A 56264-nucleotide genomic window follows, 5' to 3' on the forward strand; every position below is an offset into this window, starting at 1 on the left:
TTGATCCATGGCCTGGCGCGCGGCATGGCGATCAAGGATGCGCTACAGTGCGCGGTGGACTGGGGGGCGTTTGCCGTCGCCTCCGAGAGCTCCATCCCATCGGTCGCGCTGAAAAACTGGCTGAAACAGCCGCACTGACGCCCCGTTTATTCACTGTTCGAAGGGAGATTTCCCCTCTTGTCTGTTGGGTGCGGCGGTGAGGAATTTCGGGAAATTTAGCCGCCAGAATGGAGGTAAACGCCGGGCTAACCCGGCAAGTTTGCGATCAATCAAAGAAAGTGTCGATTTATGTGCATCTTCATCGACACCCGGTTGTGCTGCTCTTAACCTTGTCACTCCGCAACTCAGATTAAGAGACAGGCCCCTCCTCTGGCGAACCAATGGCGAACAGAGGCAAACCGGTTGTCTCCTGCCTCTTAGCTCAATGTTGTCGTCCTGATTCCTGGCTTGTAGTAAGAGGCAAGTGCGACCATGCAACTGACACGATTTACCGACTACGCCCTGCGTACCCTGACCTTCCTGGCGGTGCAGCCGGGCGATCGCCTGTCGACCATTACCGAAGTGGCCGATACCTTCGGCATCTCTCGCAACCACGTGGTCAAGATAGTGCACCAGCTCGGCATCAAGGGGTACATCGAGACGGTACGTGGCAAGCATGGCGGTATCCGCCTCGGTCGCTCCGCGGTCTCCATCAACCTGCGCGATGTGGTGATGGATATGGAGCACGTGCTCTGTCCGGTCGACTGCAAGCGCGAGAACTGCCGTCTCTCCGGTGGCTGCCGCATTCAGGGCATTTTGCGCCGCGCCATGAACGCCTTCCTCGAAGTGCTGGGTGAGTACACCCTGGCCGATGCGGTGCGCGATCCGAACCGTCTCTGCCATCTGCTGGGCATCGAGCAGGAGTCAATTCTGGCGATGGCCTGATGGGCAGGAAGCAAGAACAGATATAGAAGGGGCCTGATGGCCCCTTTTGTTTGTCAGCGATTGCCCGGCTGGCGGATCAGGGTGATGGCGCCGTGCAGACAGGCGAGGCCGCAGGCGCCGCAGCCATTGCAGGCATCCATGTTGACGTTGATGCCATCGGCTGTGGCCTTGATTGCCTGCTGGGGACAGGCATCTTCACAGAGCAGGCAGTAGAAGCCCTGCCGTGCCTGACAGCTCTCTTCAATCTGCACCCGGGTCTGCACCTGACGACCCAGCTGCAGGTCGAGGGCGCCGGTGGGACAGGCTCTGGCGCAGCTGCCGCAGTAGCTGCACTGGCCACAGGCGAGATCGAGTACCGGCGTACCGGCGATGGGGCTCCCCTCGTACTCCTCCTGGGTGGCCGGTTTGAGCAGACCGCGCGGGCAGGCCTTGAAACACTCGCCACAGCGGCTGCAGAGGGAGAGGTACTGGGACTCCTCGATGGCCCATGGCGGGCGCGCTTCATGGCAAACCACTGCGGGCTTGCGGGAAGCTTGCCAACCTTGTGTCAGCCAACGGAGGAAATAGTGAGTCATGCTCGCCCCTGATACCTATTAGGGGTTAATTTTATCGAAGTTTCGGGAAGCAGGCCAGAGAATAGCGGCCGTCAGGATCGCAAGCGCAGTTGCCCTTGTGTAAGCTAGGCGGGTCTTTTTACGTGGTTGAATGAAAACATATGTGGCTATTTCTCTGGCGTTCGTCCCTGCTCTATATCTTTCCCCTGCTGATGTGGGGCTACTGCCGCATCAAGGGCATCGAGTTCGTCGAGCTCGATACCGGGGTTAACAGCCACAAGTGGGTGGTGCTCGCCGCCTACCTCATCTACGTGCTGCTCTGGCTGCTGGCCAACCGCTATCTCGAACTCTTCCTGCGCCAGCGGAGCCGTAAATGATCGAGCCCGGGCTCTGGGTCATCCTGCTGCCAGCCGCCGTGCTGGCCCTCGGGCTTGGCTGGCTGATCGGGCGACGGGCCGCCACGGCACAGGCTCAGGAGCTGATGCTGGCGCAGGAGCGGCATCAAGCGTTGCAGGATCGCTTCGACGAGTTGCAGGATGAGCGCATGCAGGGCCAGCAGAAGCTGGATCAGCAGCAGACCCTGCTCATCAAACTCACCGCCCGACTCAAGGATGCGGAAGCGACCCTGCGCAGCGAGCGGCTGGCTGCCGCCGAGAAGCTGCAACTGCAACAGGAGGCGGAGCAGCGCCTCAGCCAGCAGTTCGAGAACCTTGCCAACCGGATCTTCGAGCAAAACTCCGGCAACTTCCGTGAACTCAACCAGAGCAGCCTCGATCTGCTGCTCACGCCACTCAAGGAGCAGCTCGAGGGTTTTCGTCGTCAGGTGGGGGAGACCCACGCCCAGGAGACGGCCCAGCGCCACAGCCTCAAGTTCGAGCTGGAGCGCCTCGCCGAGCTCAATGCTCGTATGACCGAAGAGGCTGCGGCCCTGACCCGCGCCCTCAAGGGCGACAGCAAGCAACAGGGCAATTGGGGGGAAGTGGTGTTGGCGCGGATCCTCAGCGAATGCGGCCTGCGCGAGGGCCACGAGTACCACACCCAGGTCAATATCGAGGTGGAGAAGGGCAAGCGCTACCAGCCCGATGTGATTGTCCACCTGCCGCAGGAAAAAGACATCATCATCGACGCCAAGGTGTCGCTGACCGCCTACGAGCGCTGGTATAACGCCGGGGACGAGCTGGAGAAGGCGGTGGCGCTGAAAGAGCACGTCGCCTCGGTGCGCAACCACATCCGCGAGCTGGGCCGCAAGGATTATCAGCAGTTGCCCGGGGTGCGCACCCTCGACTATGTGCTGATGTTCGTGGCGGTGGAGCCCGCCTTCCTCACCGCGATGGAGGCCGATCCCTCGCTGGTGCGTTACGGTCTCGACAACAATATCCTGCTGGTGAGCCCCACCAATCTCATGGTGGCTCTGCGCACCATCGAAAACCTGTGGCGCTACGAGCGGCAGAACCAGAATGCCCGCCAGATTGCCGAACGGGCCGGTCGCCTCTACGAGAAGCTGCGGCTGTTTGTCGAGGAGATGCAGCAGATGGGCGGCAGCCTGCACAAGGCGCAGGAGAGCTACGACAAGGCGATGGGACGGCTGGTCAACGGCCGTGGCAACCTGATTGCGCAGGTCGAGCGTTTCCGCGAGCTGGGGGTGGAGGTAACAAAGAGCCTACCCGAGCCGCTAGTTGAGCGCGCGCTGGAACGCGACAAGGAGCGGGAGTAGTTTTTCCCTGCATCGCCATCCGCAAAAGGTCCAACCCCGGTTTGGGCCTTTTGCCATTTAACTTTGTTAACAGGCGATGGCTCCCATTCCCACTCGTCTTCTGAGTTTTTGGTATTGCTGGCCAAAGCTGGTTGTTTTTAGAACTGCACTGGTTGGTTGAGTCAATATATGAGCTGCGAGATAAAACATCCCTCGTTGTTTTAATGTCTGCGATCCATATTCCCCCCAACGGCTACCCCCTGTCTCATAGCTCGCTTCTTGCAAGGCGAAGATAACTTTCTCGGTAGGGTATGTATCTTCCTTACCGAATTGACCGAAAAACGAAGCGCGGAAGTGCCCAACAATATCTGGTGTAATATCCATCAAAAACCCTCTTTGTAAGAAGTAACCTCACGGTTACGCAATTAGAATGAGGGAGTTTGGAGTATTGCTCAACTCATTGTTTATAATGGTTTTTCATTGGCGAATTCGTCATGTGAGGCTTTTGGTTTTATGTCTGACCATGTAACAGGCAAATAGAAACGGCCCACCGAAGTGGGCCGTTTCTATTTGCAGTGCCGGTGTGGATCAGCGGCTGGCGGCGCGGGCGCTCAGCTCGGCTTTCTCGCTATCGCTCAGGAAGGCCAGGGTCAGGCCGTTCTGCTGGGCGGTGCGGATTTCGCTCGCGGTCATGCCGGCGGCCGGAGCGGCCACTTCATATTCGTGGGGCAGGTCGATCCCTTCCACCGCCGGATCGTCGGTGTTGAGGCAAGCCAGCACGCCAGCGGCCAGGAACTGGCGGATCGGGTGTTCGGTCAGGCTCGCCACTGTGGTGGTCTGGACGTTGGAGGTGAGGCAGGATTCGATGCCGATGCGGTGCTCGGCCAGATAGGCCATCAGGGCCGGATCCTGAATCGCTTTGACGCCGTGGCCGATACGCTCGGCGCCCAGCTCGCGAATGGCTTGCCACATGCTCTCGGGGCCAGCGGCTTCACCTGCGTGTACGGTGACGCGCATGCCTGCATCGCGCACCTGACGGAAGTGATCGACAAAGAGTTCCCCCGGGAAACCCAGCTCGTCACCGGCCAGATCGATGGCGACCAGCTTGTCGCGGTGGGCCAGACAGGCGGCCAGCTCCCGATTGCACTGCTCGGTGCCGAAGGTGCGGCTCATGATGCCGATCAGGTTGGTCTTGATACCGAAATCGCGGCTGCCCGCGGCCACGCCGTCGATGATGGCTTCTACCACGCCCTGCGGGTGCAGCTTGTGGGCCATCGCCATATAGGCCGGACTGAAACGCAGTTCGGCATAGTCGATACCGGCGCGCAGCAGATCTTCCACGTTCTCGTAGGCGACCCGGCGGCAGGCATCATAGTCGGCCAGCACGGCAACACCCCAGTCCAGCTTCTTCAGGAAGGCGACCAGGCTCGGCTCGTTCTCGACAATCTGTACGTGGGGGCGCAGCGCCTCCAGCTCGAAGGCGGGCAACTGAATGTTGTGTTGGCGACCCAGCTCGAGGATGGTTTGCGGGCGGATGTTGCCGTCCAGATGGCGGTGCAGGTCGGTCAGGGGGAGAGATCTGTCAATCATGGGGGCGCCCTCGTCGAGTCAGGTTTGAAAGCCTGCCATTCTAGGCGGGGCTTTCAAAAAAGATACCCCGTTTATCGTTAAACGGGGTTCTGGCGGGCGGTGATTTGTCAGGGCGTGATGGGAATCGTTTTTCCCCGGGACTCAGGAGAGATCGAGTTCCTTCAGCTTGCGGGTCAGGGTGTTGCGACCCCAACCGAGCAGGCGCGCCGCCTCCTGCTTGTGGCCGTGGGTGTGTTCCAGCGCCGTTTCCAGCATGATCCGTTCGAACTGAGGCATGGCATCTGCCAGGATGTCTGTCTCTCCCAGCGCCAGCTTGCTGGCCACCCACTCTTGCAACTGTTGCTGCCAGCAACCGGGCAACGCCGGTTGGCCCGGTTCGGCGTTGTGGGTGATGGGAGTGAGCAGCTCGGCAGGCAGGTCGCCGACCAGCACTTCTTGCCCCGAGGCCATCACGGTAAGCCAGCGGCAGACGTTCTCCAGCTGGCGCACGTTGCCCGGCCAGGGCAGGCGGCTGATATAGGCCTGGGTATCCGGGGGCAGGCTCTTGGCCTCGACGTTCAGCTCTTTGGCGGCGCGCAGCAGGAAGTGACGTGCCAGCTGGGGGATGTCCTCACGGCGCTCCTTGAGGGCGGGGATGTGGATGCGGATGACGTTGAGACGGTGGAACAGATCCTCGCGAAACTCGCCATCGGCGACCCGTTTCTCCAGATTCTGGTGGGTGGCGGCGATGATCCGTACATCCACCTGCACCGGCTGGTGGCCACCGACCCGGTAGAACTGGCCATCGGCCAAGACCCGCAGCAGCCGAGTCTGCACATCCAGCGGCATGTCACCGATCTCGTCGAGAAACAGGGTGCCACCGTCGGCCTGCTCGAAGCGGCCGTGGCGGATGTTGTTGGCGCCGGTGAAGGCCCCCTTCTCGTGACCGAACAGCTCGGATTCGATGAGATCTTTCGGGATAGCCGCCATGTTGAGGGCGATAAAGTTCTTGTGGGCGCGCGGGCTGTGCTTGTGCAGGGCGTGGGCGACCAGCTCCTTGCCGGTACCGCTCTGACCGTTGATCAGCACCGAGATGCTGGAGCGTGACAGGCGGCCTATGGCGCGGAACACCTCCTGCATCGCCGGTGCCTCACCGATGATTTCGGGAGTGGCGGTGGCTTCTTGCTGACGAGACTTGCGCTTGGTGCGCTGCTCCTTGAGATGATTCTCGGCGCGGCGCACCAGGGTCACGGCTTCGTCGATGTCGAACGGTTTGGGCAGGTACTCGAAGGCGCCGCGCTGGTAGGCGTTGACCGCGCTGTCGAGATCCGAGTGGGCGGTCATGATGATGATGGGCAGATCGGCCTGACGGCGGTGGATCTGCTCCAGCAGGCTCAAACCATCGATGCCGGGCATCCGGATATCGGAGAGGATGACATCGGGCGATCGCAGCTCAAGGGCGTGCAGCAGGGCTTCGCCATCGGCAAAGCTCTCGCAGTTGAAGCCTTCGCTGCCGAGAGTGCGCTCCAGCACCCAGCGGATAGAACTGTCGTCATCGACGATCCACACTTTGGCGGTCATGGGGTTCCCTTACTTGCGAAGCGGTAGAAAAATGGTGAATTCGGTGTGACCCGGCCAGCTGATGCAGTCAATCCGCCCCTTGTGCTGGTCGATCAGGTTCTGGGCGATGGAGAGGCCGAGCCCGGTTCCCCCCTCCTTGCCGGTGATCATGGGGTAGAACAGGGTGTCGCGAATGGCATCGGGAATGCCGGGGCCGTTGTCGATGATCTTGATCTCCGCCGCCAGCCGGTAGCGCTGGCCGTGGATGGTGATCTGGAACGCGGTGCGGGTCTTGATACGGATAAGCCCGGTCTGATCGCCCAGTGCTTCGGCGGCGTTGCGCACTATGTTGAGAAACGCCTGCTGCAGCTGATCCGGCTCCATCTCGAATTCGGGGATGCTGGGATCGTAATCCCGCTCGATGCGAACAGAGGGAGGGAGTTCGAGCTCCACCAGTCGGCGTACCTGTTCCAGTACCGAATGGACATTGTGCATCTGGTGACGGCCGGGGCGCTGGGGGCCGAGCAGGCGATCGACCAGTACCCGCAGCCGATCGGCCTGTTCGATGATGATGCCGGTATATTCGCGCAGCGCCGGGTCGGGCAGCTCTTTTTGCAGCAGCTGGGCCGCGCCACGCAGGCCGCCGAGGGGATTCTTGATTTCGTGTGCCAGGCCGCGCACCAGCTCCTTGGCCGCCAGCTGCTGGGCATGTTGCTGCTGCTCCTGACTGATCTTCTTCTGCTGGTCGATCTTGCGCAGCTCCACGACCAGCAGACGCTGTTCGTGGTCGGCCATGGGGGTAGCGCTCAGCTCCACCAGTCGCGGTTCTCCCTCTACCACCAGAGTCACTTCGCTATCGGTAAAGCCTTGCCCTGAAACGAGGCACTGCTTGAGCCGTTGCAAATCGAGGGAGATATGTTCCAGCAGATGAGGCAGTTCGATGCCGATCAGCCGGCGTTCACTGAGGGAGAGCAGCTGTTCAGCCGCCGGGTTGACGAATTGGATGCAGAGCCGTTCATCCATCAGGATCACGGCGGTCAGCAAATTATCCAAGAGTGTTTTGGCGTTGTCCGAGCGGGTTGGCACAGGTTTCTCCCTAAAACGGTGCTACACACCTATTATGCACCGATATGGTGCATAGAGTTTACCCGCATCGGTGCGCTATATCACCCTTGGTTGGCTTTGGGGGTGGGTTTGGGAGCCGGAGTCACGGTCGCTCTATGCAGGTAAAAGGTGACTGGTGTAGATTTAGCAAGGATCGTACCGTCTTTGGCGAGCAGCTCGAGCTGAGCTTCGTGGGCACCGCGATCGACATTTTCGACCCGGATAGAGAGGCTGTTGCTGACGATGGGGGCTGCCTTGCCATCCAGAGTCAGGCGCACATCATACTGGGTTGGCGGTTTGGGGCTGATTTGACCCTGAAAGACGATATTGCCTGTGTTGTCGCGCAGGGTGCTGCCCTGTTCAGGGGAGAGCAGCTCGATCACCAGTTTGGCCGCCTCCTGCTCCTTCTTGACATCGGCGCCAGTCAGGCTGTTGAAGTTGTCTACCTGTACCGAGCTGGGGGCGCTACCCAGCAGGGGAGCAGCCCGCAGATCCACCTCCTTTACGTTTTTGCCGGGAGGAGGGGCATCCGTGTAGTGGGTAATGCCATTGCCATCGACCCAGGAGTAGACCTTGGCCGCATGAGTACTGAATGAGGTCAGTAACAGGAGGGTAATTGCTCCTATGCCATGTATCTTGTTCATCCATCTCTCCTTGACGGTATCTTGCTTAATCCTATCAGAGAAAAAACCCGCCATCTGGCGGGTTTTGTCACGATTCGGCAAGCTGCCCCAATCTAAATGGGCTGTCTGCTGCGACTTAGACGGAGTAGTACAGTTCGAACTCCAGCGGGTGCGGGGTCATGCGCACACGGTCAACATCCTGCTGTTTCAGTTCCAGATAGGAGTTGATGAAGTCATCGCTGAACACGCCGCCACGGGTCAGGAACTCGCGGTCAGCATCCAGAGCTGCCAGGGCTTCGTCCAGAGAGCCAGCAACGGTCGGCACTTCTGCAGCCTCTTCCGGCGGCAGGTCGTACAAGTTCTTGTCCATGGCATCGCCCGGATGGATCTTGTTGATGATACCGTCCAGACCGGCCATCAGCTGGGCTGCGAAGGCCAGGTACGGGTTGGCAGCCGGATCCGGGAAGCGCACTTCGATACGACGAGCTTTCGGGCTCGGTACCACCGGGATACGGATGGAGGCAGAACGGTTGCGGGCAGAGTAGGCCAGCATGACCGGTGCTTCATAACCCGGAACCAGACGCTTGTAGGAGTTGGTGGTCGGGTTGGCGAAGGCGTTGATGGCCTTGGCGTGCTTGATGATACCGCCAATGTAGTGCAGCGCCATCTCGGACAGACCGCCATACAGGTCCCCGGCGAACAGGTTGACGCCGTTCTTGGCCAGAGACTGGTGGCAGTGCATGCCGGAGCCGTTGTCACCGAACATGGGTTTCGGCATGAAGGTGACGGTCTTGTTGTAGGCGTGGGCCACGTTGTGGATCACGTACTTCAGTACCTGTACTTCATCTGCTTTCAGCGTAAGAGTGTTGAAGCGGGTAGCGATCTCGTTCTGACCGGCAGTGGCCACTTCGTGGTGGTGAGCTTCAACGACCTGGCCCATCTCTTCCAGCACCAGACACATGGCGGCACGGATATCCTGGGAGGAGTCGACCGGTGCAACCGGGAAGTAACCGCCTTTCACGAACGGACGGTGACCCTTGTTGCCATGCTCATAGGCAGTGCCGGAGTTCCATGCGGCTTCTTCAGATTCGATTTTCACGAAGCTGTGGCCCATGGTGTTGGAGAAGGTGATGTTGTCGAACATGAAGAATTCCGGCTCCGGCCCGAACAGCACGGTGTCAGCGATGCCGCTGGACTTCAGGAAATCTTCTGCACGCTTGGCGATGGAGCGCGGATCGCGGTCGTAGCCCTGCATGGTGGCAGGCTCCAGTACGTCACAAACGATGTTCAGGGTGGTCTCTTCGGTGAACGGGTCCAGCTTGGCGGAGGCTGCGTCCGGCATCAGTACCATGTCGGATTCGTTGATGCCCTTCCAGCCGCCGATGGAGGAACCATCGAACATCTTGCCGTCTTCGAAGAAATCTTCATCAACCTGATGAGCAGGGATGGATACATGCTGCTCTTTACCCTTGGTGTCGGTAAAGCGCAGATCAACAAACTTGACTTCGTGTTCCTGGATCAGGGCCAAAACGTTCTGGGCTGACATGCTAAGTAACCTCCGGTGTTAAAACTCTCTGGGTGAATGCGTCGTCGTATTCACATAAGCCAGTATCGTGCCAAGTTTGTGACAGCTTGATTTCAGGGCAATCTCGCTGAAGAGGCTCCCCAAAATCAGGCGATCTCGACTCGCGTTGCATCAATTTAGTGCGATGGTGGATCGTTTTGGTGCACTGTAATGGTGCGCGAAATACGGTCACCGCCCATCTAAGCAGGGTTTGTCAGAGAGGTCTATGATCCAGATCTGTTGTTATGCGCGAATGTACTGCAATTCTGCTAGGCAGATCACAAAGGCAAGAGTACAATTAGCGCCCAATTTTACCCGGTGATTGAGGCGAGAATGTTAGAGAATTTACGCAATATTGCGATTATTGCGCACGTTGACCACGGCAAAACGACTCTGGTTGATAAGCTGCTGCAGCAGTCCGGCACCCTGGACCGCTCCACGGAAGGCCAGGAACGGATCATGGATTCCAATGATCTGGAACGGGAACGTGGCATCACCATTCTCGCCAAGAACACTGCGATCCGCTGGAATGACTACCGCATCAACATCGTTGATACCCCGGGTCACGCCGACTTCGGTGGTGAAGTAGAGCGCGTACTGTCCATGGTTGACTCCGTGCTGCTGCTGGTTGACGCCGTAGACGGCCCGATGCCGCAAACCCGTTTCGTGACCCAGAAAGCGTTCGCTCAGGGTCTGAAGCCGATCGTGGTCATCAACAAGGTTGACCGTCCGGGTGCTCGTCCTGACTGGGTAATGGATCAGGTATTCGACCTGTTCGACAACCTGGGCGCGACTGACGAACAGCTGGATTTCAAAGTTGTTTACGCCTCTGCACTGAACGGTTGGGCCACCATGGATCAGGACGTCGAGTCCGAGAACATGGAGCCGCTGTTCCAGGCCATCGTTGACAACGTTGAAGCGCCGAAGGCTGATGCCGAAGGTGGTTTCCAGATGCAGATCTCCCAGCTGGACTACAACTCCTACGTGGGCGTTATCGGTATCGGCCGCATCACTCGTGGTCGCGTCAAGACCAACCAGCAAGTCACCATCGTTGGTGCTGACGGCAAGACCCGTAATGGTAAAGTCGGTCAGGTGCTGGGTTACCTGGGTCTGTCCCGTACTGAAGTTGCCGACGCGCAAGCGGGTGACATCATCGCTATCACCGGTCTGGGCGAGCTGAAAATCTCCGACACCATCTGTGACAACGGTGCCGTTGAGGCCCTGCCGCCGCTCTCCGTTGACGAGCCGACCGTGAACATGACCTTCCAGGTCAACACTTCACCGTTCGCCGGTAAAGAGGGCAAGTTCGTGACCTCCCGCAACATTCTGGAGCGTCTGAACCAGGAGCTGGTCCACAACGTGGCCCTGCGCGTGGAAGAGACTGATGATCCGGACAAGTTCCGCGTATCCGGTCGTGGTGAACTGCACCTCTCCATCCTGATCGAAAACATGCGTCGCGAAGGTTACGAGCTGGCGGTATCCCGTCCGGAAGTAATCCTGCGTACTGTTGACGGCGAACTGCAAGAACCGTTCGAAACTGTGACTGTGGACGTTGAAGAAGCGCACCAGGGTTCCGTGATGGAGCAGCTGGGTCTGCGTAAAGGCGAAATGACCAACATGACCCCGGATGGCAAGGGTCGTGTCCGCCTGGACTTCATGATCCCGAGCCGTGGCCTGATCGGCTTCCAGACCGAGTTCATGACCATGACCTCCGGTACCGGTCTGCTGTACCACACCTTCGACCACTACGGTCCGCATAAGGGTGGCAGCATCGGTGAGCGTCAGAACGGTGTGCTGATCTCCAACGCAACCGGTAAGGCACTGACTTACGCCCTGTTCGGTCTGCAAGACCGCGGTCGTCTGTTCATCGGTCACGCGACCGAGGTGTACGAAGGCCAGGTAATCGGTATTCACTCCCGTTCCAATGACCTGACTGTTAACTGCCTGAAAGGCAAACAGCTGACCAACATGCGTGCCTCCGGTACCGACGAAGCTCAGGTGCTGACTCCGCCGATCCGCATGACTCTGGAACAGGCTCTCGAGTTCATCGACAACGACGAACTGGTAGAAGTGACTCCTAAGAACATCCGTATCCGCAAGAAATTGCTGACCGAGCTGGATCGCAAACGCTCTGGCCGTGGTTAATGCCATGTGCTGAGTCTCGGCAGCCCTTGCGGCCGCTGACGGTTCACTGATAAACGGACCCAAACCTCTGGTTTGGGTCCGTTTTTTTATGCTTGTGATCCGCTCTGGCCATGCCGATGAGGTCGTTCAGGCCACCGGTAATGGGGCTGATGAGCGTTGAGGGAAAGTCGTGGGGATGGACGAGATAAAAAAGCCGCAGCGGGTGAACGCTGCGGCTTTTTGCTTGCTTACGGTGAGCGTTACTGGCGCCAGAAGGAGGGGAAGAAGAGCACGGCGACCGTCAGGATCTCCAGTCGTCCCAGCAGCATGCCGAATGACAGCAGCCATTTGGCCGATTCCGGCAGGCTGGCAAAGTTGGTGCTGGGGCCGACCACCGGGCCCATGCCCGGGCCGACGTTGGCAACGGCGGTGATGGAGCTGGATATGGCTGTCAGGGGGTCAAGCCCGATGGCGCCCAGCAGTGCGGCTATCATCAGAATGATGGCGAAGTAGGCCAGCACGAAGGAGATCATTGAGCGGATGATGGCGTCATTGACTGTCCGGCCGTTGTACTTCTGGGGAAATACGCCGGAAGGGTGCATCAGTTGGCGCATCTGCTTCTTGAACAGGGCAAAGGCCACTTGTACCCGGAAGATCTTGAGGCCGCCCGCAGTGGAGCCAGAGCAGGCCCCAAGAGCCAGCAGCACGATGAAGACGATGCTGGCGAGCGGCCCCCAGGTGCCGAAGTCACCAAGACCATAGCCGGTGGTGGTGAGTACCGAGACGATGTTGAAGCAGCTGATGCGCAGGGCATCCCAGAAGCCGAACAGATCTCTCTCCCACAGATAGAAGGTCATGATGACTGTGACCCACACCACCAGCCAGAAGAAGCCGCGCACCTGGGCATCCTTGAGCAGGCTGTAGTCCCTGTGGTTGAGGCTCTGCACATAGAGTAGAAAGGGCAGGCCGCCGAGGAACATGAACAGGGTGCCAATCCAGTGTGCCGAGTTGGAGAAGTGGGACATGGATTGATCGGAGGTGGAGTAGCCGCCGGTACTGAGGGTGGTCATGGCGTGGTTGATCGCCTCGAACATATTCATGCCGCTGGCCCAGTAGGCCATGAAGCAGAGCATGGAGAGCACCAGATAGACCACAACGATGTTGTTGGCGACCGTCTTGGCACGCGGGGCGCTTTTGTCTGACCAGTCCGAGCTCTCGGTCTGGAACAGCTTCATGCCGCCGACGTTGAGATAGGGCAGTACGGCAACCGCCATCACGATAAAGCCGACCCCCCCCAGCCACTGTAGGATGGATCGCCACAACAGGATGCTGTGGGCCATGTTGTCGAGGCCGGAGAGCACGGTAGAGCCCGTGGTGGTCACCCCCGACATGGTCTCGAAGTAGGCGTCGGTAAAGTTGATGTGGGTGATGAAGACAAAGGGCAGCGCCCCGAAGATACAGGCAACCACCCAAACCGAGGTGGTGAGCAGGAACATCTCCCGCACCCCCAGATGAAACTCCGCCTTGCGGCCGTAATGGAGGCAGAGCAGGGCGGCGCCGTGGGTGATCAGCACGGACTTGAGAAACTCGACAAATCCCTCTGACCCGGTGAGCAGTGCCAGCAAGGTGGGCAGCCACATGAAGAGCGCCAGCTTGGAGAGCACCAGCCCGAGGGTGAAGATAATGGGACGCAGTTTGATCATGTTCGATAACCTGGTCGTTGATTAACAAAAGACCCGGACCATCCCCTTGGAGGAGCTGAGCCGGGTCTGGTTTGACAGCCTGTGCGCATGAAGACGTTACAGGAAGAAGGGGCTTGGCTGGAACAGCCGCTCCACTTCCGGGATGTACTTCTTGTCCACCAGGAACATGACCACGTGGTCATCCTGCTGGATCTTGGTACGATCGTGGGCGATCAGCACCTCATCCCCGCGCACTACGGCACCGATAGTGGTACCCGGCGGCAGCTTGAGCTCGCCCACCGTCTTGCCGACCACCTTGGAGGTGTTCTCGTCACCGTGGGCAATCGCTTCGATCGCCTCGGCAGCGCCGCGGCGCAGGCTGTAGACGTTGGCGATATCGGCCCGGCGCACATGGGTCAGCAGGGCCGAGATGGTGGCCTGTTGGGGCGAGATGGCGATATCGATGGAGCCACCCTGCACCAGATCGACGTAGGCGCCGCGCTGGATCAGCACCATGGTCTTCTTGGCGCCCATCTTCTTGGCGAGCAGCGCCGACATGATGTTGGCCTCATCCTCGTTAGTCACGGCGATGAAGACGTCAATTTGATCGATATGCTCCTCGGCCAGCAGCTCCTGATCCGCCGCATCGCCGCAGAAGACGATGGTGTTCTCCAGCAGTTCGGAGAGCTGCTCCGCCCGCTTCTGGTTGCGCTCGATAAGCTTGACGCTGTAGCGCTTCTCCAGCTGACGGGCGAGGCCGGCGCCGATGTTGCCACCACCGACGATCATGATGCGGCGGTAGGGGCTCTCGAGGCGCTGCAGCTCAGACATCACGGCACGGATATGGCCCGCGGCGGCGACGAAGAAGACCTCGTCATCCGCTTCGATGATGGTGGTGCCTTGCGGACGGATCGGGCGGCCCTGACGGAAGATGGCCGCTACCCGGGTCTCGATGTTGGGCATGTGCTCGCGCAGGGTGGAGAGGGCGTTACCTACCAGCGGGCCGCCGTAGTAGGCCTTGACCGCCACGAGACCGACGCGGCCACCAGCGAAATCAACCACTTGCAGGGCACCCGGATACTCGATCAGGCGACGAACATAGTCGGTCACCAGCTGCTCCGGCGCGATCAGGTGATCCACCGGCACCGATTCCGGCAGGAACAGGCGATCCCGTTCGGTTAGATAGGCTGGTGAGCGGATCCGCGCCACCTTGTTCGGGGTGTTGAACAGGGAGTAGGCCACCTGACAGGCGATCATGTTGGTCTCGTCACTGTTGGTGACGGCGACCAGCATGTCGGCATCCTGAGCCCCCGCTTCGCGCAGCACCTTGGGGTGGGCGCCGTGCCCGTTGACTACCCGCAGGTCAAACTTGTCCTGCAGTTCGCGCAGGCGCTCGCTGTCGGTGTCGACGATGGTGATGTCGTTGTTCTCCCCGGCCAGGTTCTCGGCCAGGGTGCCGCCGACTTGGCCGGCTCCCAAAATGATGATTTTCATAGGGAACGTCTACTCACGTTGAGGCAGTAAAGGGGAGCGCCAGAACGGAGCTGGCGGCTCTCCCGAATGAGGTTTGTCATGCCCGGCTCAGAGCTTGACCAGTTTGGCGTAGTAGAAGCCATCCATCTCGGCTTCACCCGGCAGGAACTGGCGGCCCGGGCAGTCCGGGGTGTCATGTTCGTGCAGCGGTACCAATTTGGCATCTTTGGTCGCGGCAAGGAAGGCACGGATCTGTTCGCGGTTCTCTTCCGGCAGGACGGAGCAGGTAGCGTAGAGCAGGGTGCCACCGCTTTTCAGCTTGCCCCAGAGGGCATTGAGAATACGGCGCTGCAGCTCGGCCAGCTCGCGGATGTCCTGATCACGGCGCAACCACTTGATGTCGGGATGGCGACGGATGACGCCGGTGGCGGAGCAGGGGGCATCCAGCAGGATGCGGTCGAACTGACCCTCCGGCCACCACTGTTCCGGTGCCGCGGCATCGCCATGGATCACCTTGGCGGTGAGGCCGATGCGGTCCAGGTTCTCCTGCACTCGCTTGAGGCGGTTTTCGTCGGCATCGACGGCGACCACGCCAGCCAGCTTGGGCTGACGCTCCAGCAGGTGGGCAGTCTTGCCACCGGGTGCCGCGCAGGCATCCAGTACCCACTCACCCGGTTGTGGGTCGAGCAGTGCCGCGGCCTGTTGTGCGGCACCATCCTGTACCGAGCAGTCACCGACCTCGAAGCCGGGCAGCTTGGTCACATCGCAAGGTCGCTCCAGCAGGATGCAATCCTCGCTCTCTTCACCGGCCACGGCATTGATGCCGACTTCAGCCATGCGAGCCAGCATGGCATCGCGGCTCTGGCGCTGGCTGTTGTTGCGGATCCACATGGGAGGGCGTTGGTTGTTCGCCTCCATGATGAATTCCCACTCATCGTGATAGGCCTGACGCAGGCGCTTGGTGAGCCACTCCGGATGACCGAGGCGAATGCTGGGAACGCGGTCGATGCGCAGCAGAATGACTTCGGCGCTGCGCTGGAAGTTGCGCAGCACGCCGTTGATGAGGCCACGCAGTGAGGTGCCTTTGAGCAGTTTGACGGCGTTGACGGTCTCGGCCACCGCGGCGTGAGCCGGAATGCGGGTGTAGATGAGCTGATAGAGACCGACCAGGATGAGGTAGTGGAAAATGCGGCTCTTGTTCTTGAGCGGCTTGTCCATCATCTCGTTGACTGCCGCATCGAGGCGGGGCAGCCAGCGCAGGGTGCCGTAGCAGAGTTCTTGCAGGAGAGCACGATCGCGAGGCGCGACCTTCTCCTGGGCAGCAGGCAGAACAGCGGAGAGGGATTGACCCTGATCCAGCACCTGTTGAATAACGAGAGCGGCCTGTGCACGTGTTTTCATAGAGTTACCTTAGATGCGCAAGTCGGGGCCTGGGCCCCGCTTGTGTCAATTCAATCCAGTTCAATTCAATTGCGTGCCGGGTTCAAACCAGTCGCGGCGAGAGTTGAGCAGATCCGAAACGGACATCGCCTTCTTGCCGGGCGGTTGCAGGGTCAGCAGGCGCAGCACACCCTTGCCGGTGGCGATATCGATCCCCTGCTTGTCGGCCTTGAGCAGGGTACCGGCACTCTGGCCGTGTTCGTGCTCGATGACCTCGGCCTGCCACACCTTGATGGTCTGGCCGGCGACCTCGCACCAACTGATGGGCCAGGGATTGAAGGCGCGGATGCAGCGCTCGATGGCAACAGCCTCCATCGACCAGTCGATGCGGGCCTCTTCCTTGGAGAGCTTTTCGGCGTAGTTGGCCAGCGCATCATCTTGCGCCTCGGCAGCGGTTTCACCGGCAGCCATGGCATCGATGGTGTCGACCAGCGCCTGCGGACCCAGCTCTGCCAGCTTGTCATAGAGGCTGGCAGAGGTCTCGTCGGCGGCGATGGGGCAGCTTACCTTGCGGATCATGGCGCCGGTATCCAGCCCCACATCCATCTGCATGATGGTGACGCCGGTTTCGCTATCGCCCGCCCAGATTGAGCGCTGGATCGGTGCCGCGCCACGCCAGCGGGGCAGCAGGGAGCCATGCACATTGATGCAGCCCAGACGCGGGGTATCGAGTACCGCCTTGGGCAGGATCAGGCCATAGGCCACCACGACCATCAGGTCTGCGCCAAGGGCGGCCAGTTCGGCTTGCGCCTCTTCCTTGCGCAGGGTAGCGGGCTGGTAAACCGGCAGGTTGTGGGCCAGTGCCAGCTCTTTGACCGGGCTGGCGGTGAGCTTCTGGCCACGGCCGGCGGGCTTGTCGGGCTGGGTATAAACGGCAACGACCTCGTGGTCGGAAGACAACAACGCCGCCAGGTGACGGGCGGCGAAGTCGGGAGTACCGGCAAAAATCAGTTTCAGCTTATTCAATGGGGCAGATCCTCAGAGGACTTTGCGATCTTCACGGGCCATCTTTTCCAGCTTCTGGCGAATGCGCTGGCGCTTGAGCGGGGACAGGTAATCCACGAACAACTTGCCCATCAGGTGGTCCATCTCGTGCTGGATACAGATGGCGAGCAGGTCGTCCGCTTCCAGCTCGAACGGTTTGCCGTGGCGATCCAGAGCGCGGATCTTGATCTGCTCAGCGCGCGGTACCAGAGCGCGGCTGCCAGGCACGGAGAGACAACCCTCTTCAATGCCGGTGCTGCCACACTGGGAGATCACTTCCGGATTGATCAATACCAGAGGATCTTCACGGTTTTCAGAGACATCGATCACTATGATGCGTTGATGAATATCCACCTGCGTTGCGGCCAGGCCAATGCCTTCCTCCGCATACATGGTTTCGAACATATCATCTACAATTTGTTGTAACTCGGGTGTAAAGGTCTCGACAGGGGCTGCGATAGTACGCAGACGCTCATCGGGAAAACGCAATACATCTAGAATGGCCATAGTTTTTTCTTTAGTTTCGTATAAATGCAGTCAATATTGGCGTAATTCTAGTCATTTACGCCGACAAAAAACAGCAACACTTTGCGCGCAGAGGTAACAGGGAGTGTTATGTATCTGAAGCAAACCATCCTCACCTGCCTGCTGGTGACCATGAGCCAAGCTGCTCTGGCCGATCAGCTGAGGTTGAAAGCGGGTTATCCCGAAAGCTATGTAGTGCAAAAAGGCGATACCCTGTGGGATATCTCCGGCAAATATCTCTCTGAGCCATGGCTGTGGCCCCGGCTCTGGAACATCAATCCACAGATTGCCAATCCGCACTGGATCTACCCAGGGGACGTGCTGCACCTGAGCTGGGTCAATGGTGAGCCCCGGCTGGGCAAAGCGATGCAGGGGGACAAACAGGTCATCCGTCTCGGCCCGAAAACCCGTTATGAGAGCAAGGCAAATCCTATCCCTACTCTGCCCTTCAGCGAGATAGGTCCCTTTTTGCAGACGGACCATATTTTGGCCGACAGTCAGCAGCAGAAAATGCTGCCCTATTTGCTGGGTTCAGACGAAAAGCACATTGGAATGCTTGAGGGGGACACCCTCTATGTGCAGGGAGCTCTGATACCGGGCAAGATGTATGGCATCTATCATCCCGGGGTGGTCTACAAGGATCGCGAGACAGGTGAGCTTTTGGGTCAGGAGGCCATCTTTGCAGGCGTGGTGCGTGCGGTAGCGCTGCTGGATGGTGATCGGACCGAAGTTACTCTCACCCACAACCAGCGTGAAGTATTGCAGGGTGACAAGATTATGGAGCTGCCCCCTCAGGAGAACATGCCTGCGGTTTTCATGCCCAAGGCTGCCCCGGCGATTGCCCCTGGCTACATCATCGACTTGCCGAGCAAAGCCAGGGGAGGGGGCAAGTTTGATGTGGTCTTGATTAACAAAGGCGCTCGGGATCAACTCTCCGCGGGCGATGTGCTCGATGTTCGGCGTCCGGGGGCTGCGCTGGTCACCAAGAATGGTGCAGTGAAATACAAGGAGTTCTCCTCTGTCTACGACAAGGTGTTCTACAGTAGTGGCAACCAGAAGGCACCACTGCCCTCTGAAGCGATTGCCCGCGTCATGTTGTTCAAGGTGTATGACAAGCTGAGTTATGGCCTCATCATGCAGAGCAAGGACATGGTGAGCTCGGGTTATCAGGTCACTCACTTCTGACGTGAACTACCCCGATGAGCGCTTGGCGCTCTGGTTAACCCTCAATGCGGTTACCGGAATCGGCCCTGTAACCGCAGTTCGGCTGCTGGAGCAGATCGGCGGTTCGATTGATGCCCTGTTTCAGAGCGATGAAACACAGCTGCACGGTATGGGGCTGTCGTCAGAGCAGATCAAACAACTGCGCTGGCCCTCGCCGGTTGTTGAGCAGAGTCTGGCTTGGGCCGCGTTACCTGGCAATCTCCTTATTCCGCAAGATCACCCTGTTTATCCGCCCTTGTTGCGTGAAATTCCCGCGGCCCCCCTGTTGCTCTACTGCCGTGGCGATCTTGAAGCGCTGTCGCTACCCCAGCTGGCGATGGTGGGGACACGTCATCCCACCTATGCAGGCAAAGATAACGCGTCCCGTCTCTGTAGCGAACTGGTTAGATGCGGGTTCGCCATCACCTCGGGCCTTGCGCTCGGTATCGATGGTGTTTGCCATCAGCAGGCGCTGGCTTGTGGTGGTATCACCCTTGCCGTGTTGGGCTCCGGGCTGGATTGCCTCTACCCCAAACGCCATCAGGGACTGGCAGGTCAGATTCTGGAGAAAGGTGGTTTGCTTATCTCCGAGCTGGCGCCGGATAAAGGGCCGCTGGCTGAACATTTTCCTCGTCGCAACCGTATTATCAGTGGTCTGTCGTTGGGAACTCTGGTGGTGGAGGCGACCGAGCAGAGTGGTTCGCTGATCACCGCTCGCTATGCACTGGAGCAGGGGCGCGAAGTGTTTGCGGTACCCGGCGCCCCGCAAAACGCCCAGGCGATAGGGTGCAACAGATTAATTCAGCAGGGGGCCAAACTTGTGCTGAGTGCGGCCGATATAGTGGAAGAGTTGCCAGAGTGGTTCGCACGGCCAGATCCGTCGGCCATACCATCTGAGCAACAGCATAATAGCGAATTGCCTTATGCTGATTTGTTGGATAACGTAGATTACGAGACCACGAGCGTGGATACCGTTGCCGAGCGGACCCAGCTTCCTGTCGAAGTGGTATTGGGCAGGTTGGTAGAGCTGGAGTTGGTCGGTGCAGTGATGGCGGTAGCCGGTGGATACGTCAGAGCGAGGAGGGCGAATCATGTTTGATGTATTGATGTACCTTTTCGAGACCTACATCCACAGCGATGCAGATGTGATGGTCGAGCAGAATGAACTCACCGACGAGTTGAGCCGAGCCGGTTTTGACAAGGAAGAGATCGACAAGGCGCTCGACTGGTTGGAGCGACTTGCCAATCTGCATGATAGCGAGCGGGAGGTCTATGTGGCCGCCAGCGCGCAAGGCTCGATGCGTATCTATGCCCCGCAAGAGCTGGCACGCCTCAGCACCGAGTGCCGCGGCTTCCTGCTATTTCTGGAACAGGCCCAGGTACTGAATGCCGAAACCCGCGAGATCTGTATCGAGCGTCTGCTCGAGTTGGACAAACCGGATATCGAGCTGGATGACCTGAAGTGGGTCGTCATGATGGTGCTGTTCAACGTACCGGGCAGTGAAAATGCCTACCAGCAGATGGAAGAGCTGGTGTTTGATGAGTCAGACGGCGTCATTCACTGACAGTCCGGTGCCGCGCTGGTAGAATTCAGGCCATCTGGATTTCAAGGCGCGGCCCATGTCAAAAATCGATCATCACCTCTTTTCAGCCCACGAACATGCCTTCGAGCGCGAGCCGTGCCCGCAGTGCGGGGCCGAGCTGGTGATCCGCCAGGGCAAACATGGCCCCTTTCTCGGCTGTTCTGCCTATCCTGCCTGTGATTACATTCGCTCCCTGACGCCATCCGGCCGCGACATCGAAAAGGTGCTCGAAGGCTCTGCCTGTCCCGATTGCGGACAGCCGCTGGCGATCAAGAAGGGGCGTTACGGTCTGTTTGTCGGCTGCACTCAGTATCCGGCCTGTCAGCACATCGAATCCCTGCAGGAGAGCGATGATACCCAGATCCTCTGCCCCGAGTGCGGCAAGGGTCATCTGGTGAGCCGGACCTCCCGCTACGGCAAGCAATTTTACTCCTGTGATGGCTATCCCCATTGCAAATATGTGGTGAACTACAAGCCGATCCCCATGCCTTGTCCCGCGTGTGGTTGGGGCATCATGGTCGAGAAAAAAGTGAGGGGAACGCTGCGTTGGGTCTGTCCGCAAAAGAAATGCGGCCACCAAAGTGAGCAGGTATAATCCCGCCGCCGCAACCGGATTGAAACGTTTTCGGTGAACTTCACCCCCCCACTTGGAGTAAGGAAATTCCCACCATGAATAAACCCTTTGTTGCCGTATTGATGGGCTCTGATTCTGATTTCCCCGTGATGCAGAGCACCCTCGAGGTGCTCAAGTCATTTGATATCGCAGTGGAAGTCAAAGTCACCTCCGCGCACCGCACGCCGGCTGCGACCCATCAGTATGTGACCGATGCCGAGGCCCGTGGCTGCAAGGTCTTTATCTGTGCTGCCGGTCTGGCTGCGCACCTGGCGGGTGCCGTAGCCGGCATCACGACTCGTCCTGTGATCGGGGTGCCCATCGATGGTGGCTCGCTCAAGGGGCTGGATGCGCTGCTCTCCACCGTGCAGATGCCGGGTGGTGTACCGGTGGCGACCGTGGCGATCGGCAAAGCCGGTGCCAAGAACGCAGGTTATCTGGCAGCCCAGATGCTGGCAGTAGCCGATGATGAACTGGCAGCCAAGGTTCGGGCCGAACGCCAGAAGAATGCCGAAGAGGTGATGGCCAAGGATGCCGCCCTGCAGGCTCAACTCAAGTAAGTGAACGGGTGGCGATCCGGATGTGTCGTATTTTTCCTGTGCTACAGCAAAACGTCACTTTGTTGTGGTCGCCGCCGTATGGATTCAACTTGCTACTAAGTGACGAGGCGGCAGCCTGGCTGCCGCATTTTTCCTATGCCAAATGAATTTGAACAGGCGGTTGCCGCCCTCCAGCAGGAAGGGGTGATTGCCTATGCGACCGAGGCTGTGTTTGGTCTGGGTTGTGATCCCGACTCCGAAGTGGCGGTGCAGCGACTGCTGGCCATCAAACAGCGTCCGGTAGAGAAAGGGTTGATCCTGATTGCTGCCGACGTGGCGCAATTGCAGGATTACATCGATCTGAGTCAGCTTAGTGGTGAGCAACAGGCTCTGGTTGAAGCCAGCTGGCCCGGTCCTTTTACCTGGATCATGCCTGCCCGTGCAACGACGCCGGCCTGGCTGACCGGGCAGTTCGAGACCATCGCGGTACGCGTGACGGCTCATCCTCAGGTGCAGGCGCTGTGTCGCGCCTTTGGCAAGCCGCTGGTCTCTACCAGCGCCAACCTGACCGGTGAGGAGCCTGCCCGTCGGGTGGCTGATATCGGTGAGCGGCTGGCAAGCAAGTTAGCCTATATCCTGCCCGGTGAAGTGGGTGGTCAAGCTAACCCATCCGAGATCAAGGACGCCCGAACCGGCGCCATTATTCGCCCCTCCTGAGCAGGCGGATACGTCATGATTTGCTATCAATCCGCTGAGCGGTGAGCTCATCGGATTGATTTAACTATAAAAATGGACAGGGCGTTCACGATCCTGCCTGACTGGAGACAAGATGAGCAAACCGGATGTGGCCCAGGTCAAGGCCTTCCTGTTGCAGTTGCAGGACGAGATCTGCCGTGGTCTGGAGCAGGCCGATGGCAGTGGACACTTTGTGGAAGATGCCTGGAGCCGTGAAGGCGGTGGTGGCGGACGCACCCGCGTGCTGCGCCACGGCGCGGTGATCGAGCAGGGGGGCGTCAACTTCTCCCATGTGTATGGCGATGCCATGCCTGCCTCTGCTACAGCACATCGGCCAGAGTTGGCCGGTCGCAAGTTCGAGGCGATGGGCGTGTCGCTGGTGATCCATCCGCACAACCCCTATGTGCCGACCAGCCACGCCAACGTCCGTTTCTTCATCGCCGAGAAGGAAGGCGAAGAGCCCATTTGGTGGTTTGGCGGTGGCTTCGATTTGACGCCCTTCTATCCGTTTGCCGAGGATGTCCAGCACTGGCATCAGGTCTCCCGTGATCTCTGCCAGCCGTTCGGTGATGAGATCTACCCCGAGTTCAAATCCTGGTGCGATCGCTACTTCTTCCTCAAGCACCGCAACGAGACGCGAGGGGTGGGCGGCCTCTTCTTCGACGATCTGAATCGCTGGCCTTTTGCCGACTGCTTTGCCTTTATGCAGGCGGTAGGTCGGGGATATCTTGATGCTTACCTGCCGATCATCGAACGACGCAAGGCGCTGCCCTATGGCGAGCGGGAGCGGGAGTTCCAGCTCTATCGTCGCGGCCGTTATGTGGAGTTCAATCTGGTGTATGACCGTGGCACCCTGTTCGGGCTGCAGACCGGCGGACGTACCGAGTCGATCCTGATGTCGATGCCACCGCTGGCACGTTGGGAGTATGACTGGCAGCCGGAGGCGGGCACTCCTGAAGCCTTGCTCTACACCGATTACCTCACGCCGCGAGAGTGGCTGTGACCAGAGGGACCATGATGGTCCCTTTTTACTGGCCGTTATTCGGCTTGTTCCCGAGTGCGAAAACCCGTTAAATCGGAATATTGCCCTCTGATGGAACTCTTTGATGGATCGTTATCTGGTTTTTGGCCACCCGGTGCGCCACAGCAAGTCCCCCTTCATTCACACCCTGTTTGCCAGACAAACCCAGCAAGAGCTGGAGTATGGGCTGGCTGAACCCGCCGTCGACGAGTTTGCCCAAGCCCTGCGCACCTTCTTTGCCCAAGGGGGCAAGGGATGCAATGTCACCGTTCCCTTCAAGGAGCAGGCATTCACTCTGGTCGATCGCTTGAGCCCGAGGGCCAAGCGGGCGGGTGCGGTCAATACCATCAAGCTGACCGATGATGGCGTGTTGCTGGGGGATAATACCGATGGCGCCGGATTGGTCGCCGATCTCAAGTCCCATGGTGTGACGCTGGCGGATAGCCGGATCCTGCTGCTGGGTGCCGGTGGCGCTGCTCGCGGTGCATTGGCGCCGCTGCTGGCTGAGTTGCCGAGCGAGCTGGTGATCGCCAACCGTACCCACACAAAAGCGCAACAGTTGGCTGCCGAATTCCACGATCTGGGGCCTGTGACTGCTCAGACCTATGAGCAGTTGGCAGGGCCATTCGATCTCGTCATCAACTCTACCTCCGCCAGCCTGCAAGGAGAGCTGCCGCCGTTGGCCCCAGCCCTGATCCACACTGATATTGCCATCTACGACATGATGTATGGCGCCTCGGATACGGCTTTTATCAGTTGGGCCAAACAGCATGGGGCTCGTCAAACCATGGATGGACTCGGCATGCTGGTGGAACAGGCCGCCGAAGCGTTTACCGTGTGGCGCGGAATTCGTCCCGGGACTAAACAGGTATTGAGAGAGTTGAAGCGTAACTTGGGGGTGATATGAACCAGGGTATTCTGTTTCCCGACCTGATGGAGTGGCAGGCTGACGAACAGCGGGTGCGTTTTCCTGCCCAGCAGATGGGGGCGCTGATAGATTGTTACATCAGCCATCGGCGACTGGAGAGAATGACAGGTCTGGCGCTGACGAGAGAGGATGACATCGTCAGAGCCTTCGAAAGTGTACGTTTTGATATTGAAGACATGGCTGAAAAACTCATTGAAGAACAAGAGTTTGCTGAGGATGGCGCTATCTACCTCTGATTTTTTAAAGTTTTTTTGTTTTGTAGCGGAACTACTTTGAAATGGCGCTGACTAACTAGATAGTTGAGGAAGTGCTAGCTAGTCACCTTTATAACTCCCCGGTATTCGTACTGGGGATTTTTTTATCTATATGAAAATAAAAGATTTTTTCTTAATCTGTAAGTTGTGAAACTAAATTACATAAATTACTTTCACTTTCTGCTGCTTTGCTGTACAGTTGTCTGCGTAGGGTACAGAGGTAAGATGTTCTATCTTTCAGACCTTTTATTTCACGTAATTGAATGTGGCTGAATAGCTGCCCCGATGAGGTTCTCGTCGGGGTGTTTTTTTATGCGCATCATTTAGAGTAAATGCTTTAAATTGGCGATGCATTTGATAGAATGAGGCTGCTTCTTGAGGAATACCTGTCGTCTGGTACTCAAGATTCAGCTTCTTCCCAATTTTTTGAACTTATTATTTCAGGCTGGATGGCATCACTGTCGTCCGGCCTCATTTTTATCCCTTTCGGTTAGGTTTTGTAATTAAATTTCATTTTTGTCTCTTTTTGTAATTATTGTTCGTTTTGAAAGAACGAATTTGAAAACGCTATCAACGCCTACTTAAGTTAATTATTTATGTGAATTAACTGCCTATCTATATGAACTGTAAGCGGTAATGGATATAGCAAGGGAGCTGAATACGGGGTGTTTGTCGTGAGGCAGGTGAAAGCGACAATCTGAAACCCTTTCAATCAGCGGAGGAGTGCTCCGCCAATTGCAAGGAGAGCGAGGAGTAGATTACTCCTCGGCAGGTTGCTGTTCGTCAGCGTTCAGCAGGTCGGTATCGTCACCACTGACGTACCATTCGGTCAGGGTTTGCGCCAGCTTCTCCACACCGATATTGGTGAGGGAGGAGAACGCTTCGACCTGGATCTGGGAACCGAGGTTGGCAACGGCCTGGCGCACCTTGATCACCTGGTTGTTGCGCGGGCCGGGGCTCAGTTTGTCAGCCTTGGTCAGCAGTAGCATGACGGGCAGCTGACGGTGCGAGCTCCACTCCAGCATGTTCATGTCGGTATCTTTGAGCGGATGGCGGATGTCCATCAGGATCACCAGACCTTTCAATGACTCACGGCGCTGCAGATACTCTGCCAGTGACTTTTGCCACTTGAGCTTCATTTCCAGCGGAACTTGCGCATAACCATAACCCGGCAAGTCGACCAGACGCTTGCCCGGTTCCAGCTCAAACAGGTTGATCAGCTGGGTACGACCGGGTGTCTTACTGGTGCGCGCCAGGTTCTTGTGTTTGGTTAAGGTGTTCAATGCAGATGACTTACCGGCGTTGGAACGGCCGGCAAACGCGATCTCGACACCCCCATCATTTGGCAGGTGACGGATGTCGGGTGCGCTGGTCACAAAATGCACCTTATTGAAATTCAGAGTTTGTGTTTCCAACGTAAATTCCCCATGGAGATAGAGGGTTATAGAGTTACTTTTTTGTAAAATGGTGTAAAATAGCGTCGCTTAAACGCGTTTATTTTAACATGCCTTCAGCGGCATGGGATCTGGAAGCCTAATAACGAAAAGTTGGAACGCCATGAAGAACCTAGTCATTACTCTTGCTCTGATGGTTGGCGTAACGGGGATGGCACAAGCCAAGGGCGATGCCGCTGCGGGACAGACCAAGGCTGCCGTTTGTGCGGCTTGTCATGGACCGGACGGAAACAGCCTGGTTGATATGTACCCCAAAATTGCTGGTCAGCACGCATCATATATCAAAAAGCAGTTAGTTGAACTGAAGGCTGCCGCTTCTGGTCAAATTGGCCGGGTTGCGCCAGTGATGGGGCCGATGGCGTTACCTTTGTCGGAACAGGACATGGATGACCTGGCGGCTTATTTCTCCAGCCTGAAGGTTACCCCTATCGCTGTCCCTGACGACGTGGTCGAAGCGGGCAAGGCTCTCTATATGGGTGGTGACATGAGTCGCGGTCTGGCAGCTTGTACGGCTTGCCATGGTCCTCGTGGCTCGGGTGTCGAACAGGCGAAGTATCCCAACCTGTCCGGCCAGCATCCTGCCTATATCAAGGCTCAGCTCACCGCATTCCGTGCCGGGACGCGTGACAACGATCCGAATGGCATGATGCGGGATGTTGCCAAGAAACTGACTGATCAGGATATCGAAGCCCTCTCCAAATATGTGGCGGGTCTGCACTGATATAGTCGATACGGTCGATTTGAGTTGAAACGGGGAGCCTGGGCTCCCTGTTGTTTTTATGGCTTTCAGATAATTCTCGGTTTAATCCCCCCGTTCTGTAAGAGATCTCCCATTCTCAAGGCAGGCCAAGGCTCATAAAATTGCATAAAATATTAAATAATCATTATTTATCAGTGAATTATATAAATATTGATATTTTTCGACATGTTGAGAATGTTTTGAGTGGATTGAGCCGCTTTATAGAGTTGGTACAGTAGGCTTAATGGATTCACCCACGGATTGGGTGACGGTTTCACGACAGGGTGTTGTGAGCAGAGGATGGCTGGCGTGGCGGGATGCCATGGGCTCGGATGAGCTGGCAAAGGATTGAAGGATCAGGATGGTGACCATCTCCGGAGCGGGATGGGGTTGCGGGATGCAGACTCCCCGGCACGATGGCAGGATGCGGTCGAGACGGGTCAAACAGGCACACGCACATTCAGGAACGACCAATATAAGGTCAGGATGACCACACAACGATATGATGCGGCGACAAGTTGTCATGGAGAGGACGAAACAGACTGTTTTGCCATTCAGGATGGCGCACGCATGAACATATCAAGGCAGCTTCGGCTGCCTTTTTTCTTTTGGGTCATTAACCCGATTAGCCATTCTGTGTCAAAATACCAGCAACATGCCCAGAGGATACCGATCCTGCGGTGTTCAGTGGCCTGATTGGGCCTGATTGGTGCGGGATCCTGCTCTTGTTCCAGCCTTACTGTTCCTCGCATCGTATCCCACCGGGTGAAATCATCCCGGGTACGGGTCAAACCAGTTATTTTCGGAGTTAGCCATTCATGTCTGCCAAACAACCCACTCGCAAGCCTACTGGCAAGCGCAAAGAATCTGATGTCAGTGCTCAAGAAGGCCGTGAGCGTAAACGGGCTGCCAAGCGCAAAGGCCTGAAGGCTGGTTCTCGTCAGCAAGTTGAACAGCCGAAGAGCAAGTCTGGCAACAGCCAGTCCAAAGATCCGCGTATCGGTTCCCGCAAGCCGGTGGTACTGGTGGTGGATGACAAACAGAAGAAGCCGACAGCCCCCAAGGCGGTGAAAGAGAAGAAGCTGGTGATGACGCCCGAGCAGGAACTGGCTTCTATCGAAAACGATGACCGCTTGAATGATCTGCTGGATCGTCTGGATGCCGGTGAAACCCTGGAAGCGGCCGAGCAGGCCTGGGTTGATCAGCGCGTCGACCGTTATCAGGAGCTGATGGATGAGCTGGGCATCATCGACAACGACGATGATGAAGATGATGATCTGCCGTTTGATGATGGCGATGACGCCGAGTTCGACGAGCAGAAACCAGCCTCCGAAGAGGAGTTGTGGGACCGTTTCAACCAGGTCGATTTCAAGCCGGAACCCAAGCCTGAGCCGAAGAAAAAGTGATGAGTGGATGGATGCTGGCCGCCCTGTTGGGCGGCCTGATTTTGTCAGGGTTGGCCATCTATGCAGGCATGCTGCTGGCCAGGCTGAGACGACAGCAAGCGATGCAGTGGCAGGCGATTACCGCTCGCAATGAACGAATTCTGGAGAGCGTGCGGGTCATTGCCCATGCGGTGCGGGAGGGGCAGTGCGATTACTCCGAAGGCGCCATTCGGCTGACCAATCTGCTGGATGCGTTGCAGATCAAGGGGGGGCGAGCGTTCGTTGCCGAGTTCCCGGGTCTGTACGGGCTGTATGAGAAGGTGAAAGATATGCCGACTCATGAAGCCAGACGTGCCCTCAAGCGCAATGAAGTGATGAAGATGGATCTCGAACGAAGCGGCTACGAGGCCGAGCTGGAGGCTCAGATCCTCAAGGATGTGGCCCAGCTGAAGGATTTTCAGTTAGGTCGGTGAGCCAACAATAACAACAAGAGAGGAAGCGAGCGTGCAAGCAGAACAGATTGTGTGGGATCAGGCCCTGATCGAAAAATATAACTACAGTGGCCCGCGATACACCTCTTATCCCACTGCGCTGGAGTTCAACGAGAGCTTCGGCTATCCGGATTTTGTCCGCGCAGCCGGCCAGTATCCCGAGCGCAATCTGTCGCTCTACGTGCATATCCCTTTCTGTCACAAGCTCTGCTACTACTGCGGCTGCAACAAGGTCATTACCCGTCATCAGCACAAGGCTGACGAGTATCTCGACTACCTGGAGCAGGAGATCAAGGCGCAAGCCCCGCTCTTCAAGCATCGTCTGGTTACCCAGCTGCACTGGGGGGGCGGTACACCCACCTATCTGGATGAAGCGCAAACGCGCCGTCTGATGGCCATGCTGCGTGAGCACTTCCATTTCGCCGAAGAGGGGGAGTTCAGCATCGAGGTCGATCCGCGTGAGATTGCCATTACCATGCTGGATGTGCTGCGAGACGTCGGCTTCAACCGCATCAGCCTTGGGGTGCAGGACTTCAACAAGGATGTGCAGGTTGCGGTCAACCGCGAGCAGGACAACGACTTTATTAAAGCCATGTTGGAACGGGCCAGAGAACTGGGTTTCCGCTCGACCAACCTCGACCTTATCTATGGCCTGCCGCATCAGGATCGTGCCAGCTTCCACCATACGTTGGAAGAGGTGCTCAAGACGGATCCGGCGCGCCTTTCCATCTTCAACTATGCCCACTTGCCGAGCCGCTTTGCCGCCCAGCGCAAGCTGAAAGAAGACGACATGCCTGCTCCGCAGGAGAAGCTGGCCATGCTGCAGGACACCATCGCCTTCCTCACTGGTCAGGGTTACCAGTTCATCGGCATGGACCATTTTGCCAAACCCGATGACGAGCTGGCGGTGGCGCAGCGCGAGGGCAAGCTGCACCGCAATTTCCAGGGCTATACCACTCAAGGTGATTGCGATCTGCTGGGGCTGGGGGTCTCCTCCATCAGCATGATCGGTGATGCCTACTCCCAGAACCAGAAAGAGCTCAAGACCTATTACGCACAGGTTGCAGAGCTGGGTCATGCCCAGTGGAAAGGCTGCTCGCTCAATCAGGATGACCTGATCCGCCGTGAGGTGATCAAGCGGCTTATCTGTGATTTCCGTCTGAACTTTGCGTCTGTCGAGCAGGCGCACGGTCTCAATTTCAGAGAGTATTTTGCCGACGATCTCAAGCTGCTGCAGACCTTCATCAACGATGGATTGGTGCGTATGACGGAGGATGGTCTGGAGGTATCCTCCACGGGGCAGCTGCTGATCCGCAATATCTGCATGTGTTTCGACGTGTACTTGCGCAACAAGGCGCGCCAGCAACAGTTCTCTCGCGTGATATAAGCTTGTTTGCCGATTAGAGAACAGAGAAGGGCGCTATCGTGGCGCCCCTTTCATATGTATTTTTGCTTAGGCTGCGGGTCGCGAAGGTTCTGGTAAGAAGTCTCTGCGCTGAGGCAAGCAATTGGGAATCAAGCAATGGTCGGTGAAACGCAGCTAAAAAGATGGGGGCGACTTGCGTCGCCCCCGGTAGTCGTATCGCTCAGATCCTTGAACGAAGTTGCTCCCTGCAATCCCTGACTGTTTACCTCTTCCTTTAGGTTTCCCCTTCCCAATCCTTTGGGGTGTCCTTTAGCCATCTTGGCCTGACGAGTCATCCTGTCCCGTCGCACTTTCTCCGTCCCGGGAGGTGTCCTTTACCACATCCTGTGGTGAGTCCATTTGCCCAACCCTGGCAGCCAGTCTTCCTGACCGACTTCATTGCGTCCGTGCATGAGTAACTATAAGGATTTTCTAACCAGCTACAACGCCAGATTGGAAAACGTTTTTGTTATTAACGCTTTCGAAAACGGTGTGTTTCTATTTATTCATTTATAAACATGGAGTTAAGTTAGTCGCCTTCATGTTTTAAGATCCTATCTTCCGATTATCTCGAGGATCTTTTCGGCTTTTGGCTTACATGTGGAATGGCGGATCTCTTACACGGAATTTTGGTTACTTTGGAAACAGATTCTGTGCTCTGATGGTGATCACCCAATGTGGGTGTGATGGCAGGAAAAGAGCAGTTAATGGGGTATTTATAGGTGCTGGTTGAGGCGCTCATAGATGGTCTGGCGCTCTTCAGGGGTGAGCGAAGAGAAGTAGTGGGTAAAGAGACGCAGTAGCAGGGACTTGTTCATGCCGTCTTGTTGGGTCAGATTACCCAGCTCATCGATGGCCACTGTACTCATGGAGAAGGTGGCTTTTTTGTAGCTGGGCTTCAGATGCTCACCACTCTCGATAAAGGCCAGTGCCGACAAGGCTTCATCCCTATGCAGAGTCAACTCAAGGCTGACCACCTTGGGTTTACCCTTGGCGTAGAACTCAGCATCTTCGATAAATTCATCGACAGTGAACTTCTTCTGGTGATGCAGCTGATGCTTTTTCTTCAGGTCCGCCAAGCCCATCTCATACCCCCACTTTCAGGAACTCTTTGGCGATGGCCCGGATCTCTTCGGCAGATTTGCCATCCGGTTCTATCTCCATCACCGATAATCCCTTTTCCTCACTATCGTCGTAGACGTTGCGGCCATAGGTGATGGAATTCAGTACGTCGACTCCGAACGAGGCACATACCTCTTTGGCCTCGAGAATCCGCTTTACCTGATTGGGCAAAGATGGACATTGGGTCAATACAACGGCTGCATTGAGGGTCGGATTGACCATCTTGCAGGTGGTGATCAGATCTTCCATGTGGGGTAGGGTCTTGAGGTCGCGGCGTTTCGGGCGCAAGGGGATCAGGGCGTGGGTGGCGACAGCCATGGTGGAGCGCAGTGCCCGGTTGTCTTGCCCGCCGCAATCGACGATGACGTAGTCATAGCGATTTTTCAGGCTAAGCAGATCGTTGCGAATATTGCCATAGAGCTGAACGCAGTTGATTTGTGGCAGATCCGGGTTGTCGTTGCGTTCCTGAATCCAGTCCGAGGTAGTGCGTTGCGGGTCGCAGTCGACCAGTAACACCTCTCCCTGAAATTGGGATCTGAGGTAGACCGCCAGATTTTGCGCCAGGCAGCTCTTGCCACTGCCACCCTTCTCCCCACCGACCAACAAGATCATGACGTTCCCCTATCCATGAGAAAACCGCTGATTTCAGTATAGGAGGGGGTTGGCTCATCACAAGGCGAGAGGAGTGATGCTCCTCTCGTTCTGCAGGTTAATAGTGAACACTGCCGCCATGCCAGCGGCAGACATAGTCGGGCACCAGCATCTGGGGAGCCTTGTCGACATGGCAGACCACCATGGGTATGGCAGGGGCTCCTTCAGCCTGACTGAGGGTGGGGAGCGCAGAGAGCAGCAAAGTCGCGAGCAACAGCATGGGTTTCATCTTCATAACAACTCCTTGGTAGTGTCATTCCTGTGTGATCCGGATCACTTTCTGAGTTAAGTCGAGGTTGGCGCCAGCGCAAGGTGAGGTGAATAAATTCAATTAATGAAAAAAGTATCAAAAGGCGTTGTGGTGACCGACGAGGATGGCTGCCCACCTTGATGCGGACTTTGTGCATATTAAGTTGAACCGCAAAAAGAGGCGGTGACTTATGAGGCTGGGCCTGATGGGGTTGGCGTCAATGCCATGATCTGGAACAAGAAAAGATTTATGCAGTGAATGTGGTCGATGTGAGTATTTATTTCTCCCGCGTTCCTCTCGTTACGGCGATGTATTCAATACACAGGTAGTAATATTCAGATATTATTTTAGTTGCCACCCATTTCATTGTTTTTTAATGTGTTTTTGTTTTTTCTTTTAATCTTTCCAGTGAGTTGGCATGAATAAAAGTTGAATCAACCTGAAATATATCGGGGTGGTTTTGCATGAAGATTCAGGGTTTGCTGAGAGGAAAATGCGTAAATTGCTACTGGAGTCATAGATTGAAAGGTGAATATATTCAGTTCAAAGTGAATGTGATCAATGTCTAAGTTTATTGCTATTGGCAGGTCTAACCTCGGCTTCGAAAGGCAAGGGCAGGATAGAACATAAGCCGATTACCCTACATAAAGAATATCCCGCCTTAGCCACGAGCATGAATAGAAGGAATCTATTCAATCACTCGCAGGGACCACTGCTAGACGGAATATAATCATGAGCAAATTTTATGTAGGTTCTGAAGTTGGCCAATTGCGCCGTGTCATGTTGCACCGCCCCAACCTCAGTCTGAAGCGTCTGACTCCTTCCAACTGCCAGGATCTGCTGTTCGATGACGTCCTGTCTGTTGAACGTGCCGGTCAGGAGCACGACAAATTCGCTCAGGTACTGCGCGATCAGAATGTCGAAGTTTTCCTGCTGACCAATCTGCTGGCGGAAACCCTGGATGTGCCGGAAGCCAAAACCTGGCTGCTGCAACATCAGGTCTCCGACTATCGCCTCGGCTCTTCTTTTGCCAACGACGTGCGCTGCTTCCTGGCTGACATGCCGCACCGCGAACTGGCCCGCATTCTCTCCGGCGGCCTGACTTACTCCGAGATGCCCTACAGCGGCGTCAACATGGTAGTGGGCATGCACGCTCCGACCGATTTCATCATCGAGCCGCTGCCCAACCACCTCTTTACCCGTGACACCTCCTGCTGGGTTTATGGCGGCGTCTCCATCAACCCGATGGCCAAGCCGGCTCGTCGCCGCGAGACCAACCATGTGAAGGCCATCTACCGCTGGCACCCGATGTTTGCCGGCCAGGACTTCATCAAGTACTTCGGTGACGAGGAGCGTGACTACGACAACTCCACCATCGAGGGTGGCGACGTACTGGTGATCGGCCGCGGCGCCGTGCTGATCGGCATGTCCGAGCGCACTACCCCGCAAGGTGTCGAGCACCTGGCTCGCAGCCTGTTCAAACATGGTCAGGCCAAGCAGGTCATCGCCATGGAGCTGCCGAAACATCGCAGCTGCATGCACCTGGATACCGTCATGACTCACATGGACATCGACACCTTCTCCGTCTATCCGGAAGTGATCCGCAAGGATGTGCAGTGCTGGAGCCTGACTCCGGGCGGCGCCACCGGCATGAACATCAAGGAAGAGGGTTACTTCGTCACCGCCATCGAGAAAGCACTGGGCGTGGATCAGCTGAAGATCATCACCACTGGCGGTGACAGCTTCGAAGCCGAACGTGAGCAGTGGAACGACGCCAACAACGTACTGACCGTACGTCCCGGCGTGGTGGTGGGTTACGAGCGCAATACCTACACCAACGAGAAGTATGACAAGGCCGGCATCACAGTTCTCTCCATCCCGGGTGATGAACTGGGCCGTGGCCGCGGCGGCGCCCGCTGCATGAGCTGCCCGATGGAACGCGACAGCATCTGATGAGACGGCGTGGCGCCGGCAGAAGCTGGCGCCACACAGAACCAAACTCGAGATTAACCACTATGAAAAAACCAACTGTCGTCGTCGCTCTGGGTGGCAATGCACTGCTCCGTCGTGGTGAGCCACTGGAAGCGGATATCCAGCGCAAGAACATTGCAACTGCCGCCAAGACCATCGCCCTGATCGCTCAGGAGTACAACGTGGTGCTGGTGCATGGCAACGGCCCGCAAGTCGGCCTGCTGGCCCTGCAGAACAGCGCCTACACCAAGGTATCCCCCTATCCGCTGGATGTGCTGGGTGCCGAGTCCCAAGGCATGATCGGCTACATGCTGATCCAGGAGCTGAAAAACCTGATGCCGAGCCGCAACGTCACCGCGCTGCTGACCCAGGTGCAGGTTGATCCCAAGGATCCGGCATTTGCCAATCCGACCAAATTTATCGGCCCCGTCTACGAAGAGGCTGAAGCCCGCACCCTGGCAGAAGAGAAGCACTGGGTGGTCAAGGCTGACGGCAAGTTCTTCCGCCGCGTAGTACCGTCCCCGCTGCCTCAGCGCATCGTTGAAGGCGATGCCATCGAAACCCTGATTGCCCAGGGCCACCTCATCATCTGTACCGGTGGTGGTGGTATCCCGGTGACCTGGGATGGCCAGAGCCTGACCGGTATCGAAGCCGTCATCGACAAGGACATGTCTGCCGCCTATCTGGCCAAGCAGATCAAGGCCGACGCCCTGCTGATCCTGACCGATGCCGATGCCGTCTATCTGGATTGGGGCAAGCCGACCCAGCGTCCGCTGCGAGTCACCAGCCCGGACGAGCTGGCCGGGGTCAAGTTCGATGCAGGTTCCATGGGGCCGAAAGTCGAAGCCTCTTGTGAATTTGTCAAAGCGACCGGCGGCATGGTCGGCATCGGCTCGCTGGAAGATGGCCTCGCCATCCTCAAGGGGGAAGCCGGCACCAATATCGTCGCCACCCGCACCGTACATGCGTAATTACCGACATCTGTACTGAGAATGCGTAGTCAACACTACTGCCCGAACTGGTCTGAAACATATATAGAGAGAACTCATCATGGCTTTTAATCTGCGTAACCGTAACTTCCTGAAACTGCTGGACTTCACCCCGCGCGAAATCCAATACATGATCGACCTGGCCATCGACCTGAAAAAAGCCAAATACGGTGGCTACGAGCGCAAGCATCTGGTCGGCAAGAACATCGCCCTGATTTTCGAGAAGACCTCCACCCGTACCCGTTGTGCGTTTGAAGTGGCGGCCTTCGACCAGGGCGCACAAGTCTCCTACCTTGGCCCAAGCGGTTCCCAAATCGGTCACAAGGAGTCCATGAAGGACACCGCCCGTGTACTGGGTCGTATGTATGACGGTATCGAATACCGCGGCTACGGTCAGGAGATCGTCGAAGAGCTGGGTGCCTACGCCGGTGTCCCGGTCTGGAACGGCCTGACCAACGAATTCCACCCGACCCAGATCCTGGCCGACTTCATGACCATGCTGGAGCACGGCAAGGGCAAGCGTCTGGATCAAATCAAGTTCGCCTACCTGGGTGATGCCCGCAACAACATGGGCAACTCCCTGATGGTCGGCGCTGCCAAAATGGGCATGGACATCCGTCTGGTCGCGCCGAAAGCCTTCTGGCCGGAAGAGGAGCTGGTTGCCAAGTGCCGCCTGATCGCCGAAGAGACCGGCGCACGCATCACCCTGACCGAAGATGTGAAAGAGGGCGTGCTGGGTGCTGACTTCCTCTACACCGACGTCTGGGTATCCATGGGTGAAGCGAAAGAAGCCTGGGATCAGCGCGTCAAACTGATGACCCCGTATCAGGTCAACATGGATGTCATCAACGCCACCAAGAACCCGGATGTGAAGTTCATGCACTGCCTGCCGGCGTTCCACAACGACGAGACCACCATGGGCAAGGAAGTGGCTGACAAATATGGCATGAAAGGCCTGGAAGTGACCGAGGACGTGTTCGAATCCGAGCACAGCATCGTGTTCGACGAGGCCGAAAACCGGATGCACACCATCAAGGCAGTGATGGTTGCTACGCTGGGCGACTAAGGTCGCAGTAGTGGTGCCGGGGGGCGACCCCCGGCTTTTCGACCATGTGACAGCGGCATAATACCTCTAACCCTACAACCCGCAGCCTGCATGGATACCACACCCACAGAAGGAAGCTGGACCATGACCAAATTCAAGTTCCCGTCAGCCTACACGATACTGTTTGTGCTGATCGCCCTGGTGGCCGCCCTGAGCTGGATAGTGCCGGCCGGCAAATATGAGATGACCATGAACGAAGCCCTCGGCAAAGAAGTGCCGGTGGCGGGTACCTACAAACTGGTGGAGGGGAATCCCCAGGGGATCGTCGACGTGCTGCTGGCACCTATCGATGGCCTCTACAACCATGACACCTATGAGGCAGGCGCCATCGACGTCTCCCTCTTTATCCTGATCATCGGTGGTTTTCTTGGCATAGTGACCAAGACCGGTGCCATCGATGCCGGTATTGAACGTGTGACCGACCGCCTGCGCGGCCGGGAAGAGTGGATGATCCCGATCCTGATGGCGCTGTTCGCCGCAGGGGGTACCATCTACGGGATGGCCGAAGAGTCGCTGCCGTTCTACACCCTGCTGGTGCCGGTGATGATGGCCGCCCGCTTCGACCCAGTGGTGGCAGCGGCAACCGTATTGCTGGGTGCCGGTATCGGTACTCTGGGTTCCACCATCAACCCGTTTGCGACTGTTATTGCCGCCAACGCCGCCGGTATCTCCTTCACCGACGGTATCTGGTTGCGCGTTGCCATGCTGGTCGCCGGTTGGCTGCTCTGTGTTGCCTACGTCATGCGTTACGCCAAGATGGTGCGCAGCGATCCGAGCAAATCTCTGGTGGCTGACAAGTGGGAAGAGAACCGTGCCCACTTCCTCGGCAACAAGAGCGACCAGATGCTGGAGTTCACCCTGACCCGTAAAATCGTGCTGGGTATCTTCGTCGCCGCCTTTGCCGTGATGATCTATGGTGTGGCCGTGCTGGGCTGGTGGATGGCGCAGATCTCCGGTGTGTTCCTGGCTGCCGCCATCATCGTTGGTCTCATCTCCCGCATGAGCGAGGAGGAGTTGACCTCCAACTTTATCGACGGTGCCCGCGACCTGCTGGGTGTGGCGCTGATCATCGGTATCGCCCGCGGTATCGTGGTGGTAATGGATAACGGCATGATCACTCACACCATTTTGCACAGTGCAGAAGGGATCGTGACCGGCCTCTCCACCATCGTCTTTATCAACGTGATGTTCGTGCTGGAAGTGGTGCTCTCCTTCTTGGTGCCGTCCTCCTCCGGTCTGGCCGTACTGACCATGCCGATCATGGCGCCGCTGGCCGACTTCGCCAACGTGGGCCGCGATCTGGTGGTGACTGCTTACCAGTCTGCCTCCGGTCTGGTGAACCTGGTGACTCCGACCTCCGCCGTGGTCATGGGCGGTCTGGCGATTGCCAAGGTGCCTTATGTGCGCTGGCTGAAGTGGGTGGCTCCGCTGCTCGGTATCCTGACCGTGCTGATCGTGGTCTGCCTGAGCCTGGGGGCCGTGCTCTCCTGAGGGATAACAAGCAAGATAAAACGGGAGCCTGTGGGCTCCCGTTTTTTATGGGCGCAAGAAGTGATGAACACAAAATAGCAAGCAACAAAAAGGCGACCCGCGGGTCGCCTCGATGTATTTAGGGGAAATAGCTTAGCGTGCCTGCGCCAGCGTGCGCACCACGGCGGCATGGGCCTGACGGGTACGGCTGATATGGCGCGGCGCGACCAGCACCACGTCATTGCCCGCGACGGCGCCCATGATCTCGGGATTGGCGTTGCGATCCAGCAGGCGAGCCACCACGGTGGCGGCCCCCGGAGTGGTGTGGATCAGCACCATCTGCTGGTTGTGTACCACTTCGCGCACCATGTCGTGGATCGAGCGGGTACTGCCGGCGGGTTCCAGCTGCTCATCGACCAGGGTGTAGACCTTCTTGCCGTTGGCATTCTGCGCCTTGGCCACGCCGAGGCGGCGCAACAGACGGGAGATGGTGGACTGGCTGATGTCGGCAAAGCCGCGCTCCGACAGCTCGCGGCGGATCTCTTCCTGTGTGCTGTAACAGTGCTGACCGATGATCTGGCGACAGGCATCCAGCTGGGCCAGATCGGGCTCTTGGGCAACGGGACGACTGAGGGTTTTGACCACGGCGAATTCCTTTGATGATGACCGGAGGTAAACGCGCGATATCTGCCATAGTAGTCAGTTATCAGGTAAAAACACTGATAATCAACCTATATGCAGGGAATGAGCGGGCATTACCATCTTGCGATGGCAAATTATAGCTGACTGGAAATTCGGTGATGTGACAGGGTTCAAAAATGGGCCCCGTGGGGCCCAATCAGATATCAGTAACGCTCGCTGACGATGTCCTGAGTGAAGGACTTCTCGCAATATTTGCACTTCATCTGCACCACGCCTTTCACTTCGCGCACCCGGAAGTAGCTGTCCACCGGCTCGTTGTGGGAGATGCAGTTGGAGTTGGGACAGTGGAACACCCCGGCAATGAACTCCGGCAACTCCAGCTGGTGCTTCTTCACCACATTGAAGTCTTCAATGATGTTGACGGTCGCTTTCGGGGCGAACAGCGCCAACTGGTTGGCTTGTTGCTCGGTCAGACGGGTGTTCTCAATCTTGATGAGATCCTTCTTGCCCAGCGCGCCGGATTTCAGGTTGAAGCCGACGGTGATCCGCTCCTGGGTTTCGACCAGCTGGAACAGCTTGAGGATCTTGATGCCCTGGCCAGCGGGGATGTGATCGATGACGGAGCCGTGACGGATGGCTTCGACTTGCAGTTGGTTCTTGTCAGACATGATATTCCCCTAAGCTCAGACAGTTTCGTTCAGTACCAGTGCCAGCAGCGCCTGGCGTGCATAGACCCCGTTCTCCGCCTGCTGGAAGTAGCAAGCGTGGGGGGTCTTGTCGACCGCCACATCGATCTCGTCGACGCGGGGCAGGGGATGCAGGATCTTCATGGTGGGCTTGGCCCCTTCCAGGGTCGCCAGCTCCAGAATGAACTTGGCGGCCATGTGCTTGTATTCGGTCTCGTCGAAGCGCTCTTTCTGGACGCGGGTCATGTAGAGAATGTCCAGTTCCGGCATCACCTCTTCCATGGTCTGGTGGACGCTGAACTGGATGCCCTTCTCTTCCAGCTCTTCGCAGATGTAGTCCGGCATCGCGAGCGCTTCCGGGGAGATGAAGAAGAAGCGGCAGTTGAACAGGCTGAGGGCCTGGGCCAGCGAGTGTACGGTGCGGCCATATTTCAGGTCACCGACGAAAGCGACGTTGAGGTTGTCCAGACGGCCCTGGGTCTCATGGATGGTGAACAGGTCGAGCAGGGTCTGGCTCGGATGCTGGTTGGAGCCGTCGCCGCCGTTGATGACCGGCACGCGGGAGAATTCGGAGGCCAGACGGGCCGCGCCCTCTTTCGGGTGGCGCATCACCACCGCATCCGAGTAGGAGCCGATGATCTTGATGGAGTCAGCCAGCGTCTCGCCCTTCTTGGCGCTGGTGTTGCCACCGTCGGCGAAGCCGATGATGTTGCCGCCAAGGCGCTGTACCGCGGTCTCGAACGAGAGGCGGGTGCGGGTGGAGGCTTCGAAGAAGCAGCTGGCAACCAGCTTGTCTTTCAACAGGCTGGTGTCAGGTTCAGCCTTCAACCGTTGTGCGGTTGAGACTACCAGTTCCATTTCTGACCGGGTCAGGTCCGAAATGGAGATGACATGTTTCTTATAGAGTGGATTGGTCATCGTCTGCATTCCCTTTGACATCATTGGAGGTTTTTCGGGCACAAAAAAAAGCCCCTGAAACAGGGGCTTTTTTTAAAAATAACTGGGGATCGTTGGGGTGGGAACCGGAAACAACGGGGCCGCTCTGGTGCGCACCACCCGTCTGCAAGGCTGTTTTCTGAATCAAAAACTGCATCGTTTCGTCCCGACCTTTTTCAAAACCGGACAGATTATAGGGCCGCTTTTTTAATTGTCAAAATTTTATTTACGATGCCAATTTCAGCATGAAAAACGTTTAAGTGACGGAAACATGACGACAAATCCACACCTTGTGCGTCTCTTGCAGCGATTCCCCATCGCGGGCCATGGCGCGCAAATAACCGAGTCTGTGGTGTCCTTCCAGCAGGCAGTAGGGGCGGGGTAGGGGATGACCGTTCGGGTAGCTGGCTCCCTCCTCCGGCGCCAGCACGATGACAGGTTCCGGCCAGGTGCCTTCGCTCAGCATCTTCTCGCCGAGCCAGGAGCGACGCACATAGCGGTTGCTGCGCAGCATCTCGCCCCAGCGCTCGATCACCTCCATATGGCGGGAGTCCACCTGATCCACCAGTTGGGCGGTGGGCCAGCTTTCACAGGTGAACTGATGGCTGGCGAGATCGATAAAGCTCCAGTTGGACTCAAAACCGCGCCAATGGCGGTAAATCCACTGGGAGAGCACATTTTCAGGAATAAAGGGCACCAGTGGTGCGACCCGTTCAAGATAGGCGGGCAGGGACTCTGTTTTGCGTTCATCCCTGAAGTTGAGGGGCGCCAGTTGTTGGAGCAGTCGGTAATTGAGCATAAGTGGCCTCCCGGTACCTGATTTCACCCTACCCCCATTTATGTCCCATTCCTACCCCGGCAGGGCTGCAAATACAGCAAGTTATCCCGCTTTGCTGTACAAACAACCGCGACTTGTTCGGGATTTGTGCAATCGCATCGAAAGCGTAAAAAAAGCCTTTACCTTTGATCTCCACTTTGTATACTACGCCTCGTTTGTTGCAGGGGCGTAGTTCCAATTGGTAGAACAGCGGTCTCCAAAACCGATGGTTGCGGGTTCGAGTCCTGCCGCCCCTGCCATTTTCAGAAAGGCCAGCTCATTGAGCTGGCCTTTCGCATTTCCGGCGTTCGCCAATTTATCCCTCTCTCCTTTCTCTTCTCCTTCTTGCCGCTAGCCCTCGGTGACTGTGGCCACATTGATCTCGATGTCTGCCGCAAGAGCATTCAGTGTGCAGCAACCCGCTGTTTCAGGACGGTGACCAGCCGCTGGTGGCGGGCGGGGAGCGGCCACTCGGCGCGGTAGATCAGCCAGAGGGTGTCGATCACTTCAATGCTGCTCTGGATCACCCGGATCTTCTCCGGCTGGGCAAAGGCGGTGACGGCGAAGCGGGGCAGCACGGTAAAGCCGAGGCCGCGGGCGACCGGCTCCAGGATCAGGCCGATCTGGTTGGTAAAGCCGCGCAGGGGGAGCTCGTCAACGCGCTGGCCGGGGTAGCGTCGTCCCAACAGGCGTTGTGCCATGCTGCGGCCATCCGGGTGGTCGATAAAGCCGAGCTGACAGAGGTGCTGCCAGCTCGGCTCCTCGCCATCGTTGGGCACCACCAGACAGAGGGGTTCGCGGGCGAAGGGCTCGGCGGCGATGCTGGGGTGTTCCGGCGGCTGATCCACCAGTCCCAGATCGCTGCGCCCTGCCAGTACCGCCTGCACTATGTCGGGGGTGGGGGCGAAACGGTGCTGGATGGTGAGTCCGGGGTGCTCCTGTTGCTGGTCGAGCAGCAGGGGATAGAGCAGCAGACCGATGCTACCCGGGGTGGACAGGGTGATGGCGCCGCGGTGAGGATCGTCGTCCGAGAGGCGTGCCCGCAACTGTTCGGCGGCCTGCGCCTGTTGGCGGGCGAAGTCGAGCAGCACCAGCCCGCGCGGGGTGAGCTCCAGCTGACGGGGCTTGCGCAGCAGCAGGGTGCCAAATTCAGCCTCGAGACGCGAGATATGCTGACTGACGGCGGCCTGAGTGAGATCCAGCCGCTCGGCGGCGCGGGTAAAACTGCCGGTTTCATGCACCACCACCAGGGTGTGGAGCCAGAGTGGATTAACCATAAATTTAATTTATACCTTCGATTACTTTGGCCTTATTTTTCATTATGTCGCCCCTTCCTATCATGTCACCTGTTTCCCACACACAATTTCAAGGTGACGTATGACCTATCCACGCAACTTCTCCCACATCGGCATCACGGTGACTGACCTCGACAAAGCGGTCGAGTTCTATACCAAGGTGATGGGCTGGTATCTCATCATGCCGGCCACCACCATCAGCGAGGATGACTCTGCCATCGGCGTGATGTGCAACGACGTGTTCGGCCCGGGCTGGGGTTGTTTTCGCATCGCCCACCTCTCTACCGGCGACAAGATCGGCATCGAACTGTTCGAGTTCCCCAACAGCGAGCGCCGTGAGAACAACTTCGAATTCTGGAAGACCGGGGTGTTCCATTTCAGCGTGCAGGATCCGGATGTCGAGGGGCTGGCGGCGCGCATCGTCGCGGCGGGCGGCAAGCAGCGGATGCCGGTGCGCGAGTACTACCCAGGCGAGAAGCCCTACCGCATGGTCTACATGGAAGATCCCTTCGGCAATATCGTCGAGATCTACAGCCACAGCTATGAGCTGACCTACTCCGCCGGTGCATATCAGGGGTAAGTAACAGGCCGCCTTAGGGCGGCCTGCTGCTTTGTTGTTACAAGAGTCAGTAGCATGGAATAGCGATCTGGTTCACACGAATAGCGCGTTCTGTTGTTGATAGATGGGAAAATATACAGATTCACTAAAGTCTGTTCATATTGCGGCCGATAGCCTTTGATACATCAGGGTTTTCCCTGCCTGACACAACAACAAGGATTCGTCGTCATGACCCTCTCTCTGCGCGGCAAGCTGCTGGCCACCAGTCTTGGCGTAGTGCTGCTGATGGCATCACTGCTCGGCATCGTTGCCTTTCACACCCTAAAATCTCGCACCATGAGCGCCATCCAGAGCGAGGCGGTCAACTATGGCCACGCCTACTCGGTCGCCATCGGCGAATGGATGACGGATCGCAAGAACACCGTCCATGCGCTGGTCAACCTGATCAGCGATAACCCCCAAGCCGAGCTGGTGCCGCACCTGAAGCAGGCCTACACCTCCGGCGGCTTCGGCCTCACCTATTTTGGCTCCGCGCAGGGGGTGATGACCCGGCAGGATCCCTCCCTCAACACCGGCAACTATGACCCGCGCGAGCGCCCCTGGTATCAGGATGCGGTGAAGGCGGGGCAGCTGATCGTCACTGCCCCCTATGTCAGCGTCACCATGCAGAAGCTGGTGGTTACTCTCTCCGAGCCGGTGCGCCATCAGGGCGAGCTGGTCGGCGCCGTGGGGGCCAACCTGGCGCTCGACAAGCTGATCGATGAAGTACTGGCGATGAAGGTGCAGGGTGAGGGCTACGCCATGCTGCTCGACAGCAGCGGCCTCATCGTCGGCCATCCGCAGAAGGATCTGGCACTCAAGCCCATCGCCGAGCTGGCGCCGGGACTCTCTGCCGCCACCTTCCAGCAGTGGGGCCGCGAAAACAGCGAGCTGCACGCCGCCACCCTCGACGGGCGGGATGTGCTGCTGGCGGTACAACCGGTGCCGGGCACCGACTGGCTGCTGGCCATGGTGATGTATCGCGATGTGCTGGAGGCGCCGCTCAGCAGCCTGCTGTGGGAGCTGGTGGGGCTGACCCTGGTGCTGATGCTGGTATTCAGCGCTCTGCTCACCGCCACCTTCAAATACCTGTTCGCCGATCTCGGTCGGGTCGCGCACGCCCTGCACGACATTGCCCACGGCGAGGGGGATCTCACCGTTCACATCAACACCCACAGCAAGGATGAGGTGGGCCAGCTGGCCCAGAACTTCAACCAGTTCGTGGCGCGGCTGCATGGCATCGTCAGCCGGTTGCGGGATGTGACCATCGAGCTGGCGGCACAGTCCCGTGCCCAGGCGGCCGGGGCGCAGGCCCGCAGTCAGCGGGTACGCCAGCAGCAGGACGAGATCGTGATGGTGGCGACCGCGGTGACCGAGATGGCTTCCGCTACCCAGGAGATCGCCGGTAACGCCGAGTTTGCCGCCACTACCGCCACCGATGCGGTTGCACTGGCGGTCGCCGGTCAATCCCAGGTTGGCCAGAGTCAGCGCAGCATTACCGGTCTGGCGGACGAAGTGGCCGATGCCAGCCAGATCATCAATGAGCTCGACAACCATGCCCAGAAGATCAGCGGCATTCTGGCGACCATCAGCGGCATCGCCGAGCAGACCAATCTGCTGGCGCTCAACGCCGCCATCGAGGCTGCCCGGGCCGGTGAGCAGGGCCGCGGTTTTGCGGTAGTCGCGGACGAGGTACGGGTGCTGTCACGCCGCACCCACGACTCCACCGACGAGATCCAGCAGATGATCGAGACCCTGCAGCAGACCACCCGTCGCGCCGTGGGTGGTATGGAGACCAGCCGTCAGCTGGCGGGTACCAGCGTCGAGGATGCGGAAGCGGCCAACCAGAGCCTTGCCCGGATCAACGAGGCGATCGGCTCCATCAGCGACATGGCGACCCAGATCGCCGCAGCGGCCGAGGAGCAGACCTCGGTGACCGGCGAGATCAGCCGCAATACCGAGAATATCCGCCACGTCTCGCAAGAGCTGGCCGAGCAGGCGGGCAACGAGGCGGCTCAGGCGGCCGAACTCAAGTCGCTGACCGAGCGGCTGGAGCAGGAGATCGGCCGCTTCCGGCTCTGATCCTCAGGCCATCTTCCATGAAAAAGGGCAGCCCGCGGGCTGCCCTTTGTTATTGTCGCTGACCGTCAGGCGGCGCTCTCCAGTTGCGCCAGATGGAAAGCGCGCCAGTTGCCGTCGGGCAGGTAGTGCTTGCCCTGTTGCCACTTGGGATCGTGCTGCACTACGTAGCGGTAGTGGTAGGCCTGCTGTTGGCCGACATAACGCCCCTGCGCCGGGTCGAAGATCTCCACCTCGATGAGCTGGCGCAGATATTCGCTCTGGGGATCATCCTCGCCGTGGAAGTTCTCCATCTCGTCGAGCGCCGCGATGGCGGCAGGGAAGTCGTCCAGCACAAACAGCTCGCCATAGACCCAGTCATCCCCCTGCAGCAGGGCGGGGTAGCCCTTGTGCTGCAGGTGATAGAGAGCGCCGCGCACCCGGGCGCGCCGGGGCGTCTGGCTCACGTGGTGAGCCAGATAGCGGCGGTAGTTGAACAGCCCGTCCATCAGGCTGCCGTAGACGAACAGCGGGCGTGGCTGGCAAAGGCTCATGAGATCTCGCCGCCCACGACTTTGATATCGCCATCCTGCTGCAGCACCACCGCCTCGATGGCCAGCGCCAGCGCGCGGGTAATCTCGCTCATGGCGAGGCAGGGCTGGTTCACCTTGTCCGCTACCTGCTCGGTGATGTAGGGAACGTGAATAAAGCCGCCGCGCACCGCCGGGAACTCTTTTTCAATCAGGTAGTGCAGCTGGTACATGATGTGGTTGCAGACGAAGGTGCCGGCAGTGTTGGAGAGCGCCGCCGGAATGCCGTTCTCCTTGATGCGCTGCACCATTCCCTTGAGGGGCAGACGGGAGAAGTAGGCCGGTGCGCCATCGGCCTGAATCACTTCATCGATGGGTTGCTGCTGCTCGTTGTCGGGGATACGGGCATCGTCGATGTTGATGGCGATGCGCTCCGGGGTAATGGCGAAGCGACCGCCCGCCTGTCCGACGTTGATCACCACGTCGGGCTGGTGCTGACGCATCAGCTCCGCCAGCAGGGTGGCTGACTTGCCAAAGACGGTGGGGATCTGCGCCTTGATCACGGTGGCGTCCAGAATGGTCTCTGGCAGGCGTTTGACCGCCTCCCATGCCGGGTTGATGGGCTCGCCGCCGAAGGGGTCAAAACCGGTAATCAGTACTTTCATCATCTTCTCCCGAATGGTCAGAATGCCCAGAAATACATGAGGGCGATATGGATCAGCACCAGCGTCAGCGCCATCGGTACCTGCACCTTGATCACCTTGTTGAGATCCTTCATCTCCAGCAGGGCGGCGGGCAGGGCGTTGAAGTTGGCGGCCATGGGGGTCATCAGGGTGCCGCAGAAGCCGGCGGTCATCGCCAGCGCACCGGCCACCACCGGGTCACCGCCCTGGGCGATGACGAAGGGGATGCCGATGCCGGCGGTGATGACCGTGAAGGCGGCATAGGCGTTGCCCATGATCATGGTGAAGACCATCATGCCGAGGCAGTAGGCCACCACCCCGACGAAGGGGCTGCCGACCGGCACTACGGTGGAGATGCCGTGGGAGATGACATCGCCGACGCCGGACTTGTTGAAGATCACCCCGAGCGCGGCCAGCAGTTGCGGCAGAATGCCGGTAATGCCGACCTGCTGGATCATCCGGTCGGAGTCACCCACTACGGTAGAGGGGGTGGCACGAGTCAGCAGTACCGTGATGACGAAGGCGATGACCGCCGCCAGACCGATACCGACCTGACCGCCAAGGGGGGTGAACTGGGCGATCACCACCGCCAGCACGGCCAGCAGGATGCAGGGGAGGAAGATCCGGTTGCCGATGCGGCTGGCGTGGCGCTGGGACTCCTCCTCGCTCGCCTGCTCCAGCTTGCCGATCTTCACCTGCTTGAGCAGGGTGATGACCCCCATGGCGAGGATCAGCACGCCATTGATGACATTGGGGATATAGCTGCCGAAGGCAAACAGTACACCCAGAATGGTCCAGAACAGGGCGGTACCGATTTTGGCCGGGTGGCTGGGGTCACGCAGGACGCGCCAGGCGCTGCTGAACAGGATGACGCCGATCAGCACATAAAAGAATTCGAGCATGTTGGGGATGAGGGTCGCCATTATTGTTGCCCCTCCTTGTCGCTGCTCACGGTATATGTCTTGGCCATCTGACGGTCAAACCACATATTGGAAATAGCCACCATCAGCAGGGCGATAATGGCGATCGGCATGGATGCCTTGGCAATATCGACGGCAGAGACGCTATATCCAAGAGATTCAAATGTGCCGACGATCAGCAATACCCCGGCTGAGGCGACGAAGGTATTCTGGGCAAAGAAGTTGCCGTAGTTTTCGGTGGCGGAAACCCGCGCCTTGATATATTCCTCGTCCTCTTCGCTTAATTTGCCGTGCACCTTGGTGGCGGCTGCCTGAGTCATGGGGTTGACCAGCGGACGAATAAATTGGGTGTGACCCTGAACCCGCACCGAGAAGAGACCGGCCAGTTCGCGGATAAACATATAGAGGGTCATGAACTTGCCCGGGGTGAGCTTCTTGATCCGTTCGATCAGGGTGACCGCCTGCTGTTTGAGGCCGTAGCGTTCACAGATGCCGATCATCGGCAGGGTCAGCAGAAACAGTGTCACCATGCGGTTGGAGACGAAGGCTTCCCCCAGCAGGGAGAGGCAATCGGTCATGGAGAGACCGGAGACCAGCGCCGTGGTGACGGCGGCCACCAGTACGACGGCCAGAGTGTCGAGTTTGAAATAAAATCCCAATAAAATAATAAGAATTCCGCTTAATTTAATAAATTCCAATTAATCACCTCGTTAAAGTGAATATTTATATGCATTTTGGGGTGGCCGAGCTGTTTATCATCTGGTTACTGCGATGGCAACAAAAAATCCCCAAAAAGGGATTCGATTGGTTTTCTATTGGGGGTTTTTGCCGGTTTATTGTTCGCTGGTAAATGGTGAGTCCTGCACCGTCCAGGCTATTTTTTGCCCCCTAATCAGTCATTCAGATTATTTTGGGGTGCCTGGCGACAATATTGGGCTGACAATATGATCGCTATTCTCTTCCGTTGGTGGGTGATGGGGATTGTTGCGCAATGTCTATCTGGCAACCGTCAGCGAATGGCTGGGTATGACTGTGGTTGTGCGGAGCTGGGGTGAGGAAAGTGAAAGGGAGAGGCGGAGAGAACCGGTGGCGACGGCATCGCCACCGGTGCTGTCTCAGGGGGTCTGCTTGACCCAAATCAGCTGGTCGGTGGCAAAGCCCAGCGACTTCGCTTTGGCGACCAGCGCATCCACTTTCGCCTTGGGCGGGTTGGGTGAGCGGGAGAGGATCCAGAGGTAGTCGTGGTTGTAGCTGGTCACCAGCGAGAGCTGGTAATCGGGGTCGAGGTCGATGACGTTGTAGCCGCCGTAGAAGGGGCCGAAGAAGCTCACCTTGAGCCGCGCCTCGTCCGGGTTGCCGACGAAGTAGGCCTTGCCCTCCGCCTCACGCCAGCTGCCATCGCTCTGCTTGCCGCGGTTGAGCACCTTGACGCCGCCGTCATCGCGCAGGCTGTAGGTGGCGCTCACCTGCTCCAGCCCCCGTTCGAAGCTGTGGTCGAGGCGGGCGATTTCGTACCAGGTGCCAAGATAACGATCGAGCTGGAAGCCGGTAACGGGGCGGATGCCATCGGCAATCCCGGTACAGGCCGTCAGCAGCAAAGCGGTGAACAGGCAAAGCAGTGAACGCATAAGTAATCCCTCTTTTGTTATCCCTCGATGATGCGCAGCTGGCCATCCCGAAAGCGGGAGGCCTGATCCGTCGGCGTGCTGCCGAAGAAGCGCTTGTACTCCCGACTGAACTGGGAGTTGCTCTCGTAACCGACTCTGGCCGCCGCGGTGCCCGCCTTGATGCCGTCGTGCAGCATCATCATCCGCGCCTTGTGCAGGCGAAACGACTTGATGTACTGCAGCGGCGAGGTGGCAGTGACCGCCTTGAAGTGGTGGTGAAAGGCGGAGACGCTCATGTTCACCTCCCGCGCCAGCTCCTCCATGGTGAGGTTGTCGGCATAACGGGACTCTATCATACGCAGCACCCGAGCGATCTGGCCCACATGGTTGTGGCGATTGGCGAGCGCTTGCAGCGCCGGGCCGCCCACCTCGGTGAGGGCGTGGAACAGCATCTCCCGCACCGTCTGAGGCCCCAGCACCCTGGCGTGCAGCGGGTTGTCCATCAGCTCGATCAGTCGCTCGGCAGCGCAAAACATGGTTTCGGACAGGGGGACCGAGTGGACGCCGCTCTTTTGCGGCACGGGGGCGGGCAGGGCATCGCCAAGCTCCAGCAGCAGCTCTTGCAGGGTTACCAGATCGATCTCGATGGTAAAACCGATAAGCGGCTGCTCGGGGGAGGCGAAGCACTCGCACTCGCAGGGGAGCGGCAGGGTCATCAGCAGATAGTGGTTGGGGTCGTAGCGAAACACCTGATCCGCCAGATAACCCACCTTGTGCCCCTGCAGGATTACGATCATCCGCGGTTGGTAGAGCACCGGGGTGCGGCCATGGTGTTCGGTGGTATAGATGAGGTTGACCTGTTTCACCGGTGATGGGGTGATGCCGGGGGCGGTGACGTGGCGGGTCAATCTGGTTGCGAGGTCGCTGTAACGGTTTTGCATGGGGGCTCTTTGATTCGACAGTTCCGGTTTTCGCTGCTTTGTAGAAATAGGCAAGAATCAAGCAGGATGTTGTCTTGATGGTAGGGTGGCTCTGGAGAAAAATGCAATCACGATTTCGCGGCCAGGCCGCCCTGACTATCAGAAGAAGGCAATGTCGATGAACAACTTTACTCTCCATACCCCGACCAAAATCCTGTTCGGCCAAGGGCAGATCGCCCAGCTGCGCGAGCAGCTTCCGAGCGATGCCCGCGTCATGATCACCTACGGCGGTGGCAGCGTGGTACGCAGCGGCTTGTTGGAGCAGATCCGTAACGAGCTGGCTGGCATGACCCTGTTTGAATTTGGCGGCATCGAACCGAACCCGGCCTACGAGACCCTGATGGGGGCCGTGGAGCTGGCCCGTGCCGAGCGGGTCGACTTCCTGCTCGCCGTTGGCGGTGGTTCCGTGCTCGATGGCTCCAAGTTTATCGCCGCTGCCGCGCACTACGATCTGGCCAAGGATCCCTGGCACATTCTCGAGACCGTCGGCAGCGAAGTGCGTTCCGCCATCCCGCTCGGCTCAGTGCTGACCCTGCCGGCGACCGGTTCCGAAATGAACATGGGCGCCGTCATCACTCGTCGCAGCAGTGGCGACAAGGTGCACTTCTTCTCACCGTTCGTGATGCCGCGCTTCGCCGTGCTCGATCCGGTGCTCACCTACACCCTGCCCGAGCGTCAGGTGGCGAACGGGGTGGTGGATGCCTTTGTTCACATCGTTGAGCAGTACCTCACCTATCCGGTCAACGCCAAGGTGCAGGATCGCTTCGCTGAAGGCTTGCTGCTGACCCTGATTGAAGAGGGCCCCAAGGCGCTGGCCGAACCGCAGAACTACGAGGTGCGCGCCAACATCATGTGGAGTGCCACAATGGCGCTGAACGGCCTGATCGGTGCCGGTGTGCCGCAGGACTGGGCCACCCACATGCTGGGTCACGAGCTGACTGCCCTGCACGGCCTCGACCACGCCCAGACTCTGGCGGTGGTGCTGCCCGCCCTGCTGCAGGCCAAGCGCAAACAGAAGCATGCCAAGCTGCTGCAATACGCAGAGCGGGTGTGGGGTCTGAATAGTGGTAGCGAAGCGGAACGCATCGATGATGCCATCGCCGCGACCCGCGACTTCTTCGAGCGGATGGGGGTCAAGACCCGACTGCGCGACTACGGTCTGAAAGATCTGGGTATCGACACCCTGATCGGCAAGCTGGGTGAGCACGGTATGACCCGTCTGGGCGAGCACGGCGATATCGATCTGGTGCAGAGCCAGCATATTTATGAAGCGGCCTGGTAAGGGCCGCCAATCGCTGCCAAACGGGCGAAACGATTGAATTGCCGGGGCCCTCTCCCGCCATCTGGCGGCTGAGCGGCCCCGCTTTTGTTGGGAAAATGTTACTTTTCGGCGTTTCGCTGCGAGAAGTGCGACGAAAGCGGATTTCGTAAGAACAAAAAACGCTAAGATAGAGGGCCGGTAAAACATTTTTTTTGACTGGTTGGATCACTTTTTTCAGCCGTTTTTACTGGTATAAGCCTCTAATTTGGTTTGTTTTTTTTAATCGTAGCCAGGGATGGGCTGAATTCTGTACGAGTGCCGTCGGGACTGCGGTTGTAATAAAACTCCAAAATTTGATACTAATCACCTTCGCGCCTGAAAAGCGGGGGCCTGACCATGACAGGAGGTTGAGGTAAAGCCTACTGATTTTCATAACAAAGAGCCCTGGACCTGCACTTTGGTCATGTCTTGTTTCGTCAGAAGTGAGACACTGGGCAGCGATTGTTTATTAACCATCAGGGAATAGTCATGCAGATTGGAATACCGAGAGAGAGTCTCGCCGGTGAGACCCGGGTCGCAGCGACCCCGGCTACCGTCGAGCAGCTGAAAAAGCTCGGCTTCGAGGTCGCCATCGAGACCGGCGCAGGCCTGTCGGCCAGCTTCGATGATGCCGCCTTCGAGGCTGCCGGTGCCAGCGTGGTGCCGAATGTCTGGCAAGCCGACCTTATCTTCAAGGTCAATGCGCCGACCGATGCCGAGATCGCACAAATTAAAGATGGCGCCACTCTGGTGAGCTTCATTTGGCCTGCCCAGAACCCTGAGCTGGTCAAGAAGCTGTCCGAGCGCAACATCAATGTGATGGCGATGGATATGGTGCCGCGGATCTCCCGTGCCCAGTCCCTCGATGCCCTCTCCTCCATGGCCAACATCGGTGGCTATCGCGCCGTGGTTGAAGCTGCGCACCAGTTCGGTCGCTTCTTCACCGGTCAAATCACCGCAGCCGGTAAAGTGCCGCCTGCCAAGGTGCTGGTGATCGGTGCCGGTGTTGCCGGTCTGGCGGCCATTGGTACTGCCGGTTCCCTCGGTGCCATCGTGCGTGCGTTCGATACACGTCTGGAAGTGGCTGAGCAGATCGAATCCATGGGTGGGGAATTCCTCAAGCTGGACTTCGGTGGCGAAGATGGTGCATCCAGCGATGGTTACGCCAAAGTCATGTCCGATGAGTTCATCAAGGCCGAGATGGAGCTGTTCGCCCAGCAGGCCAAAGAGGTGGATATCATCATCACCACCGCCCTGATCCCGGGCAAGCCGGCTCCCAAGCTGATCACCAAAGAGATGGTCGACAGCATGAAGCCGGGCTCCGTCATTGTGGACATGGCCGCTCAGGCTGGCGGTAACTGTGAATACACAGTGCCGGGTGAACTGCATGTCACCGACAACGGCGTCAAGGTGATCGGTTACACCGATCTGCCGGGTCGTCTGCCTGCCCAATCCTCCCAGCTCTACGGTACCAACCTGGTCAACCTGATGAAGCTGATGTGCAAGGAGAAGGACGGCAACGTTGCCATCGACTTCGAAGACGTGGTTCAGCGCAACATGACGGTGATCCAGGCCGGTGAAGTGACCTTCCCGCCGCCCGCCATCTCCGTCTCTGCTGCCCCGCAGAAACCGGCCGCTGCCAAACCGGCAGCCAAGAAGGAAGAGGCCAAGCCTTCCAACAAGAAGTTCGTGTTCGGTGCCCTCGGCATCGCCGCCTTCGGCTGGATCGCCTCCGTTGCCCCGGCAGCCTTCCTCTCCCACTTCACCGTATTCATCCTGGCCTGTGTGGTCGGTTACTACGTGGTGTGGAACGTCTCTCACGCCCTGCACACGCCGCTGATGTCGGTCACCAATGCCATCTCCGGCATTATCGTGGTCGGTGCCCTGCTGCAGATCGGGCAAGGGTCGACCCTGGTCACCGCGCTGGCGTTCATCGCCGTGCTGATTGCCAGTATCAACATCTTCGGCGGCTTCACCGTCACTCAGCGCATGCTGAAGATGTTCCGTAAGGATTAAGGGGGTTTAACGTGTCTCAAGGACTGGTAACAGCATCCTATATCGTTGCCGCCGTGCTCTTCATCCTCAGTCTCGCGGGACTGTCGAAGCAAGAAACGGCCAAGCATGGCAACCTGTTCGGTATCGCGGGTATGGCTATCGCCCTGCTCGCCACCGTATTCAACCCAGAGACCAGTGGCGTTCACTGGATCATTCTGGCCATGGTGATCGGCGGTGCCATCGGCGTGCGTCTGGCGCTCAAGGTCGAAATGACCGAGATGCCCGAGCTGGTGGCCGTGCTGCACAGCTTCGTGGGTATGGCGGCAGTGCTGGTGGGCTTCAACAGCTTCATCGATCTGCACCCCTCTGCCCCTGCTGAGGTCGTCGTCTCCGTCGGTTCCAACCTGGATGCCACCCTGGCAGCCGCCCGTGCGGCGTTCGAGCAGGCCAACAGCGTCGCCCAGGTCGAGCACCTGACCGGCGCCATGCTGAACATCCACCTGGTCGAGATCTTCTTGGGCGTCTTCATCGGTGCCGTAACCTTTACCGGTTCCGTGGTTGCCTTCGGCAAACTGCGCGGTCTGATCTCCTCCAAGCCGCTGATGCTGCCGCACCGCCACAAGCTGAACCTGCTGGCCGTGGTCGCCTCTTTGGCCCTGATGGTCTACTTCGTCAACGCCGGTGGCTCCACCTTCGCTCTGCTGGTGATGACCCTGATCGCCTTCGCCTTCGGCTGGCATCTGGTTGCCTCCATCGGTGGTGCCGACATGCCGGTCGTGGTCTCCATGCTGAACTCCTACTCCGGTTGGGCAGCAGCAGCGGCGGGCTTCATGCTCTCCAATGACCTGCTGATCGTCACCGGTGCGCTGGTGGGTTCCTCCGGTGCCATCCTCTCTTACATCATGTGCAAGGCGATGAACCGCTCCTTCATCTCCGTGATCGCCGGTGGCTTCGGCTCCGATGGCGTGGCCTCCACGGCTGATCAGGAGATGGGCGAATACCGCGAAACCAGCGCCGAGGAAGTGGCTGACCTGCTGAAGAACTCCAGCTCCGTCATCATCACCCCGGGCTACGGTATGGCGGTGGCACAGGCTCAGTATCCGGTTGCCGAGATCACCCAGAAGCTGCGTGACCGCGGCGTCAAGGTGCGCTTCGGTATCCACCCGGTCGCCGGTCGTCTGCCTGGCCACATGAACGTGCTGCTGGCGGAAGCGAAAGTCCCGTATGACATCGTGCTGGAAATGGACGAGATCAACGAGGACTTCGCCGATACCGACACCGTGCTGGTGATCGGTGCCAACGACACCGTCAACCCGGCCGCGATGGAAGATCCGGGCAGCCCGATCGCCGGTATGCCGGTGCTGGAAGTGTGGAAAGCGCAGAATGTCATCGGCTTCAAGCGCTCCATGAACACTGGCTACGCCGGTGTCCAGAACCCGCTGTTCTTCAAGGAAAATACCCAGATGCTGTTTGGCGATGCCAAGGCCAGCGTCGAGGCAATCCTGAAAGCACTGTAAGTGCCATTCAGAGAGTGGATATCAAGGAGGCTTCGGCCTCCTTTTTTATTGCCCATCCCTTGTATATCCTCAATCCATACGGACCATGAGGGATCTCCATGATGTGGTGTCAGGGTTGGCGAAGGATCGGGTGGTACGGCTGGCTGCTGGCATCTCTTCTCGTCGGTGGCATGGCTATGGCTCATGACAAGCCGACCCTGACCATATTGACAGAACTGTGGCCCCCCTATGTGATGCACAGCGACAAGGGGGAGCTGGTGGGCGCAGATCTCGAGCTGGCTCGCACCGTGCTGCAGCAGCTCGGCTATCGCACCGAGGTGAAGGTGCTGCCATGGAAGCGGGTGTTGCAACAGGCCCGCCTCGGGCAGGGGGATGCGGTACTCGACGTCTTCTATAACAAGGATCGCCAAGAGTGGCTCCACTATCCCGAAGAGCCGCTCTCTCGTAGTGGCGAAGTGCTCTTCTATCCGGTGGATCGTCCGGTGAAATTCGAGCAATTATCCGACCTCAAGGGGTTGCGGATCGGCATTCAGGCCGACTATGCCTACAGCCCCGATTTTCTGGCCGATGAAGGGGTGATCAGGGTCGCCATGACGGGCGATGGCAAGATGGTCAAGCAGTTGCATCTGATGATGGCCGGCCGACTGGATGGTGTCGTGCTCAATGAACAAGTTGGTCGTTATCTGCTGCGTACCCAGGGGCTGCAGGATCAGGTGTTCAATGGTCGCCGCCTGCTGACCGACGATAACCGCAACTTTCTCGGATTTACCCACAAGCCCGGCCATGACCAGTTGGCGAGGCGCTTCTCGGCCGCCTTGAAACAGTTCAAGCAGACCCCGGCCTACCAGCAGCTGCTGGCCCGCTATCATCTCTAGGTGACTCCATCGTCTGTGCGTTGCATCACAAATTGTCGCGCTTTGTTAAAAGACGGGCATAATGGCGCTAAAAAAGCGATGTTGCGCAACTTAATTTGATTTTATTGATATTAGAATCAAATTAAGTTGATTTGCATGGGGCAGTCATCAGACGGCCACCTCTCTCGCGACGCCTTGGCGACGCGCTCCTGCTTGATGTTGATCCCGTGTCCCCCTTTTTTGCCATGCTGTTGCCTGTGGCGATGACAGGCATTGCGCCACCAAGATGAGAATGCACAGATGAAACCACAATGGACCGACTTTATTACCCTGCTCAAGCGTGAAGTGGTGCCGGCCCTGGGCTGTACCGAGCCGATGTCGGTGGCGCTGGCGGCGGCCAACTGCCGCAAGCTGCTGGGGGAGACTCCGACCCGCATCAGCGTCTGGGTCAGTGGCAATCTGTTCAAGAACGGCATGGGGGTCGGAGTGCCGGGCACCGGCATGATCGGTCTTCCGGTGGCCGCTGCGGTCGGCATCACCGGCGGCAACCCGGATGCCGGGCTGGAGGTGCTCAAGACCCTTACACCAGAACAGGTGGAAGCGGCCAAGACGTTGCTGCCGGTCATCAAGGTGGATGTGAAGGATGTGCCGGACGTGCTCTATGCCGAGGTGCTGGCCGAAGTTGAAGGGCACAGTGCCCGGGTGGTGATCTGTACCGACCACACTCGCATCATCCTGATGGAGAAGGATGGCGAGGTGCTGATGGCGCAGGCCAGCGCTCCCGGCGTGCAGATCCAGCCGGCCAAATCCGCCAAACCGGCCATGACCCTGCGGGAGATCGTCGATTTTGCATTGGAAGTGCCGCTGGCGGAGATCGACTTTATCCGCGAGGCCGCCACCATGAATCAGGCGCTGGCGGACGAAGGGTTGCAGGGTTACGGCCTGAAGATTGGCAAGATCCTCACCGAGCAGGTGGAGCGCAAGCTGCTCTCCGACGATCTGATGACCCTGGCGATGCGCCTCTCCTCCGCCGCCTCCGATGCACGGATGGATGGCGCCATGCTGCCCGCCATGTCCAACTCCGGTTCTGGCAATCAGGGCATTGCCGCCACCATGCCG

General features: G+C 58.2%; 57 protein-coding genes and 1 tRNA gene (2 of these 58 cut by a window edge). 30 read left to right on the forward strand and 28 right to left on the reverse strand.

What is annotated here, in order from left to right:
- Together G5533_RS13385 and G5533_RS13390 are read left to right on the forward strand one after the other, a co-directional pair.
- Positions 1–138, forward strand: the end of a protein-coding gene (locus G5533_RS13385) for a PfkB family carbohydrate kinase (protein ID WP_216979891.1). The gene continues 702 nt to the left of window position 1, outside the view; only the last 138 of its 840 coding nucleotides appear in the window; its start codon lies off the left edge, out of view; its stop codon occupies positions 136–138.
- Positions 139–471: 333 nt separating this feature from the next.
- Complete coding sequence (locus G5533_RS13390; RefSeq protein WP_033114760.1) at positions 472–924, forward strand: Rrf2 family transcriptional regulator; 453 nt, start codon at positions 472–474, stop codon at positions 922–924.
- Positions 925–977: 53 nt separating this feature from the next.
- Here the strand turns inward: G5533_RS13390 and G5533_RS13395 are convergent, their stop codons facing one another.
- Positions 978–1499 carry a ferredoxin-type protein NapF gene (locus G5533_RS13395; RefSeq protein ID WP_216952305.1) on the reverse strand — a complete coding sequence of 174 codons (522 nt, stop codon included), beginning with the start codon at positions 1497–1499 and terminating at the stop codon, positions 978–980.
- Between the two features lie 140 nt (positions 1500–1639).
- On the opposite strand from G5533_RS13395, the gene G5533_RS13400 reads away from it, so the two are divergent.
- Both G5533_RS13400 and rmuC read left to right on the forward strand, forming a co-directional pair.
- Positions 1640–1855: a hypothetical protein gene (locus tag G5533_RS13400; protein WP_033114762.1), complete on the forward strand. Its 216-nt coding sequence runs from the start codon at positions 1640–1642 to the stop codon at positions 1853–1855.
- Positions 1852–3192 carry a DNA recombination protein RmuC gene (rmuC, locus tag G5533_RS13405; protein ID WP_236095644.1) on the forward strand — a complete coding sequence of 447 codons (1341 nt, stop codon included), beginning with the start codon at positions 1852–1854 and terminating at the stop codon, positions 3190–3192. Before G5533_RS13400 ends, rmuC begins: the two co-directional genes overlap by 4 nt.
- Before the next feature lie 66 nt (positions 3193–3258).
- Here rmuC and G5533_RS13410 read toward each other — a convergent pair whose 3' ends face one another.
- The 6 genes from G5533_RS13410 to glnA form a co-directional block, all read right to left on the reverse strand.
- Complete coding sequence (locus G5533_RS13410; protein WP_421206314.1) at positions 3259–3555, reverse strand: hypothetical protein; 297 nt, start codon at positions 3553–3555, stop codon at positions 3259–3261.
- 204 nt (positions 3556–3759) lie between these two features.
- Positions 3760–4761 (reverse strand): adenosine deaminase, encoded by a 1002-nt coding sequence (gene add, locus G5533_RS13415; protein ID WP_236095642.1) that lies wholly within the window; start codon positions 4759–4761, stop codon positions 3760–3762.
- Between the two features lie 141 nt (positions 4762–4902).
- Complete coding sequence (glnG, locus tag G5533_RS13420; RefSeq protein ID WP_441254889.1) at positions 4903–6321, reverse strand: nitrogen regulation protein NR(I); 1419 nt, start codon at positions 6319–6321, stop codon at positions 4903–4905.
- Between the two features lie 9 nt (positions 6322–6330).
- On the reverse strand, positions 6331–7386 hold the full coding sequence (glnL, locus tag G5533_RS13425; RefSeq protein WP_005356202.1) for a nitrogen regulation protein NR(II): 1056 nt from the start codon (positions 7384–7386) through the stop codon (positions 6331–6333).
- Positions 7387–7466: 80 nt separating this feature from the next.
- Positions 7467–8048, reverse strand: a complete 582-nt coding sequence (locus G5533_RS13430) for a DUF4124 domain-containing protein (protein WP_421212419.1) — start codon at positions 8046–8048, stop codon at positions 7467–7469.
- A gap of 115 nt (positions 8049–8163) precedes the next feature.
- Positions 8164–9573: a glutamate--ammonia ligase gene (gene glnA, locus G5533_RS13435; RefSeq protein WP_005339672.1), complete on the reverse strand. Its 1410-nt coding sequence runs from the start codon at positions 9571–9573 to the stop codon at positions 8164–8166.
- Between the two features lie 351 nt (positions 9574–9924).
- Between glnA and typA the strand changes: the two genes are divergently transcribed.
- Complete coding sequence (gene typA / locus G5533_RS13440; RefSeq protein ID WP_106844305.1) at positions 9925–11736, forward strand: translational GTPase TypA; 1812 nt, start codon at positions 9925–9927, stop codon at positions 11734–11736.
- 239 nt (positions 11737–11975) lie between these two features.
- Here typA and G5533_RS13445 read toward each other — a convergent pair whose 3' ends face one another.
- The 5 genes from G5533_RS13445 to def form a co-directional block, all read right to left on the reverse strand.
- Positions 11976–13418 (reverse strand): TrkH family potassium uptake protein, encoded by a 1443-nt coding sequence (locus G5533_RS13445; protein WP_216952300.1) that lies wholly within the window; start codon positions 13416–13418, stop codon positions 11976–11978.
- 96 nt (positions 13419–13514) lie between these two features.
- Positions 13515–14891 carry a Trk system potassium transporter TrkA gene (gene trkA / locus G5533_RS13450; protein WP_005339689.1) on the reverse strand — a complete coding sequence of 459 codons (1377 nt, stop codon included), beginning with the start codon at positions 14889–14891 and terminating at the stop codon, positions 13515–13517.
- A gap of 87 nt (positions 14892–14978) precedes the next feature.
- Positions 14979–16271, reverse strand: a complete 1293-nt coding sequence (gene rsmB / locus G5533_RS13455; protein ID WP_421255736.1) for a 16S rRNA (cytosine(967)-C(5))-methyltransferase RsmB — start codon at positions 16269–16271, stop codon at positions 14979–14981.
- A 60-nt stretch (positions 16272–16331) separates the two neighbouring features.
- Entirely contained in the window at positions 16332–17276 is a 945-nt protein-coding gene (gene fmt / locus G5533_RS13460) for a methionyl-tRNA formyltransferase (RefSeq protein ID WP_421206319.1), read from the reverse strand.
- Between the two features lie 12 nt (positions 17277–17288).
- On the reverse strand, positions 17289–17801 hold the full coding sequence (gene def / locus G5533_RS13465; RefSeq protein WP_216952294.1) for a peptide deformylase: 513 nt from the start codon (positions 17799–17801) through the stop codon (positions 17289–17291).
- Between the two features lie 108 nt (positions 17802–17909).
- On the opposite strand from def, the gene G5533_RS13470 reads away from it, so the two are divergent.
- From G5533_RS13470 to G5533_RS13510, 9 genes are all read left to right on the forward strand, one after another.
- Positions 17910–19004 (forward strand): LysM peptidoglycan-binding domain-containing protein, encoded by a 1095-nt coding sequence (locus G5533_RS13470; protein ID WP_421206321.1) that lies wholly within the window; start codon positions 17910–17912, stop codon positions 19002–19004.
- A gap of 1 nt (position 19005) precedes the next feature.
- Entirely contained in the window at positions 19006–20121 is a 1116-nt protein-coding gene (gene dprA / locus G5533_RS13475) for a DNA-processing protein DprA (RefSeq protein WP_227341764.1), read from the forward strand.
- Complete coding sequence (locus tag G5533_RS13480; protein WP_227341765.1) at positions 20114–20587, forward strand: DUF494 family protein; 474 nt, start codon at positions 20114–20116, stop codon at positions 20585–20587. Before dprA ends, G5533_RS13480 begins: the two co-directional genes overlap by 8 nt.
- Positions 20588–20642: 55 nt before the next feature.
- Complete coding sequence (locus tag G5533_RS13485; RefSeq protein ID WP_421255739.1) at positions 20643–21200, forward strand: DNA topoisomerase family protein; 558 nt, start codon at positions 20643–20645, stop codon at positions 21198–21200.
- Positions 21201–21274: 74 nt separating this feature from the next.
- On the forward strand, positions 21275–21778 hold the full coding sequence (purE, locus tag G5533_RS13490) for a 5-(carboxyamino)imidazole ribonucleotide mutase (protein WP_421255740.1): 504 nt from the start codon (positions 21275–21277) through the stop codon (positions 21776–21778).
- Between the two features lie 135 nt (positions 21779–21913).
- Positions 21914–22474 (forward strand): L-threonylcarbamoyladenylate synthase, encoded by a 561-nt coding sequence (locus G5533_RS13495; RefSeq protein ID WP_421255741.1) that lies wholly within the window; start codon positions 21914–21916, stop codon positions 22472–22474.
- A gap of 112 nt (positions 22475–22586) precedes the next feature.
- Positions 22587–23495 (forward strand): oxygen-dependent coproporphyrinogen oxidase, encoded by a 909-nt coding sequence (gene hemF / locus G5533_RS13500; protein ID WP_005357520.1) that lies wholly within the window; start codon positions 22587–22589, stop codon positions 23493–23495.
- Positions 23496–23598: 103 nt separating this feature from the next.
- Positions 23599–24420 carry a shikimate dehydrogenase gene (gene aroE / locus G5533_RS13505; protein WP_270905537.1) on the forward strand — a complete coding sequence of 274 codons (822 nt, stop codon included), beginning with the start codon at positions 23599–23601 and terminating at the stop codon, positions 24418–24420.
- Complete coding sequence (locus G5533_RS13510) at positions 24417–24677, forward strand: DUF1488 domain-containing protein (RefSeq protein ID WP_005357522.1); 261 nt, start codon at positions 24417–24419, stop codon at positions 24675–24677. The genes aroE and G5533_RS13510 overlap by 4 nt, the downstream gene beginning before the upstream one ends.
- Positions 24678–25453: 776 nt before the next feature.
- Here G5533_RS13510 and yihA read toward each other — a convergent pair.
- Positions 25454–26110: a ribosome biogenesis GTP-binding protein YihA/YsxC gene (gene yihA, locus G5533_RS13515; RefSeq protein ID WP_216952281.1), complete on the reverse strand. Its 657-nt coding sequence runs from the start codon at positions 26108–26110 to the stop codon at positions 25454–25456.
- Positions 26111–26252: 142 nt separating this feature from the next.
- Between yihA and G5533_RS13520 the strand changes: the two genes are divergently transcribed.
- The 4 genes from G5533_RS13520 to hemN all read left to right on the forward strand — a co-directional run bounded on the left by G5533_RS13520 (position 26253) and on the right by hemN (position 30151).
- A complete protein-coding gene (locus G5533_RS13520) occupies positions 26253–26870 on the forward strand; it encodes a c-type cytochrome (RefSeq protein ID WP_005339710.1) in 618 nt (205 codons plus the stop codon).
- Positions 26871–27706: 836 nt separating this feature from the next.
- Positions 27707–28294 carry a Der GTPase-activating protein YihI gene (gene yihI / locus G5533_RS13525; RefSeq protein WP_421206328.1) on the forward strand — a complete coding sequence of 196 codons (588 nt, stop codon included), beginning with the start codon at positions 27707–27709 and terminating at the stop codon, positions 28292–28294.
- Between the two features lie 11 nt (positions 28295–28305).
- The gene (locus G5533_RS13530; protein ID WP_216954465.1) at positions 28306–28746 is read left to right on the forward strand and encodes a DUF2489 domain-containing protein; all 441 of its coding nucleotides are present in this window, start codon (positions 28306–28308) and stop codon (positions 28744–28746) included.
- Between the two features lie 31 nt (positions 28747–28777).
- On the forward strand, positions 28778–30151 hold the full coding sequence (hemN, locus tag G5533_RS13535) for an oxygen-independent coproporphyrinogen III oxidase (protein ID WP_204384669.1): 1374 nt from the start codon (positions 28778–28780) through the stop codon (positions 30149–30151).
- A gap of 734 nt (positions 30152–30885) precedes the next feature.
- Here the strand turns inward: hemN and G5533_RS13540 are convergent.
- The 3 genes from G5533_RS13540 to G5533_RS13550 form a co-directional block, all read right to left on the reverse strand.
- Positions 30886–31254 carry a CopG family transcriptional regulator gene (locus tag G5533_RS13540; protein ID WP_421206330.1) on the reverse strand — a complete coding sequence of 123 codons (369 nt, stop codon included), beginning with the start codon at positions 31252–31254 and terminating at the stop codon, positions 30886–30888.
- A 1-nt stretch (position 31255) separates the two neighbouring features.
- Positions 31256–31903 (reverse strand): AAA family ATPase, encoded by a 648-nt coding sequence (locus tag G5533_RS13545; RefSeq protein ID WP_216952274.1) that lies wholly within the window; start codon positions 31901–31903, stop codon positions 31256–31258.
- 97 nt (positions 31904–32000) lie between these two features.
- Positions 32001–32177, reverse strand: coding sequence for a hypothetical protein (locus G5533_RS13550; protein WP_421172631.1), 177 nt, complete (start codon positions 32175–32177; stop codon positions 32001–32003).
- 747 nt (positions 32178–32924) lie between these two features.
- Here G5533_RS13550 and arcA point away from each other — a divergent pair.
- The 4 genes from arcA to G5533_RS13570 all read left to right on the forward strand — a co-directional run bounded on the left by arcA (position 32925) and on the right by G5533_RS13570 (position 37748).
- Positions 32925–34145: an arginine deiminase gene (gene arcA, locus G5533_RS13555; RefSeq protein ID WP_005339718.1), complete on the forward strand. Its 1221-nt coding sequence runs from the start codon at positions 32925–32927 to the stop codon at positions 34143–34145.
- Between the two features lie 62 nt (positions 34146–34207).
- Positions 34208–35134 (forward strand): carbamate kinase, encoded by a 927-nt coding sequence (gene arcC / locus G5533_RS13560; protein ID WP_005339719.1) that lies wholly within the window; start codon positions 34208–34210, stop codon positions 35132–35134.
- A 79-nt stretch (positions 35135–35213) separates the two neighbouring features.
- Positions 35214–36218 carry an ornithine carbamoyltransferase gene (gene argF, locus G5533_RS13565; RefSeq protein ID WP_005339721.1) on the forward strand — a complete coding sequence of 335 codons (1005 nt, stop codon included), beginning with the start codon at positions 35214–35216 and terminating at the stop codon, positions 36216–36218.
- A 123-nt stretch (positions 36219–36341) separates the two neighbouring features.
- Entirely contained in the window at positions 36342–37748 is a 1407-nt protein-coding gene (locus G5533_RS13570; protein ID WP_005339725.1) for a YfcC family protein, read from the forward strand.
- A 132-nt stretch (positions 37749–37880) separates the two neighbouring features.
- Here the strand turns inward: G5533_RS13570 and G5533_RS13575 are convergent, their stop codons facing one another.
- From G5533_RS13575 to G5533_RS13595, 5 genes are all read right to left on the reverse strand, one after another.
- Complete coding sequence (locus tag G5533_RS13575; protein WP_005339728.1) at positions 37881–38372, reverse strand: arginine repressor; 492 nt, start codon at positions 38370–38372, stop codon at positions 37881–37883.
- A gap of 200 nt (positions 38373–38572) precedes the next feature.
- On the reverse strand, positions 38573–39037 hold the full coding sequence (gene pyrI, locus G5533_RS13580) for an aspartate carbamoyltransferase regulatory subunit (RefSeq protein ID WP_441254894.1): 465 nt from the start codon (positions 39035–39037) through the stop codon (positions 38573–38575).
- Between the two features lie 15 nt (positions 39038–39052).
- Entirely contained in the window at positions 39053–39973 is a 921-nt protein-coding gene (gene pyrB, locus G5533_RS13585; RefSeq protein ID WP_005339735.1) for an aspartate carbamoyltransferase, read from the reverse strand.
- Positions 39954–40148 carry a hypothetical protein gene (locus G5533_RS13590; protein WP_013724188.1) on the reverse strand — a complete coding sequence of 65 codons (195 nt, stop codon included), beginning with the start codon at positions 40146–40148 and terminating at the stop codon, positions 39954–39956. The genes pyrB and G5533_RS13590 overlap by 20 nt, the downstream gene beginning before the upstream one ends.
- A gap of 99 nt (positions 40149–40247) precedes the next feature.
- Complete coding sequence (locus G5533_RS13595) at positions 40248–40790, reverse strand: hypothetical protein (protein ID WP_421172629.1); 543 nt, start codon at positions 40788–40790, stop codon at positions 40248–40250.
- 201 nt (positions 40791–40991) lie between these two features.
- Here G5533_RS13595 and G5533_RS13600 point away from each other — a divergent pair.
- A tRNA-Trp gene (locus G5533_RS13600) sits at positions 40992–41068 on the forward strand.
- 144 nt (positions 41069–41212) lie between these two features.
- Here G5533_RS13600 and G5533_RS13605 read toward each other — a convergent pair.
- A complete protein-coding gene (locus G5533_RS13605; RefSeq protein WP_421223000.1) occupies positions 41213–42085 on the reverse strand; it encodes a LysR family transcriptional regulator in 873 nt (290 codons plus the stop codon).
- A gap of 100 nt (positions 42086–42185) precedes the next feature.
- On the opposite strand from G5533_RS13605, the gene G5533_RS13610 reads away from it, so the two are divergent.
- Positions 42186–42683 (forward strand): lactoylglutathione lyase family protein, encoded by a 498-nt coding sequence (locus tag G5533_RS13610; RefSeq protein ID WP_201990916.1) that lies wholly within the window; start codon positions 42186–42188, stop codon positions 42681–42683.
- Between the two features lie 207 nt (positions 42684–42890).
- Complete coding sequence (locus tag G5533_RS13615) at positions 42891–44783, forward strand: methyl-accepting chemotaxis protein (protein ID WP_421206335.1); 1893 nt, start codon at positions 42891–42893, stop codon at positions 44781–44783.
- Between the two features lie 65 nt (positions 44784–44848).
- On the opposite strand, the gene G5533_RS13620 is transcribed toward G5533_RS13615, so the two are convergent.
- From G5533_RS13620 to G5533_RS13645, 6 genes are all read right to left on the reverse strand, one after another.
- Complete coding sequence (locus G5533_RS13620; protein WP_042031904.1) at positions 44849–45313, reverse strand: gamma-glutamylcyclotransferase family protein; 465 nt, start codon at positions 45311–45313, stop codon at positions 44849–44851.
- The gene (pcp, locus tag G5533_RS13625) at positions 45310–45957 is read right to left on the reverse strand and encodes a pyroglutamyl-peptidase I (protein ID WP_421223002.1); all 648 of its coding nucleotides are present in this window, start codon (positions 45955–45957) and stop codon (positions 45310–45312) included. Before pcp ends, G5533_RS13620 begins: the two co-directional genes overlap by 4 nt.
- 14 nt (positions 45958–45971) lie before the next feature.
- Positions 45972–46895: a DUF979 domain-containing protein gene (locus G5533_RS13630; RefSeq protein WP_216952266.1), complete on the reverse strand. Its 924-nt coding sequence runs from the start codon at positions 46893–46895 to the stop codon at positions 45972–45974.
- Complete coding sequence (locus tag G5533_RS13635) at positions 46895–47590, reverse strand: DUF969 domain-containing protein (protein WP_005341931.1); 696 nt, start codon at positions 47588–47590, stop codon at positions 46895–46897. Before G5533_RS13635 ends, G5533_RS13630 begins: the two co-directional genes overlap by 1 nt.
- A gap of 417 nt (positions 47591–48007) precedes the next feature.
- On the reverse strand, positions 48008–48520 hold the full coding sequence (locus G5533_RS13640; RefSeq protein WP_005356301.1) for a lipocalin family protein: 513 nt from the start codon (positions 48518–48520) through the stop codon (positions 48008–48010).
- 17 nt (positions 48521–48537) lie between these two features.
- A complete protein-coding gene (locus G5533_RS13645) occupies positions 48538–49440 on the reverse strand; it encodes an AraC family transcriptional regulator (RefSeq protein WP_441254897.1) in 903 nt (300 codons plus the stop codon).
- A 157-nt stretch (positions 49441–49597) separates the two neighbouring features.
- Between G5533_RS13645 and yqhD the strand changes: the two genes are divergently transcribed.
- The 5 genes from yqhD to G5533_RS13670 form a co-directional block, all read left to right on the forward strand.
- A complete protein-coding gene (yqhD, locus tag G5533_RS13650; protein ID WP_159158011.1) occupies positions 49598–50761 on the forward strand; it encodes an alcohol dehydrogenase in 1164 nt (387 codons plus the stop codon).
- 507 nt (positions 50762–51268) lie between these two features.
- Positions 51269–52795, forward strand: a complete 1527-nt coding sequence (gene pntA, locus G5533_RS13655) for a Re/Si-specific NAD(P)(+) transhydrogenase subunit alpha (protein WP_019446577.1) — start codon at positions 51269–51271, stop codon at positions 52793–52795.
- Between the two features lie 11 nt (positions 52796–52806).
- Positions 52807–54291 (forward strand): Re/Si-specific NAD(P)(+) transhydrogenase subunit beta, encoded by a 1485-nt coding sequence (pntB, locus tag G5533_RS13660; RefSeq protein ID WP_069526987.1) that lies wholly within the window; start codon positions 52807–52809, stop codon positions 54289–54291.
- A 98-nt stretch (positions 54292–54389) separates the two neighbouring features.
- On the forward strand, positions 54390–55166 hold the full coding sequence (locus tag G5533_RS13665) for a substrate-binding periplasmic protein (RefSeq protein WP_047440371.1): 777 nt from the start codon (positions 54390–54392) through the stop codon (positions 55164–55166).
- Positions 55167–55445: 279 nt separating this feature from the next.
- Positions 55446–56264 carry the 5' portion of an L-cysteine desulfidase family protein gene (locus G5533_RS13670; RefSeq protein WP_421255801.1) on the forward strand. It continues 468 nt past the right edge of the window, so only the first 819 of its 1287 coding nucleotides appear in the window; its start codon is at positions 55446–55448; the stop codon falls past the right edge of the window.

Origin of the sequence: Aeromonas sp. A600620, from assembly GCF_029479985.1 — a bacterium.
Classification (GTDB): domain Bacteria; phylum Pseudomonadota; class Gammaproteobacteria; order Enterobacterales; family Aeromonadaceae; genus Aeromonas; species Aeromonas veronii_A.

Bases quoted from the DNA above. Each gene is read 5' to 3' on its own strand.
- arcC (WP_005339719.1), top strand. From the start codon at position 34,208: ATGAAAAAACCAACTGTCGTCGTCGCTCTGGGTGGCAATGCACTGCTC.
- G5533_RS13595 (WP_421172629.1), bottom strand. From the start codon at position 40,790: ATGCTCAATTACCGACTGCTCCAACAACTGGCGCCCCTCAACTTCAGG.
- G5533_RS13545 (WP_216952274.1), bottom strand. From the start codon at position 31,903: ATGATCTTGTTGGTCGGTGGGGAGAAGGGTGGCAGTGGCAAGAGCTGC.
- hemF (WP_005357520.1), top strand. From the start codon at position 22,587: ATGAGCAAACCGGATGTGGCCCAGGTCAAGGCCTTCCTGTTGCAGTTG.
- G5533_RS13495 (WP_421255741.1), top strand. From the start codon at position 21,914: ATGCCAAATGAATTTGAACAGGCGGTTGCCGCCCTCCAGCAGGAAGGG.
- pyrI (WP_441254894.1), bottom strand. From the start codon at position 39,037: ATGTCTGACAAGAACCAACTGCAAGTCGAAGCCATCCGTCACGGCTCC.
- yihI (WP_421206328.1), top strand. From the start codon at position 27,707: ATGTCTGCCAAACAACCCACTCGCAAGCCTACTGGCAAGCGCAAAGAA.
- argF (WP_005339721.1), top strand. From the start codon at position 35,214: ATGGCTTTTAATCTGCGTAACCGTAACTTCCTGAAACTGCTGGACTTC.
- G5533_RS13445 (WP_216952300.1), bottom strand. From the start codon at position 13,418: ATGATCAAACTGCGTCCCATTATCTTCACCCTCGGGCTGGTGCTCTCC.
- G5533_RS13390 (WP_033114760.1), top strand. From the start codon at position 472: ATGCAACTGACACGATTTACCGACTACGCCCTGCGTACCCTGACCTTC.
- G5533_RS13470 (WP_421206321.1), top strand. From the start codon at position 17,910: ATGTATCTGAAGCAAACCATCCTCACCTGCCTGCTGGTGACCATGAGC.
- G5533_RS13485 (WP_421255739.1), top strand. From the start codon at position 20,643: ATGTCAAAAATCGATCATCACCTCTTTTCAGCCCACGAACATGCCTTC.
- arcA (WP_005339718.1), top strand. From the start codon at position 32,925: ATGAGCAAATTTTATGTAGGTTCTGAAGTTGGCCAATTGCGCCGTGTC.
- pcp (WP_421223002.1), bottom strand. From the start codon at position 45,957: ATGATGAAAGTACTGATTACCGGTTTTGACCCCTTCGGCGGCGAGCCC.
- G5533_RS13550 (WP_421172631.1), bottom strand. From the start codon at position 32,177: ATGAAGATGAAACCCATGCTGTTGCTCGCGACTTTGCTGCTCTCTGCG.
- G5533_RS13410 (WP_421206314.1), bottom strand. From the start codon at position 3,555: ATGGATATTACACCAGATATTGTTGGGCACTTCCGCGCTTCGTTTTTC.
- G5533_RS13610 (WP_201990916.1), top strand. From the start codon at position 42,186: ATGACCTATCCACGCAACTTCTCCCACATCGGCATCACGGTGACTGAC.
- G5533_RS13510 (WP_005357522.1), top strand. From the start codon at position 24,417: ATGAACCAGGGTATTCTGTTTCCCGACCTGATGGAGTGGCAGGCTGAC.
- G5533_RS13630 (WP_216952266.1), bottom strand. From the start codon at position 46,895: ATGGCGACCCTCATCCCCAACATGCTCGAATTCTTTTATGTGCTGATC.
- trkA (WP_005339689.1), bottom strand. From the start codon at position 14,891: ATGAAAATCATCATTTTGGGAGCCGGCCAAGTCGGCGGCACCCTGGCC.
- G5533_RS13665 (WP_047440371.1), top strand. From the start codon at position 54,390: ATGATGTGGTGTCAGGGTTGGCGAAGGATCGGGTGGTACGGCTGGCTG.
- add (WP_236095642.1), bottom strand. From the start codon at position 4,761: ATGATTGACAGATCTCTCCCCCTGACCGACCTGCACCGCCATCTGGAC.
- yqhD (WP_159158011.1), top strand. From the start codon at position 49,598: ATGAACAACTTTACTCTCCATACCCCGACCAAAATCCTGTTCGGCCAA.
- def (WP_216952294.1), bottom strand. From the start codon at position 17,801: ATGGCCATTCTAGATGTATTGCGTTTTCCCGATGAGCGTCTGCGTACT.
- G5533_RS13400 (WP_033114762.1), top strand. From the start codon at position 1,640: ATGTGGCTATTTCTCTGGCGTTCGTCCCTGCTCTATATCTTTCCCCTG.
- G5533_RS13645 (WP_441254897.1), bottom strand. From the start codon at position 49,440: ATGCAAAACCGTTACAGCGACCTCGCAACCAGATTGACCCGCCACGTC.
- G5533_RS13620 (WP_042031904.1), bottom strand. From the start codon at position 45,313: ATGAGCCTTTGCCAGCCACGCCCGCTGTTCGTCTACGGCAGCCTGATG.
- G5533_RS13520 (WP_005339710.1), top strand. From the start codon at position 26,253: ATGAAGAACCTAGTCATTACTCTTGCTCTGATGGTTGGCGTAACGGGG.
- glnG (WP_441254889.1), bottom strand. From the start codon at position 6,321: ATGACCGCCAAAGTGTGGATCGTCGATGACGACAGTTCTATCCGCTGG.
- rsmB (WP_421255736.1), bottom strand. From the start codon at position 16,271: ATGAAAACACGTGCACAGGCCGCTCTCGTTATTCAACAGGTGCTGGAT.
- purE (WP_421255740.1), top strand. From the start codon at position 21,275: ATGAATAAACCCTTTGTTGCCGTATTGATGGGCTCTGATTCTGATTTC.
- G5533_RS13530 (WP_216954465.1), top strand. From the start codon at position 28,306: ATGCTGGCCGCCCTGTTGGGCGGCCTGATTTTGTCAGGGTTGGCCATC.
- G5533_RS13590 (WP_013724188.1), bottom strand. From the start codon at position 40,148: ATGCAGTTTTTGATTCAGAAAACAGCCTTGCAGACGGGTGGTGCGCAC.
- G5533_RS13605 (WP_421223000.1), bottom strand. From the start codon at position 42,085: ATGGTTAATCCACTCTGGCTCCACACCCTGGTGGTGGTGCATGAAACC.
- G5533_RS13540 (WP_421206330.1), bottom strand. From the start codon at position 31,254: ATGGGCTTGGCGGACCTGAAGAAAAAGCATCAGCTGCATCACCAGAAG.
- G5533_RS13430 (WP_421212419.1), bottom strand. From the start codon at position 8,048: ATGAACAAGATACATGGCATAGGAGCAATTACCCTCCTGTTACTGACC.
- pntA (WP_019446577.1), top strand. From the start codon at position 51,269: ATGCAGATTGGAATACCGAGAGAGAGTCTCGCCGGTGAGACCCGGGTC.
- glnA (WP_005339672.1), bottom strand. From the start codon at position 9,573: ATGTCAGCCCAGAACGTTTTGGCCCTGATCCAGGAACACGAAGTCAAG.
- G5533_RS13395 (WP_216952305.1), bottom strand. From the start codon at position 1,499: ATGACTCACTATTTCCTCCGTTGGCTGACACAAGGTTGGCAAGCTTCC.
- G5533_RS13480 (WP_227341765.1), top strand. From the start codon at position 20,114: ATGTTTGATGTATTGATGTACCTTTTCGAGACCTACATCCACAGCGAT.
- rmuC (WP_236095644.1), top strand. From the start codon at position 1,852: ATGATCGAGCCCGGGCTCTGGGTCATCCTGCTGCCAGCCGCCGTGCTG.
- G5533_RS13570 (WP_005339725.1), top strand. From the start codon at position 36,342: ATGACCAAATTCAAGTTCCCGTCAGCCTACACGATACTGTTTGTGCTG.
- G5533_RS13640 (WP_005356301.1), bottom strand. From the start codon at position 48,520: ATGCGTTCACTGCTTTGCCTGTTCACCGCTTTGCTGCTGACGGCCTGT.
- typA (WP_106844305.1), top strand. From the start codon at position 9,925: ATGTTAGAGAATTTACGCAATATTGCGATTATTGCGCACGTTGACCAC.
- G5533_RS13615 (WP_421206335.1), top strand. From the start codon at position 42,891: ATGACCCTCTCTCTGCGCGGCAAGCTGCTGGCCACCAGTCTTGGCGTA.
- pyrB (WP_005339735.1), bottom strand. From the start codon at position 39,973: ATGACCAATCCACTCTATAAGAAACATGTCATCTCCATTTCGGACCTG.
- aroE (WP_270905537.1), top strand. From the start codon at position 23,599: ATGGATCGTTATCTGGTTTTTGGCCACCCGGTGCGCCACAGCAAGTCC.